The 57671-nt window shown below is 41.8% G+C and carries 46 protein-coding genes (2 of these 46 cut by a window edge); 19 read left to right on the top strand and 27 right to left on the bottom strand.

The genetic code is table 11. From position 1 onward, the window contains the following. Positions 1–733, bottom strand: the 5' portion of a protein-coding gene (locus L884_RS0109780) for a flagellar protein MotY (protein WP_028767334.1). It extends 137 nt beyond the left edge of the window; the window shows 733 of its 870 coding nt (coding positions 1–733); its start codon is at positions 731–733; its stop codon lies beyond the left edge, outside the window. 140 nt (positions 734–873) lie between these two features. On the opposite strand from L884_RS0109780, the gene rnt reads away from it, so the two are divergent. After that, positions 874–1587: a ribonuclease T gene (gene rnt, locus L884_RS21925; RefSeq protein ID WP_051435599.1), complete on the top strand. Its 714-nt coding sequence runs from the start codon at positions 874–876 to the stop codon at positions 1585–1587. Between the two features lie 142 nt (positions 1588–1729). Here the strand turns inward: rnt and L884_RS0109770 are convergent, their stop codons facing one another. After that, positions 1730–2746, bottom strand: coding sequence for a DUF3137 domain-containing protein (locus tag L884_RS0109770; protein WP_028767333.1), 1017 nt, complete (start codon positions 2744–2746; stop codon positions 1730–1732). Positions 2747–2884: 138 nt separating this feature from the next. Next, positions 2885–3490, bottom strand: coding sequence for a peroxiredoxin (locus L884_RS0109765; protein WP_028767332.1), 606 nt, complete (start codon positions 3488–3490; stop codon positions 2885–2887). A gap of 317 nt (positions 3491–3807) precedes the next feature. Between L884_RS0109765 and L884_RS0109760 the strand changes: the two genes are divergently transcribed. Continuing rightward, positions 3808–5127, top strand: coding sequence for a Na+/H+ antiporter family protein (locus L884_RS0109760; RefSeq protein ID WP_028767331.1), 1320 nt, complete (start codon positions 3808–3810; stop codon positions 5125–5127). A gap of 125 nt (positions 5128–5252) precedes the next feature. On the opposite strand, the gene upp is transcribed toward L884_RS0109760, so the two are convergent. After that, on the bottom strand, positions 5253–5879 hold the full coding sequence (upp, locus tag L884_RS0109755) for a uracil phosphoribosyltransferase (RefSeq protein ID WP_028767330.1): 627 nt from the start codon (positions 5877–5879) through the stop codon (positions 5253–5255). 220 nt (positions 5880–6099) lie between these two features. Here upp and purM point away from each other — a divergent pair, with 220 nt between their 5' ends. Both purM and purN read left to right on the top strand, forming a co-directional pair. Continuing rightward, a complete protein-coding gene (gene purM, locus L884_RS0109750) occupies positions 6100–7140 on the top strand; it encodes a phosphoribosylformylglycinamidine cyclo-ligase (protein ID WP_028767329.1) in 1041 nt (346 codons plus the stop codon). After that, positions 7140–7784 (top strand): phosphoribosylglycinamide formyltransferase, encoded by a 645-nt coding sequence (purN, locus tag L884_RS0109745; protein WP_028767328.1) that lies wholly within the window; start codon positions 7140–7142, stop codon positions 7782–7784. The genes purM and purN overlap by 1 nt, the downstream gene beginning before the upstream one ends. A gap of 411 nt (positions 7785–8195) precedes the next feature. Here the strand turns inward: purN and L884_RS0109735 are convergent, their stop codons facing one another. Continuing rightward, on the bottom strand, positions 8196–10337 hold the full coding sequence (locus L884_RS0109735) for a TonB-dependent receptor (protein ID WP_169731785.1): 2142 nt from the start codon (positions 10335–10337) through the stop codon (positions 8196–8198). Between the two features lie 149 nt (positions 10338–10486). After that, on the bottom strand, positions 10487–12445 hold the full coding sequence (locus L884_RS0109730) for a GGDEF domain-containing protein (RefSeq protein WP_028767325.1): 1959 nt from the start codon (positions 12443–12445) through the stop codon (positions 10487–10489). Between the two features lie 330 nt (positions 12446–12775). On the opposite strand from L884_RS0109730, the gene L884_RS0109725 reads away from it, so the two are divergent. The 3 genes from L884_RS0109725 to asnB all read left to right on the top strand — a co-directional run bounded on the left by L884_RS0109725 (position 12776) and on the right by asnB (position 17589). Next, entirely contained in the window at positions 12776–13522 is a 747-nt protein-coding gene (locus L884_RS0109725; RefSeq protein WP_028767324.1) for an HAD-IIA family hydrolase, read from the top strand. Between the two features lie 162 nt (positions 13523–13684). Next, the gene (locus L884_RS0109720; RefSeq protein ID WP_028767323.1) at positions 13685–15331 is read left to right on the top strand and encodes a M28 family metallopeptidase; all 1647 of its coding nucleotides are present in this window, start codon (positions 13685–13687) and stop codon (positions 15329–15331) included. 593 nt (positions 15332–15924) lie between these two features. Beyond that, positions 15925–17589, top strand: a complete 1665-nt coding sequence (gene asnB, locus L884_RS0109715) for an asparagine synthase B (RefSeq protein WP_028767322.1) — start codon at positions 15925–15927, stop codon at positions 17587–17589. A gap of 78 nt (positions 17590–17667) precedes the next feature. Here asnB and L884_RS0109710 read toward each other — a convergent pair whose 3' ends face one another. From L884_RS0109710 to L884_RS0109700, 3 genes are all read right to left on the bottom strand, one after another. Further along, complete coding sequence (locus tag L884_RS0109710) at positions 17668–18012, bottom strand: 5-carboxymethyl-2-hydroxymuconate Delta-isomerase (protein WP_028767321.1); 345 nt, start codon at positions 18010–18012, stop codon at positions 17668–17670. Positions 18013–18047: 35 nt separating this feature from the next. Continuing rightward, positions 18048–18410: a VOC family protein gene (locus L884_RS0109705; protein WP_028767320.1), complete on the bottom strand. Its 363-nt coding sequence runs from the start codon at positions 18408–18410 to the stop codon at positions 18048–18050. A 176-nt stretch (positions 18411–18586) separates the two neighbouring features. Next, positions 18587–19294 carry a DUF445 domain-containing protein gene (locus L884_RS0109700; protein ID WP_028767319.1) on the bottom strand — a complete coding sequence of 236 codons (708 nt, stop codon included), beginning with the start codon at positions 19292–19294 and terminating at the stop codon, positions 18587–18589. Between the two features lie 400 nt (positions 19295–19694). On the opposite strand from L884_RS0109700, the gene L884_RS0109695 reads away from it, so the two are divergent. From L884_RS0109695 to trpA, 9 genes are all read left to right on the top strand, one after another. Then, entirely contained in the window at positions 19695–22841 is a 3147-nt protein-coding gene (locus tag L884_RS0109695; RefSeq protein WP_028767318.1) for a DUF748 domain-containing protein, read from the top strand. 156 nt (positions 22842–22997) lie between these two features. Next, positions 22998–23627, top strand: a complete 630-nt coding sequence (locus L884_RS0109690; RefSeq protein WP_028767317.1) for a Type 1 glutamine amidotransferase-like domain-containing protein — start codon at positions 22998–23000, stop codon at positions 23625–23627. An 88-nt stretch (positions 23628–23715) separates the two neighbouring features. Then, positions 23716–24072 (top strand): glutathione S-transferase N-terminal domain-containing protein, encoded by a 357-nt coding sequence (locus tag L884_RS0109685; protein WP_028767316.1) that lies wholly within the window; start codon positions 23716–23718, stop codon positions 24070–24072. 806 nt (positions 24073–24878) lie between these two features. Then, positions 24879–26462 carry an anthranilate synthase component 1 gene (locus L884_RS0109680; RefSeq protein ID WP_028767315.1) on the top strand — a complete coding sequence of 528 codons (1584 nt, stop codon included), beginning with the start codon at positions 24879–24881 and terminating at the stop codon, positions 26460–26462. Beyond that, a complete protein-coding gene (locus L884_RS0109675) occupies positions 26459–27067 on the top strand; it encodes an aminodeoxychorismate/anthranilate synthase component II (RefSeq protein ID WP_028767314.1) in 609 nt (202 codons plus the stop codon). The genes L884_RS0109680 and L884_RS0109675 overlap by 4 nt, the downstream gene beginning before the upstream one ends. A gap of 10 nt (positions 27068–27077) precedes the next feature. Further along, positions 27078–28136 carry an anthranilate phosphoribosyltransferase gene (gene trpD, locus L884_RS0109670; RefSeq protein ID WP_028767313.1) on the top strand — a complete coding sequence of 353 codons (1059 nt, stop codon included), beginning with the start codon at positions 27078–27080 and terminating at the stop codon, positions 28134–28136. A 1-nt stretch (position 28137) separates the two neighbouring features. Beyond that, positions 28138–29565, top strand: a complete 1428-nt coding sequence (trpCF, locus tag L884_RS0109665) for a bifunctional indole-3-glycerol-phosphate synthase TrpC/phosphoribosylanthranilate isomerase TrpF (protein ID WP_028767312.1) — start codon at positions 28138–28140, stop codon at positions 29563–29565. A gap of 107 nt (positions 29566–29672) precedes the next feature. After that, positions 29673–30863 (top strand): tryptophan synthase subunit beta, encoded by a 1191-nt coding sequence (trpB, locus tag L884_RS0109660; protein WP_028767311.1) that lies wholly within the window; start codon positions 29673–29675, stop codon positions 30861–30863. Positions 30864–30873: 10 nt separating this feature from the next. Next, the gene (gene trpA, locus L884_RS0109655) at positions 30874–31683 is read left to right on the top strand and encodes a tryptophan synthase subunit alpha (protein WP_028767310.1); all 810 of its coding nucleotides are present in this window, start codon (positions 30874–30876) and stop codon (positions 31681–31683) included. Positions 31684–31757: 74 nt separating this feature from the next. On the opposite strand, the gene L884_RS0109650 is transcribed toward trpA, so the two are convergent. The 12 genes from L884_RS0109650 to L884_RS0109595 form a co-directional block, all read right to left on the bottom strand. Next, positions 31758–33563, bottom strand: coding sequence for an aryl-sulfate sulfotransferase (locus tag L884_RS0109650; protein ID WP_028767309.1), 1806 nt, complete (start codon positions 33561–33563; stop codon positions 31758–31760). Between the two features lie 299 nt (positions 33564–33862). Then, positions 33863–34150 carry a hypothetical protein gene (locus L884_RS23215; protein ID WP_245603098.1) on the bottom strand — a complete coding sequence of 96 codons (288 nt, stop codon included), beginning with the start codon at positions 34148–34150 and terminating at the stop codon, positions 33863–33865. Between the two features lie 284 nt (positions 34151–34434). Next, positions 34435–34929: a hypothetical protein gene (locus tag L884_RS0109640; protein ID WP_028767307.1), complete on the bottom strand. Its 495-nt coding sequence runs from the start codon at positions 34927–34929 to the stop codon at positions 34435–34437. Between the two features lie 561 nt (positions 34930–35490). Then, positions 35491–36246, bottom strand: a complete 756-nt coding sequence (locus L884_RS0109635) for a putative porin (protein WP_028767306.1) — start codon at positions 36244–36246, stop codon at positions 35491–35493. Positions 36247–36703: 457 nt separating this feature from the next. After that, complete coding sequence (locus L884_RS0109630; protein ID WP_028767305.1) at positions 36704–39859, bottom strand: NAD(P)-binding protein; 3156 nt, start codon at positions 39857–39859, stop codon at positions 36704–36706. Between the two features lie 190 nt (positions 39860–40049). Beyond that, positions 40050–41267 carry an NADH:ubiquinone reductase (Na(+)-transporting) subunit F gene (nqrF, locus tag L884_RS0109625; protein WP_028767304.1) on the bottom strand — a complete coding sequence of 406 codons (1218 nt, stop codon included), beginning with the start codon at positions 41265–41267 and terminating at the stop codon, positions 40050–40052. A gap of 54 nt (positions 41268–41321) precedes the next feature. Then, on the bottom strand, positions 41322–41930 hold the full coding sequence (nqrE, locus tag L884_RS0109620; protein WP_028767303.1) for an NADH:ubiquinone reductase (Na(+)-transporting) subunit E: 609 nt from the start codon (positions 41928–41930) through the stop codon (positions 41322–41324). Positions 41931–41937: 7 nt separating this feature from the next. Continuing rightward, positions 41938–42561 (bottom strand): NADH:ubiquinone reductase (Na(+)-transporting) subunit D, encoded by a 624-nt coding sequence (locus L884_RS0109615; protein ID WP_028767302.1) that lies wholly within the window; start codon positions 42559–42561, stop codon positions 41938–41940. Between the two features lie 3 nt (positions 42562–42564). Then, positions 42565–43341 carry a Na(+)-translocating NADH-quinone reductase subunit C gene (locus L884_RS0109610; protein WP_028767301.1) on the bottom strand — a complete coding sequence of 259 codons (777 nt, stop codon included), beginning with the start codon at positions 43339–43341 and terminating at the stop codon, positions 42565–42567. Then, positions 43331–44545, bottom strand: coding sequence for an NADH:ubiquinone reductase (Na(+)-transporting) subunit B (locus L884_RS0109605; RefSeq protein WP_028767300.1), 1215 nt, complete (start codon positions 44543–44545; stop codon positions 43331–43333). The genes L884_RS0109610 and L884_RS0109605 overlap by 11 nt, the downstream gene beginning before the upstream one ends. Then, positions 44545–45906, bottom strand: coding sequence for a Na(+)-translocating NADH-quinone reductase subunit A (locus tag L884_RS0109600; RefSeq protein ID WP_028767299.1), 1362 nt, complete (start codon positions 45904–45906; stop codon positions 44545–44547). Before L884_RS0109600 ends, L884_RS0109605 begins: the two co-directional genes overlap by 1 nt. Positions 45907–46604: 698 nt before the next feature. Continuing rightward, complete coding sequence (locus tag L884_RS0109595) at positions 46605–47864, bottom strand: dicarboxylate/amino acid:cation symporter (RefSeq protein WP_028767298.1); 1260 nt, start codon at positions 47862–47864, stop codon at positions 46605–46607. A 780-nt stretch (positions 47865–48644) separates the two neighbouring features. On the opposite strand from L884_RS0109595, the gene L884_RS0109585 reads away from it, so the two are divergent. Continuing rightward, entirely contained in the window at positions 48645–49052 is a 408-nt protein-coding gene (locus L884_RS0109585; protein ID WP_028767297.1) for a GFA family protein, read from the top strand. Positions 49053–49088: 36 nt separating this feature from the next. Here L884_RS0109585 and L884_RS0109580 read toward each other — a convergent pair whose 3' ends face one another. After that, positions 49089–49790 (bottom strand): energy-coupling factor ABC transporter permease, encoded by a 702-nt coding sequence (locus L884_RS0109580; protein ID WP_037410714.1) that lies wholly within the window; start codon positions 49788–49790, stop codon positions 49089–49091. A gap of 95 nt (positions 49791–49885) precedes the next feature. Between L884_RS0109580 and L884_RS0109575 the strand changes: the two genes are divergently transcribed. After that, positions 49886–50353: a hypothetical protein gene (locus tag L884_RS0109575; protein ID WP_245603096.1), complete on the top strand. Its 468-nt coding sequence runs from the start codon at positions 49886–49888 to the stop codon at positions 50351–50353. 170 nt (positions 50354–50523) lie between these two features. On the opposite strand, the gene L884_RS0109570 is transcribed toward L884_RS0109575, so the two are convergent. Beyond that, a complete protein-coding gene (locus tag L884_RS0109570) occupies positions 50524–51093 on the bottom strand; it encodes a hypothetical protein (protein WP_028767294.1) in 570 nt (189 codons plus the stop codon). 419 nt (positions 51094–51512) lie between these two features. Continuing rightward, positions 51513–51929 (bottom strand): hypothetical protein, encoded by a 417-nt coding sequence (locus L884_RS0109560; RefSeq protein WP_028767293.1) that lies wholly within the window; start codon positions 51927–51929, stop codon positions 51513–51515. Positions 51930–52222: 293 nt separating this feature from the next. Here L884_RS0109560 and L884_RS23400 point away from each other — a divergent pair, with 293 nt between their 5' ends. Then, positions 52223–52714, top strand: a complete 492-nt coding sequence (locus tag L884_RS23400; protein ID WP_028767292.1) for a type II secretion system protein — start codon at positions 52223–52225, stop codon at positions 52712–52714. Between the two features lie 58 nt (positions 52715–52772). On the opposite strand, the gene L884_RS0109550 is transcribed toward L884_RS23400, so the two are convergent. The 3 genes in view from L884_RS0109550 to L884_RS0109540 are tightly spaced (each overlapping or abutting the next) and all read right to left on the bottom strand, a layout consistent with a single transcriptional unit that may run on beyond the window. Further along, positions 52773–55883: an efflux RND transporter permease subunit gene (locus L884_RS0109550; protein ID WP_028767291.1), complete on the bottom strand. Its 3111-nt coding sequence runs from the start codon at positions 55881–55883 to the stop codon at positions 52773–52775. Further along, complete coding sequence (locus L884_RS0109545; protein ID WP_028767290.1) at positions 55880–57205, bottom strand: efflux RND transporter periplasmic adaptor subunit; 1326 nt, start codon at positions 57203–57205, stop codon at positions 55880–55882. The genes L884_RS0109550 and L884_RS0109545 overlap by 4 nt, the downstream gene beginning before the upstream one ends. Further along, a protein-coding gene (locus L884_RS0109540; RefSeq protein WP_028767289.1) for a TetR/AcrR family transcriptional regulator crosses the window boundary here: on the bottom strand, positions 57205–57671 show its 3' portion. It continues 151 nt past the right edge of the window; 467 of the gene's 618 nt are visible here — the last part of the coding sequence; its start codon lies off the right edge, out of view — the gene reads right to left on this strand; the stop codon is at positions 57205–57207. The genes L884_RS0109545 and L884_RS0109540 overlap by 1 nt, the downstream gene beginning before the upstream one ends.

Below are 57671 nucleotides of genomic sequence, written 5' to 3'. Positions count from 1 at the left end.
AAAGCTCTTTCACTGAGTCTGCACGTTGCTCCGACACTCGCATGTTGGCACTTCTACCACCATAACTATCGGTATAAGCATCAATCAATACCAAATCAACGTTCTTGTCATACGCTAGGTATTCCTGTACTCGAGCAATTTGAGACTTTGAATAACGTGTTAACTCTGTACCACCAGACTCATAAGTAAGAACGGTGAAGGCAATATCTTCAAAAGAGTATGGTAATAACGAGGATAAACAGGCTTTGAACTCTGAGTATTGGCGTTTAAAGTTTACCGCTGACAACCCGACTGCCACTTTATTTGATTCGTTGTACCAATCAGCATAATAAAAGGTCGGCTGCATACCGCTTTCAAGCTCAGCGAGCATAGACCAAGCTGCGTTACGTGGCACTTCTCCGCTAAAATACTTTTGGTAAGTTAGCTCGGTAATATCTTTAGATAGCACACCTGGACGCCATGCAGGCGCCATGCTTACTAATTTAGCTTGAGTGACTTGGTCAGGCTTTACCCACATATCTAAGGTAAAGTTAAGGTTATGGTCTTTACCCGCACGGCTGGTAAAGACCGCTTTACCGTATGATGGAATATCATGCTCTAAGCGGCACATCACAGGGTTATTGCCACTCAAACGCCATTGTGACTCTTCTAAAGAAGCCACATATTGCCTTAAGTCTGCATTGGCAGAGAAAGGGAGGATCAAAAATGATGCTAAAATTACCCAAAGCCGCATAAATTAACTCTCTAAATTCATATCACTCTTGTTTATCGGCAAAGAATTCTTTTCCTTTAGCTCATTAATCAAGCAAACGAACATGACACAGATCATCAGTTGCCGCATAATAGTCATCTGCACATTTTTAGGAAATTTTAATGACTGACACTTTCGACCCTAACTTAATGAAAAACCGCTTCAGAGGGTATTTCCCAGTGGTCATTGATGTTGAAACCGCTGGTTTTAACGCTAAAACTGACGCGCTGTTAGAAATTGCCGTCACTATGCTAAAAATGGATGAACAAGGCGAACTTAGCTTAGATAAAACATTGCATTTTCATATTGAGCCTTTTGAAGGTGCAAACCTAGAACCTGAAGCCTTAGCTTTTACAGGTATTGATCCTAGCAACCCTCTACGTGGTGCGGTAAGTGAAAAAGAGGCATTCTTAGAGATCTTTAAGGAAGTAAAAAAGGCACAAAAAGCGGCTGGTTGCCACCGAAGTATTATTGTTGCCCATAATGCGGCTTTTGATCACGGCTTTGTTACCCAAGCAATTGAGCGTAATAATCTGAAGCGCACGCCATTTCACCCTTTTGCAACATTCGACACTGCAGCGCTTGCAGGTTTAGCCATTGGTCAAACAGTACTAGCCAAAGCCTGCACTATGGCAGGTATTGCATTTGATAATCGAGAAGCCCATTCTGCCCTTTACGATACTGAGCGCACTGCAGAGCTATTTTGCTTAATCGTAAACCGCTGGAAAGCGCTTGGAGGCTGGCCTTTTATTGCAGATACAACCAATGAAAAACTTTGCAACGATGTCGATAGTACTCCTTCTGAAGTAACATCAACCCCTGATGATTTGAGCTAATTTTAGTATCAGTCAAATCAAAACTAGCTATTAAAAATATCGCTGTAGCAAATAAAAAGACGAAGATTGATTATCTTCGTCTTTTTATTTGCAATGCTAAATTAGTATCCAATCATGAATTTCCTAGCTTTGATTAACCACTTTACAGCCCAGTCTTATCATCAAGTTTTAACTCATCGATTAAAGCAAAGATCTGGTAAAGTTCTCTAAAAAGTTGCTCAATATCATGGCTAAAATCCAAAGGTTTGAGAACATCTAATTTAGAGTTAAAATAATTATGTTTCGTCGCTATTTTCATAAACAGTTTGCCATCTTTAAAACAAGCTTCTAACTGCGAACCATAGAAGCTAGACAATGACAGAAACCGAGCCATAGTTGCTGGCGTTAACAAATAACGCGCTTCAACTTGATCACTACTATACACTTCAAATTGACGTTCAAAGTTCACATCCTCAAGCTTCACCTGAGACAAGTCATGTTTAAAGGCTTGATATTTATTACCTAAAGTCCCCTTATCTAGCCTCACTTGAGTTTCGCCTTGAAACTTTTTAAAGGTATCGAACTCAATAATAATACCGTCGAAAATTGTTTTATATTTAGTTTTATTATCTTCAGTGCCATTAGCTACAGATAAATTGAGTTCACGAACAAGAAAAGCAACACCCTTATATTCACCTTTAACACTATCTTGAAAATAACCTCTATCGTATTTAGGCAAAACTCCATATTGCTCATATTTTTTAAGCTCTGGTAGATTTTTCGGGTTAAGCATAAAGCTCTCACCAAAATAACGCAGTATAAGAGGATGAATGACTTTAATTACACCGTCTCGGAACTTAAAAGCTTCACTCCCAGCCCAAAAATTAACTGCTGCAGCGACAATCATTGCTACTACAAACAACAGCAAACCACCAACAAGCATAAAGCCATCGCCATTTGTAATGGCTAAGGCATAAAAAATACCCGCAAAACCAATAAGACCTGTAAACATCGCAATATAGGAAACTGGCTGGCTAATTTTTCTTCTCTGTTGGTATTTAGCAGCAATAGGAATCCGCTTTGCTTCATAACGTTGCCATTTAGGTGCTATGTGCTGTTGGAAATATTCGGCAAACGAATGTTTATCCTCGGCGGGAATATTTAACGCCTTCGGGTCCATACAAAATCCTTAATGTATAATCCTGCAGAAATCCAGTTCTGCAGTTAACGCTAACTTCATATAACAAGCTATATTTTCATACAAAAAAGCTGCGATTAACGCAGCTTTTTTATGCTAATACTAACTACAACTTAATAATTATAGCGAGTCAGCATTATCAGTTAGGTAAGAAGCTACGCCTTCTGGGCTAGCATCCATACCTTTGTCACCCTTTTCCCAACCTGCTGGGCAAACGTCACCGTGATCTTCATGGAATTGAAGCGCATCAACCATACGGATCATTTCATCAACGTTACGACCTAGAGGTAAATCGTTAACGACTTGGTGACGAACTTGACCTTCTTTGTCAATTAGGAACGAACCACGGAAAGCAACACCTGCTTCTGGATGCTCTACATCGTAAGCTTTACAGATCTCATGCTTAACGTCAGCAACTAGCGTGTATTGAACTTGGCCAATACCACCCTTGTCTACTGGAGTGTTACGCCATGCGTTATGAGTGAACTGAGAATCGATTGAAACACCGATTACTTCAACGCCACGCTTCTTGAACTCGTCCATGCGGTGATCAAAAGCAATCAGCTCTGATGGGCACACAAAAGTGAAATCAAGTGGGTAGAAGAATACTACGGCAGTCTTTCCTTTAATTGCTTCAGATAGGTTAAAGGTATCAACAATTTCACCATTACCTAGTACTGCAGCAGCAGTAAAATCAGGGGCCGGGCGGCCGACTAATACGCTCATTTTATTTCTCCATCTATGGATTGCTAAAAACGCTGTTTCGTTTAAATCTAAAAGGCATTATAGGCAGTGTTAAACTCTATACAAGCTATTTGAGAGCAATATCACTTTTTTAAATGATTATTCTGTTAACTGGCCACTAAGCCGCCAGCTTAACCTTACTTTAGCTATTGATATTCACAGTTTGTTTGCATATTAAGCTACAGCTAATTCACAACTCTGTTTGAATTCAAGATATCCAGCATAGATGCTGGACATCCTAGCTATTAACAGGCAAAAATGGACGCAACTTCAAATATAAGAAATAGATTAACCATAATATGAATGCAGTTGTCATCGCTGTTTGCCTAATGTTGGGCCTCAGCTTAGCTCGAGTGAATATCGTCATAGCGCTAACTATCTCTGCCTTAGTTGCAGGGTTGGTCGGAGGGATGGATCTCCACCAAACCGTCGAAGCGTTTAACACAGGTCTAGGCGGAGGAGCACAAATAGCCTTAAGTTATGCCCTGTTGGGCGCGTTTGCCGTTGCTTTATCGCATTCAGGGCTAACGACTGTTATCTCAAACAAAGTGATTAGCCTATTGGGTAAAGAACAAAATAGTACTAATAACAACCGCGTTCGTTGGGTGTTATTGTTAACTATCCTGGCTATGGCTATTTCATCGCAAAACATTTTACCGATTCATATTGCCTTTATTCCAATTTTAATCCCGCCATTATTGCATGTAATGTCTAAATTAAAGATGGATCGCCGTTTAGTCGCTTGTGTACTGACTTTTGGCTTAGTAACAACTTATATGGTGTTACCTGTCGGCTTTGGTGGCATCTTCCTTTATGATATTTTGCTCACTAACTTAAATAGTAATGACCTACACGCACTAAAATCTCAAGTTGCACCCGCGATGATCATTCCAGCGCTAGGTATGGTGTTTGGCTTACTAGTGGCGATATTTATTAGCTACCGCAAACCAAGAGAATATCAAGAAGAACAAATCTTAACGGCCGAACCAGAAGAAGGCATCAACAAGCGCAATATTATGATTGCTGCAATTGCTGTCGTCGCCACTTTAGCAGTTCAACTCTACACAGGCTCAATGATATTCGGTGCGTTAATTGGCTTCATTGTGTTTAGCTTTTCTGGCGCACTGAAACACGTTGCAGATCAGGACATCTTTAACCAAGGTGTACGCATGATGGCCAACATAGGCTTTATTATGATCTCTGCCGCAGGTTTTGCAGCAGTGATTAAAGGTACAGGTGACGTGGCAAGCTTAGTCGAGATCATGAACACCGCCATTGGCGATAACAAAGCCTTAGCTGCGTTCTTGATGTTATTAGTTGGCCTACTTATTACTATGGGGATTGGTTCGTCATTCTCGACAATTCCAATTATTGCGGCAATCTATGTACCTTTAGCCATCAGCTTTGGTTTCTCTGTTGAAGCAACCATTGCTCTTGTTGGTACAGCGGCGGCATTAGGAGATGCAGGCTCACCTGCTTCTGAATCAACACTTGGCCCAACCGCTGGTCTAAATGCGGACGGCCAACATGACCATATGAAAGACAGCGTTATTCCAACCTTTATTCACTACAACATTCCATTATTGGTATTTGGTTGGATTGCTGCCATGGTGCTTTAGTGCAACTAATGGTTTGTTAACCAGACAAAAAGCACAAATAAAAAAGGAGCCATTTGGCTCCTTTTTACTGTTAAATGATTAAGCAAGCTTAAATAAAAACTTGTAAACCCTGACAGTATCAGTACTTACTTAGTACCAAAAATTTTGTCACCAGCATCACCAAGACCAGGCAGAATGTAACCTTGCTCGTTTAAGCAGTCATCAATTGATGCTGTGAAAAGCTCGATATCTGGATGCGCTTTTTCAAGTGCAGCAATACCTTCAGGTGCGGCAACAAGAACCAAGGCTTTAATTGCTGTACAGCCGCGTGCTTTTAGTAGGTCAATAGTAGCAATCATAGAGCCACCAGTAGCCAACATTGGGTCAACAATAAGTGCAATACGTGATGGCATATCGCTCGCAAGCTTTTCAAAATAAGGTACTGGCTCAAGAGTTTCTTCGTCGCGATAAATACCGACAACAGAGATACGTGCGCTTGGTACATGCTCAAGCACGCCATCCATCATACCAAGACCTGCACGTAGAATAGGTACTACAGTAACCTTTTTACCTTTGATCTGATCGATTTCAACCGGGCCATTCCAACCATCAATCGTTACTTTTTCAGTTTCAAAATCAGCCGTTGCTTCATATGTTAGTAGACTGCCTACTTCTGCCGCTAATTCGCGAAAACGCTTCGTGCTAATGTCACCTTCGCGCATTAATCCAATTTTATGACGGACTAAAGGGTGCTTAACTTCAACGACTTTCATCTTGTTCTCCTGATTTTCTAACGTATTTTTCACGGTAAATTTTAACGATTCTAGTAGATTTGTTCATGTAGGAAAACTTAAAGTTTCAAAAAGGCGGTAAATCGTGACCTCTGTCGCTAAGTTAATTGAAAAACTTAGCTTTCGACGCTACTCACAAGCTGATAGAATAGCGCCGCGTTAAATCCAATAATAATCTATACCCGTACCCGAGAGGATCTCCGTGAGCACTCCTACTACCCCACTAAGCTATAAAGATGCAGGCGTTGATATTGATGCCGGAAATGCACTAGTTAACAACATCAAGTCAGCAGTAAAACGTACCCGCCGTCCAGAAGTTATGGGCAATTTAGGTGGTTTTGGTGCACTTTGTGAGCTACCAACTAAGTATAAGCATCCAGTACTGGTTTCAGGCACTGATGGCGTTGGTACCAAGTTACGCCTTGCTATCGACTACAAAAAGCACGATAACGTTGGTGTTGATTTAGTTGCAATGTGTTCAAACGATTTAATCGTTGCAGGTGCAGAGCCACTGTTTTTCCTTGACTACTATGCAACAGGCAAACTTGATGTTGAAGTTGCCACAGCAGTAGTTAAAGGTATTGCAGAAGGCTGTGTACAATCAGGTTGCGCATTAATTGGCGGTGAAACCGCTGAAATGCCTGGCATGTACGAAGGCGAAGACTATGACCTTGCAGGTTTCTGTGTTGGTGTTGTAGAGAAAGAAGAAATCATCGATGGCACTAAGGTGCAAGACGGTGATGCCCTTATCGCATTAGCTTCAAGCGGTCCTCATTCAAATGGTTTCTCACTTATCCGTAAGGTATTAGAAGTGAGCAAGGCTGATCCTGAGCAAGAACTTGCTGGTAAGCCACTGATCGACCATTTACTTGAACCTACAAAAATTTATGTAAAATCACTGCTTAAGTTGCTTGAAGAGCACGATGTTCATGCAATGTCACATATTACTGGTGGTGGCTTCTGGGAAAATATCCCACGCGTACTACCTGAAGATTGCAAAGCAGTGGTAAACAGCGACACATGGCAATGGCCAGTCGTATTTAACTGGTTGATGGAAAACGGTAATATTTCAGAATTTGAAATGTATCGTACCTTCAACTGTGGTGTTGGTATGGTTGTCGCCCTACCAGCAGATAAAGTCGATTCAGCCTTAACACTGCTAAATGCAGAAGGCGAAAACGCATGGTTAATCGGAAACATTGCCAAGCGTAACGGCGAAGAAGAGCAAGTGGAGATCCTGTAATGCCCCAGAGTTGTCGCGTTTTAGTATTAATTTCAGGTAATGGCAGTAATTTGCAAGCTATTATCGATGGTTGCGATGATAACCTTCAAGCCGAAGTTGTTGGTGTAATAAGTAATAAACCTGACGCCTACGGATTGATCCGTGCTCACCAAAATGAGATTGATACCAGCTGCGTGATAGCTCATACCGGCGAAACAAGACAAGAGTATGACGCCAGACTATTAAGTGCGATTGAAAAATATCAACCTGATCTAGTTGTATTAGCAGGCTTTATGCGCATTCTAAGCGATGAGTTTGTTCAACGTTTTGAAGGGAAAATGGTTAACATCCACCCTTCTCTCTTGCCTAAATATACAGGGTTAAACACTCACCAACGTGCTATTGATGCAAAAGATACAGAGCATGGTGCAAGCGTACATTTTGTTACGCCAGAGCTTGATGCTGGGCCTGTGATTTTACAAGCAAAAGTGCCTGTTTATGAAGAAGATACAGCTGAAGTTTTAGCGCAGCGAGTACATGAACAAGAGCACGCTATTTATCCATTAGTGGTTAAATGGTTCAGCCAAAATCGCCTTAGCATGGTCAGCGGTGCAGCTCAATTAGACGGTCAAGTATTACCTGCCAATGGGTATGCTGCCGACTAGTTTCTACATCTTGTTAAAAGGCACCTTTGGGTGCCTTTTTTATGCCTTAAACAAAATTCAAAAAACCGTGTCTCGCGCAAGTTATAGTCGCGATCAGTATTTGAATTTGCTCAACTCGGAATGGCAAGCTATAGCGACTCTAATGCTACGGCTCCTCATGCCCAAAGAGCTCGCTCAAATCTCGAGTAATCATTTCAAACATATGGGTATGCTGAACTTCATTAAAGTACGACTAAGTGGATATAGAAGCTAGAGTATCGTAGCAGCGGTTACTGAGGAGCACTTAATGGCCTCTAAACAGCTAACCTCTCATTGAGGACTAAATCTTGATACCGATTGCGATAATAAAAAACCCCAAGTGTTAATTTCACTCAGGGCCTTTTTCATTAACTTGTAATCAGTCCTACGCCATTAATAATTTATACTGTATTCAAGTGCTAAACGACGTCCATACCCTGAAAACTGGCTACGGTAACTTTCCCAAATAACCTCTTTGTTCATCTGTGAAACAAGTGGCTGGTAGTCTTCATTTAATAGATTATCTATACCAAAGGTAAAGCGACCAAAATCCGTATCAAAAGTCGATACTAAATCAACCAATGTATAGCCGTCGTAAGGCGACTCATAAAAGCTATAACCAGCCTCGCTCTCGCGATCGTGTTTATCTCTATCGCCCACATAATTCGCTTGCAAACGCAGTGAGGCCATATCATTAAAACGGTAATCACCATAGATTGACGCCTTAATTGGCGTAATGCGCGTACCGTTCATCCAGTAATCTGAACCTGTTTCACTATTAGTACGCTTACCTTCTGACATAGAAACACTGCTGCCAAGTTTAAACTCTCGATTAATTTGGTAATCAAGCGTCGCTTCAAAACCCCAAATTTCTTCGTCAGCAACAATAACAGCCGCCACACGCTTATCCGCTTGTGAGTCGACGTTATAATCGTAGGCATAACCATCTTTGATGTCTGAATAGAACAAAGACAAACTAGCTTGCAGATTGTCATCGCTATAACGCAAACCTGTTTCATAATAATTGGTTTGTGTTGCAGGGATCTCTTCAGCAAACTCAGCAACACTGTCAACAGGCATATCACGAAGCATACGCATATCTGCATGCGAATAACCTTGAGAGTAACTAGCGAAAATATCAGTGCTAGCGGCAATATTATAAACCAGACCTAGGTTAACTAATGGCTTATCATATTTAAGCGTATCACCTTGTTTAGCACTGAGTACGCCTCGTCGATAACGCATATAATCAGGCACTTCAATTTCAAAGTTCTCAAAGCGTAACCCCATTTGCAGTGTCAATTCATCTGTTACTTGATTCCAATATTGCGCAAACGGACTCAATTTAGTTTCAGTTAAATCGCATACAGAGCAAACATATTGAGCCTGTGTAACAGGGTTTCCAGCAGCATCAATACCAGTGATAACATCGCGTTCTCGACCTTGTTCGGTATTATCTTTGCCATACTCAACACCATAGGCTAACCGGCTTGTGTTATTTATGTTCCATTGTAGAGCCGCTTTAAAGCCGCTGCGTGTAGACTCAATTTCAGACGCAGACTCATAGCCAACATTCACCTTACTATAGTAAGTTGACAGGCTTAACTGCTGATTGAAAAAGTCATCTTGATCGTAAGTAAGCTGTAACGTAGTAAGTTTAGTAAACGGATTGGGGCCAACATACGGCTCAGTTTTATCTATCTCTATTAGGCCGTTTTCTTCATTGACAGTACGTTTATAATGCAGCTTGTTTTCAATGTAGTAATGATGGGCCAGCATGGCTAAGCGACTTGAGTCAAACTCTTGCTCAAGTTTAAATAGCACATCATACTCATCAGCATCGCCCATGCCCCCCTGATTATTTGGCGCTCCGGGTAATTGCTCTCCATCTGCATCATAGAGATTACCGCGGTCTTTGCCTGATAAGTTGAGCAAGTAACCAAGATCTGAATCTGTTGTACCCGAAAAACTCTGCGAGATACTGTAGCCCGCATCAGATAGTTTATCGGCAAACGCTTCAACTCCCACACGAGTTTGCATTTCAAAATTCACACTTGGTTTTTTGGTAATGACATTGATGATTGCGCCCGCTTCACCATTACCATACATGGCACTAGCGCCTTTAATCACCTCAATGCTTTCAATCACGTCCACCGAGATTGATTGCAGATCGCGACCACCTGCACGCAATGTTGTTGAAATCAATACACCATCAATCATTACAATCGCCTTACCGCCACGAAAGTTCTGACCAAAAGTAGACATGGTTTCAGTACTCGGTGAAAAACCAGGTACTAAGTTAGAAATCATTTCAGACAAATTACGTGCAACGACCCGTTGTAAATCTAAGTCAGCTTCTGACACGATAAATACTGAATTGGGAGTGTCGCTTAACTTCTGTGCAAACGGAGAGGCGGTAACGATAATATGTTCAATATCGCTAGATTGATTTGATGTTTGAAGAGTTTGTTCAGCAGCAACCGATGTGCTACCTAAAGCGCTTAAAACAGCTAACCCTAAGATACTTAACTTCACTTGTTTTTCCATAAATAAATGAGAATGGCTATTATTACCATTTACCTATGGAACGCAACTTAGTTACGGGATATTTACAAACCTGACACTTTGTAACATAGCTAAAACTAACAAAGGTTAAAAGTAAGCTCTGCTTAGATAGTTTTCGATTAACTCACCCTATCAACTTGCTCAACTAACACGACTTTATTACGCCCTTGAGCTTTAGCCCGATAAAGTGCTTTATCTGCCTCTTCTAATACTCGTTGCCAATGGTCTTTCAACAATGCGCCATTGATCCGTTTGCCTACTCCAATCGAAACCGTCAAATTTAACTGTTGTTTGCCAGCAATGATGACAGTATCTGCAATCTCTTGTCGCACTTGTTCAAAGCGCTCTTGAAGTTCAGTTAATAAAATCGGACCGGAGGATGTAGGCCAACTTAACGACAACACAAACTCCTCGCCACCCCATCTAACCAATAGATCTTGTTCGCGAATATTTTTCTGAATAATGCTGCCCACTTTAACCAACACTTCATCGCCCACATCATGACCATAGGTATCGTTCACCGCTTTAAAATGATCAACATCAATAATAGCCAAACACATTTGGGTACTTAGGCTACTGGACTGCTGCTGAGCGATGAAATCGAGGAAGTAACGTCTATTATACAACCCCGTAAGCGTATCAATATTAGACTGCTTATAGAGCTCTAAATTCGATGACTGTAAGTTCCTATTATCATTCTCCAACCAATAGCGTTTCTTTATTAGTAAAGAGATTGAAATAACAGCAACTAAAATAAAGAAACACAAGAATTTTTCTCTGATCTCTTGTTCAGCCAATCTCGCTTCATGAGCATCATTTTCTGCCTTTAATAATGCCACCTCTTGCAAGCGATACTTTTCTTTATAGGTCTCACTGAGATTCAATAAAGTTTTACCACGCTTATCAAACAAGAGCTCCTTTTCAGCCACATTTGCTTTTCGCTGGTATTCAAGTGCAACTTTGTAATCCCCTAGCCCCTCATAGGCCAATGCATAATTATTAAACATATCAGCGTGTGAAGCTTGGGTACCTATTTGTTTGTATAATGCTTCGGTTTTATTCAAAGCAGCTAGAGCAGAATCTATATCGCCAAGTTTAATCAAAGCCTTAGCCAACATACGGCTACAATCAGCTTCAATGACTCGATACGCTAACGCTGAAGAGCGAGCAATACATTCATTCGCTTCGATTTTAGCGCTTTCATACAACTCAGAAGATAAATAGAAATGCAACCAAGCGGTCATTACATTAAACTGCACCCGCAGTTCACCGCTCTTTTCAGCACTATTTCGTGCTTCTATAAGGTAGGGCATACTCTCTTCAACGCGCCCGAGCCGTTCTAAAATAAACGCAGCATTATTATTAAATGCACTAATTTGCTCATAATCACCGCCATAGCGTTCAACATGAGAAAGTGCATTAACATTTGACTCCCAAGCTTTATCCCACTCTTCAATTTCGAGATAAATCAATGAAACATTGGATAGCACCTTACTAACATATGGGTCTTCAGGCTGTGTCATAAAGATATCAAGCGCTTTTAAATAGTACTCTAGCGCAAAATAGTACTGATCTTGGAAAAAGTAGAGTGCCGCTTTGGTGTTATAACCACGGGCAACTAAATGAAGGAAGTTTGTTTTTTGTGCTAGCGCAATTGATTCGTCAACTAAAGATATTCCATCTTGGTAGCGACCTTCTCGTGCTGCAAAAGTTGCTAGCCACATATTGGCTTCAGCAATTAACCAGTCTTGTTTGAGTCGTTTGCCTGCTTCTAACAGGTCAACTATCGCTTTTTCAGCCAGTAGAGGCGCGCTATTAGACAACTCTATATCATGTAAGATCCGATAATAAGCAAAAGCATAAAAAGCCGAACTCTCTGCTTTTTCTTTAGAGATCAACAGCTGTAACTGCTCTCTTTTACGCTCAGCCGCAATATTCTTATTTTCAAGCAATTTAATTATTTGCTTACCATTCGGAAAATCTTCAATGGTATCGCGAGGTGAGAATTCCGTAGCAGTTTCAGCAAAACCAGTGAATGAAATCCCCAGCAACAATATAAATGCAATAATCTTATCCATAACAATATCGCTAATTAGAAATTAAGATCTGAACCGTAAAACGTTGTAGAAAAGTAACTAGAACAGCAGTGTAAAACATTATGTTAACGACTGTATCTTGTTATTAATAAAGGAATTAGCGACACAATATCTGAAAAATACACAAGGTCAACATAAATATTTTTAGGCTGGTATACACCTGACTACAAATCAGCCAATTATGCTTTAATTAGCAAAGGGTAACTAAGGCGAAAATTTCAAAATTTGGTTAATTACCATTGTTTTTAGAATCTATTTAGCATTAGATAAGAGTCAAATATGCGGCAAACCAATGTGAAATAAGAGACGTTAATGAAAAATATTATTTGCGATATCGATGGTGTATTACTTCATAACAATCAACTTATTCCTGGAAGTGACAAGTTTATTCAGCGAATACTTGAGCAAGGTAACCCTCTGGTTATTCTCACTAATTACCCAGTACAAACGGCAAAAGATCTGCAGAATAGGCTCGGTGCAGCCGGTATTACGGTTCCGGAGGAGTGCTTTTATACCGCTGCAATGGCAACAGCGGATTTTCTAAAACATCAGCACGGTACCAAGGCCTTTGTGATTGGTGAAGGCGCATTGACTCATGAGCTTTATAAAGCTGGCTTTACTATTACAGATATCAACCCTGATTTTGTTATTGTTGGTGAAACCCGCTCCTACAACTGGGAGATGATCCATAAGGCCGCTAAATTTGTTAGCGAAGGTGCACGCTTTATTGCAACTAATCCAGATAGCCACGGGCCAGATTATAGCCCAGCTTGCGGAGCACTTTGCGCCCCAATTGAACGCATCAGTGGCAAAAGGCCATTTTACGTTGGCAAACCAAGCTCATGGATCATTCGCTCAGCGCTTAATCACATCGGTGGCCACTCTGACAACACGGTTATCATTGGCGATAATATGCGAACAGATATTCTGGCAGGCTTTCAATCTGGACTTGAAACAATTCTAGTCACCAGTGGTGTTAGCAAATTGGCTGATATCGAAAAAGAACCTTTTAGACCAAATCATATCTTTGATTGCGCAGGCGATATCGACGTGGTTTAAATAATGTTAGCTATGACCAATAACTAAACCAGTCACTAAGACCACGCAATATTAAGTAACATTTTCACTGGCTATCGCCTCTTGCTATTGAGGGTTCACTTGCCCATGATGTTCCCTCAATATCGATAAAACAGTCTAAAACAATAATAATAGGACTTAGCCATGCGTAACATTGTTTCCGCCTGCGCGCTAGTAGTGCTTAGTGCTTGCAGTCAGCATCCAACCAACCTTAATGACATCACCGATGTCACTTTCGATGAAGCTCGTTTTCGCCAAGATATCAAAATACTGTCTTCTGACGAATTTGAAGGGCGCGCTCCCACCACCAAAGGAGAAGCGTTAACTTTAGCCTATTTAAGTGATGCCTTCGCGGCAATGGGACTTGAGAAACCAAACGGTAAAGACTATTTGCAAGCAGTGCCTATGGTGACATACACCCCATCAGCACAACAACAGATCCAGCTTGGGGAAATGCCGTTAACATACCGCCAAGATGTCGTCATGACGAGTCGTCACGATATTGCAACTATCGATATCAGCAATGCTCCGCTCGTTTTTGTCGGCTATGGCATTAATGCTCCTGAATACCAATGGAATGATTACCAAGATCTAGATATGACAGGTAAAATCGCCGTCATCTTAGTCAATGATCCCGGCTTTGCCTTACCAAATTCAGGCAAGTTTAATGGCAAAGCAATGACTTATTACGGTCGCTGGAGTTATAAGTTTGAAGAAGCCAGCCGCCAAGGTGCACTGGGCGCAATTATTATTCATGACACCAAACCCGCCTCTTACCCATGGTCAGTTGTTGAAAATAGCTGGACAGGCGCTCAACAAGATTTAGCCAGTAGCAGTCAATCACATAAACGGGTGCAGGTTGAAGGTTGGATCACTTATGATATTGCCAATAAACTGTTTAATAATGCTGGTTTATCATTAGCAACCATTGCCGATCGCGCAGCTGCAAGCCCAATACACTTACCTTTAAATCAAAATGCCTCTATCGCATTTACTAATCAAGCCGAATACAGCAACAGCTACAATGTCGTTGCAACCTTGCCAGGACAAGCACGTGCTGATGAGCAAATTTTATTCACAGCTCATTGGGACCATATCGGTATTGATCCGAATAAAGAAGGTGATAAGATCTATAACGGTGCACTCGATAATGCTTCAGGAACAGCTGGTATTTTAGAAATCGCACGCCAGTTTGCTAATCAAGCTAGCCAAGGTAATCGCCTTGAGCGCTCACTCACATTCATTGCCACAACTGGTGAGGAACAAGGTCTCCTCGGCTCTCGCTACTATGCCGACAGCCCGCTCTATCCTCTCGATAAAACAGTAGCAGTTTTTAATCTCGACAGTACCAATGTTTACGGCCGAACGTCCGATTATACCATCATAGGTAAAGGCAAATCTGAACTTGAAGAGTATCTTATTGATGCACTCAAGCGTCAAAACCGTACAGCAGTCGCTGAAAACAGACCTGAAGCAGGCGGCTTCTTCCGCTCTGATCATTTTAGTTTTGCCAAAAAAGGCATACCCGCAGTATTTGCTGGCGGCGGTAATGAGCCAATAGATGAAGCCACGGTGCAGTATAAGGTTAAAATGCAGCAAAAAATGAAAGGCTGTTATCACAATGTTTGTGATGAATATCGACCAGACTGGGATCTTTCTGGAGCGCTAGAAGATCTTGATATATTTTATCAAGCAGCTGCTACACTTGGTAATAACAAAGACTGGCCGGGGTATTATAAAGGCACTGAATTTAACGTATTACGCCCAGCAAAAGACGATAGCAATAACTAAAGCGCAGAGTAAAAATTTCCAACTAGCCGGCTTGCTACCCACTTGTCGGCTTTTTTTTGCCCACAACCTATTCTAATGATCCTCCCTTAAACCAATTATACCAATCAGTACAAGAACTTGATCAACTCAGAACGGTTTTTGGCAAACTAATTCAAGCCGAATAGCTGCGTTGATTCCCTTATAAAGCAGATCAACGCAGAAGTAGAAGTAGACAGCTAAAAACACTACAGAATGACGAGTGACAAAATGTTTATCCTGATCCGTATAAAGTTTGTTCTATCGTGCTAACTTCAACTTTGTTTTTATAGGCCAAAATGCGACTTTTTCAGCTTAAAACTTAAAAATGTTAATTATCGACAGCACATTATTAATCATCCAGTCATAGCCCGACTTTAGCTAAGCAAAAAGAGAAAATCTCAATTAAAAAGCCTACAAATTAAAGATTCACCATTCAAACAGTTAAAATGACGGGCAAAAAATGACAAAATAAGCCAGAAAACAGAATAATCCGTACAATTTAATTTGTTTTTTTAAGTATTCGTAGGCACAGTAAAAAGCAATTGAGATTAAGACAACGTTTTTTGGAGTGACCTATGTGTTCAATTTTTGCAATTTTAGATATTCAGTCAGACGCAACGCCGCTGCGTCAAGTCGCTCTTGAAATGTCAAAACTTCTGCGCCACCGCGGCCCAGACTGGTCAGGAATTTACAGCAGTGATAAAGCGATTTTAGCCCATGAGCGCTTAGCCATTGTTGATATTGAGCACGGCGCTCAGCCGCTATTAAGCCAAGATGGTTCTATCGTGTTAGCCGTCAACGGCGAGATCTACAACCATAAAGAGCTTAAGGCTGAATTAGGTGATAAATATAGCTATCAAACTAACTCAGATTGTGAAGTCATTTTGGCGCTATACCAAGAATACGGCACAGCTTTCTTGGACAAGCTTAACGGCATTTTCGCGTTCGTTCTGTACGATAAAGCTAAAGATAGCTATCTCGTCGGCCGCGACCATATGGGCATTATCCCGTTATACACTGGCCGTGATGCAGAAGGTAACTTCTATGTGGCATCAGAAATGAAAGCATTAATGCCAGTGTGTAAAACCGTAGAAACCTTTACCCCAGGTCACTATCTTTCAAGTGAACAAGGCGAGCTCACTCATTACTATCAGCGTGATTGGCGCGAGTTTGCCGCGGTACAAGATAACCCTGCAAGTGCAGAAGATGTGCGCGACGCATTAGAAGCGGCCGTCAAACGTCAGTTGATGTCTGATGTACCCTACGGCGTGTTGCTCTCAGGCGGTTTAGACTCATCAGTTATTTCAGCTATCACTCAAACATTTGCCAAGCGACGCATTGAAGATGATGGTGAAAGTAACGCTTGGTGGCCTCAGCTTCATTCATTCGCGGTAGGTCTTGAGGGCGCCCCGGATCTCGTTGCAGCGCAAAAAGTTGCTGATGCCATTGGAACTATCCATCACGAAATCACCTTTACCTTCCAAGATGGTATCGACGCAATTAAAGATGTGATTTATCACCTAGAAACATATGACGTGACCACCATTCGCGCAGCAACCCCAATGTATCTGATGGCTCGTAAGATTAAAGCCATGGGTATTAAAATGGTGTTGTCTGGTGAAGGCGCTGACGAATTATTTGGCGGTTACTTATATTTCCATAAAGCACCAAACGCTCAAGCATTCCACGAGGAGTTGGTACGCAAATTAGACAAATTGCACCTATTTGACTGCTTACGCGCCAACAAAGCCATGGCCGCTTGGGGACTAGAAGCTCGTGTTCCATTTTTAGATAAAGAGTTTATGGATGTGGCAATGCGCACTAACCCTGAAGCAAAAATGTCTAAGAACGGCAAGATTGAAAAACACATTTTACGCCAAGCTTTTGAGCACAAATTGCCAAAAGAGGTCGCATGGCGTCAAAAAGAACAATTCAGTGACGGAGTGGGCTACTCTTGGATTGATGGCCTAAAAGACCATGCTGCTGAACAAGTGGACGATTTAAAATTGGCTAATGCCAAATTTAGATTCCCATACAACACGCCTGAAACCAAAGAAGCTTATTTTTACCGTACCTTCTTTGAGGAGCTGTTCCCGTTACCAAGCGCCGCTGAAACCGTACCGGGAGGCAAGTCTGTAGCATGCTCAACACCTGAAGCATTAGCATGGGATGAAAGCTTACAAGGCATTATTGATCCATCTGGTCGCGCGGTACAATCTGTTCACGACAGCGCATACTAAACACTGTCAGCAATATCGTTAAAAAGTAAAAGCCACTTATTGCTATGAGTGGCTTTTCTATTATTAACAACTGAAGTCTTAATTTATAGCTTTAAAATAATGCTGTTGCTGCAGTTCGGTCACCTCAATGGTGACACTTGAAACCGCCGCAGTAATTAGCGCAATGGCATCATAAACCCGCTCAAGTAGCAGCGCTTTTTGCTCATCACTTCGCCCCGGCATGATCGCAATATTAAGATGAATAAACTGACTACTCGCATCTTCACCTACGCGATAAAACTCACAGCGATAAGCCCGAGTTTTTATCGCTTTAGCTTCAAAAAGCCCTGACTCAATTAGTCCACGATGACAAGCTTCGACTAATGCCTCAATAGAGATAATTTCACTTAGTTGCGCTGAATATTCAATGCTGCAATGTGGCATAATGTGTCCTTGTTTTAAGCAGTATTAAGCGGCAATTACTCCGACCAAACGGCATATTCATTTTCATTTGGATCAAAGAAGTGAAACCTACGTCCACCGGGAAAAGAAAAGATCGGTTGACTTATCCGGCCTCCGGCCTTAAGTACTTCTGCTTCAGTTTGCTCTAACTGAGCTGAATAGATAACGATCAGCGGACAACCTTGTGCAGTAGCAAAACTTTTATCACTAACAAAAAAACCACCACTGATACCAACATCAATAAAACAGCTATATTCAGGACCATAGTCCTCAAACTGCCAATTAAAAACATCCCCAAAAAATACCTTGGTTCTAACTATGTCTTTAACTGGGATTTCAAGATAGTTAATACTGTGATCTTGTATTTTATCTTGCTGCATCTATCACTCCTGTGAACGCCATGTTCCGAAGATTAAAACATAACTCAACGCACAGTAAGCGTACAACAATAATAAATGGGATAGGCTAACAAAAAGGAAGCCGAAGCTTCCTCTTTTTATCAAGAGTCGCAGGATCAGAGCCGCTACAACTCGCCATTCTTGCCAGTGCTAACCTATCAAGCTTGAATAAGCGCAGCAGCTAAACCGATTAAACCACCAAACACCCCGCCCCAAACAACTAGCCAACCTAAGTGTTCACGGATCATCTCTTGCACAATCTCTTTGACAAGCTGCGGAGTTAACTCATTAAGACGTTGAGTAACAATCTCCTCCACTTTTGCTCGCATATCAGCAATCATATCTGGCTGCTCAAGTTCAGCTTTCACCAAGGCATAAAAATCATCACTTTGCGCAATTTCACTTAATGAGGTTTTCATTTTCTCGATAAAAGGTTCACGCAAAGGGGTAATGGCTTCACTGCCACCAAACATTGCTAACATGCCGCCGAGAGAAGATTGTTCGACTGTTTTAACTAACGCATTGAATGCTGGCGATAAATCAATTTTGTCTATCACAGGCTGTAAGTTAAGTTGCTTTTCAACCCCACCTTCACCGGATAGAAATCGGTCAATATTTTCTTCAGTAAAAAATTGCTTCATCATTAAATTGGCAATAGCTGCCTTGAACTCTTCAAAGCGCGAAGGAATAACACCAGAACCATATAAGCCGGGGACCTTCTCAAACAACATATGAATTGCTAACCAGTTAGTCACGGCGCCAGAAAGTGCAAACAAGCCTACTGTTAGTAATATGGGTTGAGCAAACAAGTAACCAACAGCAACTAAAATTGCTGCGATAAGATTCGTAATAACACTTTTATTCAAGCTAATTCCCCAAAAGCCGATTGAAAACGCGCTATGGTATCAACCAAGAAAGACACTAGGCAATAGTTCAATAGCGCCAGATCTAGCATTCGATAAACTAAATCTTGCTGTACGTCGACCTCATCACTTCGTCGCTGATAATGACTAGCAGCCAACCTCTATCGATCAATTTACCCCACAACCATTTTGAACGGCAAAACAGCTTCTGTAACAAGTGTTTTCATTAGTTAATGATTTAAATGAATTTAACAAAAAACATTATGATACCGGACTCATTTACTTGATAATGACGCTAAAATAATTAATGAGATGACTAAAAGTTAGCTGCAGCTTTACTTTATAGGCTTCCGCTAGATTGAGGTCTTGATTCAGCTCGAATTAAATCGGCAAAGGTTTCCCCATGTCTTTTATCAAAAAATTGCTTCAGTCAATACTTAGTGGCTATCGTCAGCGCCCAAGATATCAGCGCTTAATCATTATTTTTTCAGTACTCTATTTCAGTTTTACTGCAATTTTAGGGCTCTTAGTCCCCTACATTGCCGTAAAACAAGTACCGCAGCAGTTATCGACCCTTTTACAACGTCCGGTCACGTTAGAAGATATCAAGATAAATCCGTTCACCTTTGACGTTACAATCGACAACTTCCAAGTGCACGAACCTAATAAACAAGCTTTTATTGGCTTTAGGCAACTCGCTTTTGAATTACAATTCTGGGACTCTCTATTCAACACAGCTTATAGCGTTACCAACGTCACGCTTACAGAACCTAACGTCAATATTGAGCGTATAAAAGCGCCGCAATCTTTACGATTTAACTTTTCAGATATTATAGACACTTTAGCCAAGCGCCCATCGACTGATGAAAACGAGGCTAGTCAACATCAAGCCGCCATACCCCATTTTATTATCAGTAACTTAGCCATTATAAAAGCTGATTTAAACTTTGAAGATCATGTAACCGATGCTCAGCTTCACTACCCAGAGCTGAATCTGAACGTGAAATATTTTGACTCCAAGCACGCAATTCAATCTACGCTTAGCCAGCAAACAGATGGACAGTCTATTAACCCTGATTTAAACCGTTATTCAGTGCATATTGTTGGTCGGCAGGGAGGAGAGATCGCTACACAAGGGCAAGTGCAACTATCGCCATTAAGTGTGATTGGCGATGTACAACTTACCAACATCCAGCTACCGCAATTTTGGTCGTTTATTTCTGAACAATTTGCCCCTGTTTTAAGCTCCGGCCGTTTAACCCTTTCTAGCAATTATCAATTGCAAATACAAAACGATAAACTCGCCTTTAAGGCTGATAACGGCCGATTACAACTTGATGATATTAACTTTGATTACCAATCAAAGTCAGTTATTAATCTGCCTATGATTACACTGCAAGGCATCAATGTTGATCTTCAAAATCAAACCATTACTGCACAATCTCTAGATACAAAAGGATTAGTGTTAAACACAACTATTGATAAAAATGGCGTAAGCCTTGCGAATATCTTTACCCCAATAGCAAATGGCGCCGCTAATGTTCCAACAGCAAAAGCCCCTGCAAGTACAGCACAAACGGGTATTGCGCAGGAGCAACAAACAACAACTAACCACAGTGATACCACTAATAGTCGCAGCTGGAGTGCCGTGCTAAAAAAGGTAAACCTTGAAAATTATCAAGTGAACCTGACTGAGGCATTAGTGACAAAAGCTACGCTGTGGCAAATTTCTGATATTGCGCTAAATACAGGCGCAATAACTGATAGCTTAGCCGAACCTATTGATTATCAATTGTCATTCAACATTAATCAGCAAGGTCATATTAGCTCTAGCGGCAGTATTACGCCCTTGGCACAAACAGCCAATACCGAACTTCGTGTCACTAATTTAGCCTTAACTCAAATACAGGGGTATTTAACGCCTTACATCAATATCGAGCTAAAACAGGGCGACGTTAATACTCAAGGTACGCTCAACCTTGACGCCAAGACAGAGCAACTCAGTTACCAAGGTAATCTAGCCGTTAATGACTTAATCATTAAAGACACGGTTCAGAAAAAAGAGCTTCTAAAATGGAAAGCGCTGGACATAAATAGCCTTAAATTTGACAAGCAAAATAATAGTCTCGATATTGACCAAGTTTCATTAACTCAGCCCTATGGTCGCATTATTATCGCTAAAGATAAGAGCACCAATATCGGTGATCTTATAGTGCAAACAGCACCAGAAAAAACCAAGCAAACAAACAAACAGCAACCAACAAAAGTAGTGCAAGCGAAGGTATCAACTAAAGCAGATAAAAGTGCTGCTGCAACTCAACCTATAGCGTTATCGATAAATCAAATTAGCTTTAAAGATGGTTCGACCTTTTTTGCAGATAACTCATTAACCCCTAACTTTGCTGCCAGTATTGAGCATTTAGATGGCAAGATCAGCAAGCTATCCTCTGATAGCAAACAAACAGCATCGGTTGATATAAAAGGTAAGATTGATCGCTATGCACCTGTGACACTCAAAGGTGATATCAACCCGTTATTAGCCCAGCCATACTTAGACTTAGCCCTGAGCTTCAAACATGTTGAGCTAACCTCAGTCAATCCTTATTCTGGTACCTACGCAGGTTATTACATAGATAAAGGTCTACTATCGTTAGATCTCAACTACCAGCTTGATAAAAACCAACTCGTTGGTGACAACCACTTAGTTGTAGACCAATTAAAGCTAGGTAAGCCCAGTGATAGCTCACTAGCAACCACCCTCCCCGTTACGCTTGCCATCGCATTGCTTCAAGACAGACACGGTGTGATAGATTTAGGGCTACAAGTTTCTGGCGATGTTGATGATCCCAGTTTTAGCATAGGAAGTATTGTGATGACCGCCTTTACCAATGTCATCACTAAAGCGGTTACCGCCCCTTTCAGTTTGTTAGCAGGGCTACTCGGTGATGATGCTGATGAATTAGATAAGATTCAATTTGCTGCTGGTGACGCGACTATATCAACCCAACAGCAACAAACCTTAGATAAACTTGCCAAAGGTCTAGCAGATAGACCCATGCTTACCTTAAGCGTTGAAGGCGGCCTAAACATGCAAGCAGATAGTCAAGCGCTGAGCGAACAACAATTACGCAGCAAGTTAGCGCAAACAGCCAATATTCCACTGCAGCAGTTACCCGAAGCGCTATCGCCAAGTAATTATCCAACCACAGGGCCATTAGCAGAGGCATTAATCGATCTTTATGAGGTGGAGCTAGGCAAGTCAGCCTCAGTTGTTAAAGATAGCATCCTAGCTGAACATCAACAGGAGACGCCACTCACAGATGAGCAATTACTCACCCGTTGGCATATTGCACTGTATAACTTTGTACTTGGCGCGCAGCGAATAAGTGAAGATGCACTAGGAAAACTCGCCCAAGCTCGTGCGGCGGCAGTAAAAACTTATCTTATTGAGCAGCAGAAAGTTGATCCTAAAAGGATCTTTTTACTCGACAGCAGAGTCGAGCTCAATACCGAGGCTAGCCAAGCATTATTAACCTTAGGAGCAAACTAGCGTCAGTTTGCCACTACCGAACCCAAAAAGCATGCGTACGCATGCTTTTTATTTGTTTAGCCGTTAAAACACCACAAACTAATGGTTTTTATCAGTCGAAGAATAAGCTAAGTTGTTAAGAAAATGGAAACTTAATAGTATTTTCAAAGGAATAGCATGAAACTTGCCCTACTTAGCAATCCCAACAGTCACAACGCACAAACGGCCATATCTCAATTATTGAGTTCGCTTAAACAGCAAACCAATAGCCAATTAAACATAGGTTATATCGCCTCAGAGCCCGATCCACAACGGCAATATTACTCGCAAACTCAAATGATGTATCAAGCACATAATGCGCAATTAAGTGTGTACCTTGAACTCGAATCAGGCTTCTGTGAAACAAGCTTAAATGCCTTACTCAAGTGCGACGCAATTCATCTTTCGGGTGGCGATACCTTCCGGTTTTTAAAAGCACTTAAACAACATAAATTACTGCCGGTACTGCGCCAATATTGTGTCAATGGTGGCGGGCTTATCGGTGTTAGCGCTGGTGCTATGATAATGACCCCGTCAATTGCCAGCGCACCACTTTGCGGGGATAGCAATGATTGCCAACTTGATGATTTAACTGGGCTAAATCTAGTTGATTTTATGTTTGTCCCCCATGCAACAGACAAACAACTTGAACAGCCACAACAGCCAAAGTTTGCTCACCCAATCTGTTTTTGTCCCGACGACACTGCTCTGCTGTCACTCTCAGATCAACTCAAAGTCCTTGGGCACCTTGTATGGCAAAAGTCGTAAAGATGATAGCAGATCTTTAATCAATACTTTCAACCCTGTAATGCTTGAGTTAAAATCTGCGCGGGAATCAATACATCAGAGGTAGTTAATGTTTATTATTCGTTGGGTATTAGGCCGTATCATTTTGTTTTTAAACTTTGTTTTTGCGCCTAAAAAACTAAAGCGTCCGGCAGAAGAACAACAGAAAATCGATAATGCCACCAGCAATATGACAATTTATGAATATAAAGCCTGCCCATTTTGTGTAAAGGTTCGTCGCGCGCTACGTCGCCAAGGCTTAAATATCGTCACATTAGATGCCAAACAAGAGCCACACAAAAGCACCCTATTAAATGGTGGCGGCAAGCTACAGGTTCCTTGTATGAAGATTGAAGAAAATGGCCAATCAACATGGATGTATGAATCGTCAGAAATCATTAACTTTTTAGATAAGAAGTTCGCTTAATATCTACAAAAACCAAGCAAACACTCATCAGTAAAAAGGCAGCAATCAAGCTGCCTTTTTCTATATATGCCACATCTTAGTGCAAACATAACTACCAACGCCTACCTGCTAAATGTTACCAATCGAGACAATACTGTCGCTGCACATCAACAATTCTGCTAATTGTAGTTGCGAGTAACTCAGACCATGATGCCATAGTCAAAGCCAATTCAAATTAGCTGCTAACTAAGCATGTTTCACATCACAAAAGCCACCAACTAAGTAAAGCCTAGCTGCTCGGTAAATGCCCCAAAACCAGTTGCTATATTAGCCAAGTGTGACATTAGGCTAAAATACCCATTTAATTTACAATCAGCTTTATTGGTGAAATCCACCAATAATTAATCGAAAAACAATAATTACAACCAATATTAATATCAAGCTTCATTTATTTGAAGAAGATCAGTTAAAAATAGAAATATTCAATTGACAGATTTGTCTGGTAAATGTTTCTATATAGCCACTGAAACGAACAAGATGAATTTTCAATGACACAGTTACCGACTTTACAAAACATTAATTGGTGGTGGCACTTCCCAACTTAGCGGGTGGTGTGGAACTGTGTACTCAAAAATTGAGACAAGATTCAACAAGAAAGCCCGCATACTCTGCGGGCTTTCTTGTATCTAACATTTAAATAGCGAGAAACGACAAGCCCAAGGCAGCGGGGAATGACCAATCTGATCTGATAGTTAACTCGATTGGTATAAGATAAAGTGAGATAAAACAATGAATAATGCGTTACCCTACAAGGCAGGAGCATAAGCATGGCAACCGATACTATCGCCAAAGTCGTCACTCAAAAACAAGAGTTAGCCTATCACGATGATCCGCTGCGTTTATATCAGCATGTCACTCAAGACGCGCCCCATACCATGCTGCTTGAGTCCGCAGAAATAGAAAGTAAAGATCACTTAAAAAGTATTGTATTAACTCACGCTGCGATGAAAATTCGCTGTGATGGCTACCTATTACAATTTAGTGCGTTGACCAATAATGGGCAAACACTGCTTGCCCCAATCAAGCAATTTTTCAGCAATCACTTTCCTCAAAGTCACTGTGAGCATAGTGGCGATAACTGCTTAAGCGTTAAGTTACATAAACAAGTTGATCAACTCGACGAAGATGCCCGGTTAAAATCAACTTCTCCCCTCGATGGATTAAGATTATTAGTTAACCATATCCGCTGTGACGAACGCCCAGAGTTTGAAGATCTTTTTTTAGGCGGAGTACTCGCTTACGATCTTATCGACACAGTTGAACCACTGCCAAGCGTGCCTGAAGGTGATAACACCTGTCCAGATTACCTATTCTATTTAGCTGAGACCTTGATCTTAGTTGATCACCAGCAGCAAAGTGCTGAAATTGTTACTCATCAGTTTGTTGCGCCAGCGAAAAGCCCAAACGATAGCGTTACTGCGGCTCTTTCTGCACGCATGGCAGAGTTACAAGGTGCTTGTCACTCGCTCACGCCGGTTGCTGAGCTAGTCAATATTAACAGCGATACTCAAGTTAACATCTCTGATAGTGATTTTAAAAACACGGTTAATGATCTAAAACAGCACATTATTGCCGGCGATATTTTTCAAGTCGTACCATCACGTAGCTTTAGCTTACCTTGCCCAAATACGTTAGGCGCATACCGCGCATTAAGGCTAACAAACCCAAGCCCTTATATGTTTTATTTCCGCGGCGATGATTTCACTCTTTTTGGTGCGTCACCAGAAAGTGCCCTTAAGTATGAAGCTGCAAGTAATCAAGTCGAAATCTACCCAATAGCTGGCACACGTAAGCGTGGGAAAACTGCAAATGGTGACATTGATTTTGATCTCGATAGCCGTAATGAACTTGAACTACGCCTAGATAAAAAAGAACTATCAGAGCACATCATGCTAGTTGATTTGGCTCGCAACGATATTGCTCGTATTAGCCAAAGTGGCACTCGTAAAGTCCCAGAGCTATTAAAAGTTGATAGATATAGCCACGTCATGCATTTAGTTAGCCGCGTAACCGGTCAGCTTCGCAGCGATTTAGATGCACTGCATGCGTATCAAGCTTGCATGAATATGGGCACCTTAACTGGTGCTCCCAAAGTCAGTGCGGCACAGCTTATACGTGGAGCAGAAAAAACCAGACGTGGCAGTTACGGCGGTGCTGTAGGTTACCTAAATGGTTTAGGAGATATGGATACCTGCATTGTTATTCGCTCAGCCTTTGTAAAAAATGGTACAGCCTTTATTCAAGCCGGCGCCGGAGTGGTATTCGATTCCGATCCCCAAGCCGAGGCGGATGAAACACGCCAAAAAGCACAGGCCGTGATTAGCGCAATTAAAATGGGAGGTGGATTATGAAAATCTATTTACTCGATAACTTCGATTCATTCACCTACAACTTAGTCGACCAGTTTCGAAGCCTTGGTTATGACGTCGTTATTTACCGTAATGATGTTGGTGCCGACTTTATTGCTAACAAACTATTAAACGAAACAATACCAACAGCCCTAGTGTTGTCACCGGGCCCAGGCGCACCACATGAGGCTGGCTCGCTAATGGCTTTAATCGCACGTGTAGCAGGTAAAGTGCCAATGTTGGGCATTTGCTTAGGCCATCAGGCTCTCGTTGAACATTATGGCGGTAAGGTTGAACGTGCTGGACAGGTTGTTCATGGTAAAGCGAGTCCAACCTTCCATAATGGTGACGGTATTTTTGCCAATTTACCCTCTCCACTGCCCGTTGCGCGTTATCACAGTTTAGTGGCAACGCAAGTGCCCGAGTGTTTACAAGTGATCGCGACGACAGAAAACATGCCAATGGCCATAATCCACCCACAGGACAATGCGGTGGGCTTTCAATTTCATCCAGAGTCCATTTTGACCACGCTTGGCAGCCAGCTTTTAGTGCAAAGCTTGGATTACTTGTCTCATGCATTACAGCAGCGCACTTTTCATAACGACTAAGGATAAGATGATGACTCAAATAGAAATTAAACCTACAGCAGCCCTTATCGAATCACTTTATCAAGGGAACAGCTTAACTCGAGCAGAAGCCAAGGCGCTATTTAGCCAAATAATTCAAGGCGAGATGAATGAAGTGACCATGGCTGGCATGCTAGTTGCCATGAAAATGCGCGGTGAAACGATTGATGAAATTTCTGGTGCGGCTGATGCACTTCGCTCTGCTGCCAAATCTTTTCCTACACCAAATGAAGCGACTGTAAAACAGGGCATTGTTGATATCGTCGGTACCGGCGGCGATGGTCACAACACGATAAATATATCTACCACTGCGGCTTTTGTTGCCGCGGCCGCGGGAGCCAAAGTTGCTAAACACGGTAACCGCAGCGTGTCGAGTAAGTCGGGTTCTTCTGATCTACTGGCGCAATTTGGTATCGATTTAACCATGGCGCCAGACGTTGCCCGTGATTGCTTAGATGAGTTAGGACTTTGCTTCCTATTTGCCCCTCATTATCACGGCGGCGTTGCCCATGCAGTTCCTGTGCGTCAAGCACTTAAAACACGTACCTTGTTTAATGTATTAGGGCCGCTGATTAATCCATCTCGTCCTGACTTTATGCTACTCGGCGTATATAGCCCTGAGCTGGTTAAGCCTATCGCAGAAGTCGTAAAGGCACTTGGCATTAAGCGCGCGATGGTAGTACACGGTAGTGGCCTAGATGAAGTTGCACTGCATGGTGATACCTTGGTCAATGAACTTAATGAGGGTGTCATCCAGGAGTACCGCATTACTCCCGCGATGCTTGGCGTCAGCGAAGCTAAACTTACCGACTTAGAGGGCGGCACACCTGAGGATAATGCCGACTTTACTCGCGCGATTTTACAAGGAACGGGACAAACTGCTCATATCAACGCCGTGGCTATCAATGCCGGCTGCGCACTTTATGTTGCAGGTGTTTGTGAGGATATCAAATCAGGCACCGCACTCGCGCTAGAAACAATTAACAGCGGTAAAGCCTTTGAGCTATTAACTCAATTGGCCAGTGCAAGCCAAGCCGCGAAAGGAGCCTAATGTGAGTACAGATCTAAGAGATGCACCAGAAGCCAAACAAAGCAACGTATTGACAAAAATTGTCGATACCAAAGCTGCTCATATTGAATCACTAAAGCAGCGCTTTCCAAAGACCACATTATCCCCTAAGGTGTCAGACAGAAGCTTATTTGCAGCACTCAAAGCGCCCAATGCAGGTTTTATTCTAGAATGTAAAAAAGCGAGCCCTTCTAAAGGCTTAATCCGTGATGTATTTGACGTTGACGCTATTGCGGATGTTTATAATCAATACGCAGCTGGTATTTCAGTATTAACTGACGAGCAGTTCTTTCAGGGCGATATGGACTACATTCCGCGAGTAAGAGCCCGTGTCACTCAGCCCATTTTGTGTAAAGATTTTTTTGTTGATGAGTACCAAATAAAGCTTGCTGCTCATCAAGGCGCAGATGCCATTTTGTTAATGCTGTCGGTGCTTGATGATTATCGCTATCAAGCGCTGGCAACTGAAGCGGCTAAATATCAGCTCGATATTTTAACCGAAGTCAGTAATGAAGCTGAACTCAACCGTGCCATTGCACTTAATGCCAAGATTATAGGTATTAATAACCGTAATCTACGCGATCTATCTACAGATCTCGCCACCACTGAAGAACTTGCACCGCACATTCCAGCAGATAGAGTGGTGATCAGCGAGTCAGGTATCTATACCCAAGCTCAAGTTCGTCGCTTAGCGCCGTTGGTTGATGGCTTCTTAGTAGGTAGTTCACTAATGGCTGAAGCTGATCTCGATCTGGCTTGTCGTGCACTTATCTTTGGCCAAAACAAGGTTTGCGGCTTAACCCGCCTGGAAGATATGTTAGCCGTTGCCAAAGCTGGCGCTGTGTATGGTGGACTTATCTTTGCTAATAAATCTCCCCGTGCAATCACCCCAGAGCAAGCCCAAACACTAGTGAGTGAACTGACTCAAAGCGGAACTAAACTTAATCTAGTTGGCGTATTTGTCAATGAATCTGCCGCTGTGATTGCCAAGTTGGCACTTGAGTTAAATCTTCATGCGGTGCAATTGCACGGTAGTGAAACCACACTTGAAATCGAGGCATTAAAAGCTAAATTTGCTGAGCTCAATTGCCCGACTCAAATCTGGAAAGCTGTTGCAGTCGACATCACAAATCAGCATGAGTTAAGCATACCTACAGGGATAGATCGTGTTGTGTTTGACAGTAAATCAGATGGTCAATTTGGTGGTACAGGTAAAGCATTTGATTGGCAACAGTCATTACCAAGTAAAGCAAGCGCATTACTGGCGGGAGGATTAAACCCAGATAATACCCTCGATGCCGTCAGCCAAGGCTTTTATGGCTTAGACTTTAACTCAGGTTTAGAGCAAAACCCAGGCATTAAGGACCATAGCAAAATTACCTGCGCCTTTAGCCTATTGCGCCAGTACTAAGTTGAATAGTGAAAACCGTTCACTAGTACAAACAGCTAATGCAAACAAATAATAACCCCATGCCCAAAGGCATGTGGTGAACAGTTGAGAATAAACAGGAAAAGAATATGAGCAAGTTAAACCCTTACTTTGGGGAATACGGTGGTATGTACGTACCACAAATTCTAATGCCAGCACTCAAGCAGTTAGAGACAGCTTTTGTAGAAGCTCAAGCAGACCCAAGCTTTCAAAAAGAGTTTACTGAGTTACTAAAAAACTACGCTGGTCGTCCAACCGCGCTCACATTAACCCGTAACTTAAGCCCTAACCCGCTAGCGAAGATCTACCTAAAACGTGAAGATCTACTCCATGGTGGTGCCCATAAAACTAACCAAGTATTAGGTCAGGCGCTACTGGCTAAACGCATGGGCAAAAAAGAGATCATCGCTGAAACTGGAGCGGGTCAGCACGGCGTAGCAACTGCCCTTGCCTGCGCGCTACTAGGCTTAAAATGTAAAGTATATATGGGCGCAAAAGATGTTGAACGTCAATCGCCAAACGTATTTAGAATGAAACTGATGGGCGCTGAAGTTATCCCTGTAACGTCAGGCTCTGCAACCTTAAAAGATGCCTGTAACGAAGCGATGCGTGACTGGTCAGCCAGTTATGACAAAGCACATTACTTGTTAGGTACTGCTGCAGGCCCGCACCCATTCCCAACAATTGTGCGTGAATTCCAACGTATGATTGGTGAAGAAACCAAAGCGCAAATTCTAGAACGTGAAGGACGCTTACCCGATGCGGTAATTGCCTGTGTTGGCGGTGGCTCTAATGCGATTGGTATGTTTGCTGACTTTATTGACGAACAAGACGTAGCGTTAATTGGTGTAGAACCAGCAGGCAAAGGCATTGATACGCCAATGCATGGTGCGCCATTAAAACACGGTAAAACCGGTATTTTCTTTGGTATGAAAGCACCACTGATGCAAGATAGCGAAGGCCAAATTGAAGAGTCTTACTCAGTATCAGCTGGTCTTGATTTTCCATCGGTTGGCCCTCAGCACGCTCACCTTGCAGCAACGGGTCGTGCAACCTACGGATCAGCAACCGACGATGAAGCACTCGAAGCCTTCCAGCTACTAGCACGCTCAGAGGGGATTATTCCAGCTCTTGAGTCGGCTCACGCACTGGCTTATGCAGTGAAGCTAGCCAAAGAAGCAACTAAAGAGACCCTATTAGTGGTCAACCTATCGGGCCGCGGTGACAAAGATATCTTCACCGTTGCAGACATTCTTGAAAATCAAAACCAAAACAACTAGGAGAGTGGCAATGAGTCATCGTTATCAGGCAGCCTTTGCCGCCCTAAATGAAAAAAAACAAGGTGCATTTGTTCCTTTTGTAACCTTAGGTGATCCGTCACCAGAAATGTCGCTAAAAATTATCGACACCTTAGTCGCCAATGGTGCAGATGCATTAGAGTTAGGTTTCCCGTTTTCAGATCCGTTAGCTGATGGCCCTGTTATCCAAGGTGCAAATCTTCGCGCGTTAGCAGCTGGTACAACCCCAAGCCAGTGCTTTGAGATGTTAGCTAGCATCCGCAATAAATATCCAGAGCTACCTATTGGTTTGCTGCTTTACGCTAATCTTGTGTTCGCAAATGGCGTTGATAACTTCTACGCCAAATGCCAAGCTGCAGGCGTAGACTCGGTATTAATTGCTGACGTGCCAGTTGAAGAGGCCGCACCATTTATCGACTCAGCCAAAGCACACAATATCGCGCCAATATTTATTGCACCACCTAATGCCGACAGCGAAACCTTGCAACAAGTAAGTGAAAAAGGTGAAGGCTACACTTACCTGCTATCACGCGCAGGGGTAACAGGCACCGAGTCAAAAGCCGGAATGCCAATTGGTGACATCCTGAATCGCCTAAAAGAATTTAATGGTGCACCACCGCTACTCGGCTTTGGTATTGCTGAACCGAGCCAAGTTAAAGCCGCAATCGATGCTGGCGCCGCGGGGGCGATCTCTGGCTCAGCAGTGGTGAAAATCATTGAAGCCAATAAAGACAATGAACAGGCATTATTAAGCGCCCTTGCAGAGTTCACTCGCAATATGAAAGCAGCAACAGCTCGTTAGTTAATAGCCGAAGAGCAGATACAAAAATAGCGCCATAATGGCGCTATTTTTATTGGTTTCAAACTGCATTGAATTTACTTTAGCATCTCATTGATACGAATCACCTGAGCGCGGTAGCCCGTTGCAAACATGTCATGGCTATCGATGTTAATTCTTACCGCAGGTTTAGTTTCGCCATATCTGTGTTCAACCAAAATTGACTGCACCTTACCCGTGGTTTCATCCATCTTTAGATTACCGTAGCCACCACCTAAACCAAACAGACCAGCAGAGGCGAAGTAACTCATCATACTGTCTTTATCGGCTTGGTATTTAACAATTGATGTTACTGGCGAATAGCCTTCATAACCCAACTCATCTTTGCCGTATTGCCACACTTGCTTAACCGTCATATTTTGCTCATCAATCTTATACTCAACCGAGCGAGAATACTTTTCAGTGGCAAACATCGGCTGACCTAAGTCACGGCCATCGCCATTATCAAATACAGTTAACGTGCCTTTTTCTGGGACTAAATAAGCTGTATGCGAAGTCCAGCTAAAGTCAAAATCTTTATCCTGACATGCGCCCTTTTCATTACACCAAATTGGCTCACCGTCTGCTGTAATAGGCTTAAGTAGCTTATCTTGGAACCTTTCGCTCCAACCTTTACGTGCACTTAAAATCCACTTAACTTGCTTGTCGCGACCAATTTTAATCACTGCTGACTGATGACGCGAACTGATAATAATGCTGTCATCTTTTGGATCATACTCAATTGAGTTCACATGTGCCCAGTTACGGCCTGTCGCTACACCATGAATATCTCCGTATGGTGCTTTCGCTAAATCTTCTTCAGTTGTTTGATGACCGGCATCGTCAAGGTTAATGTTTAAGCAAACAGCACCAGCATCAAGAGATAAAAGTGCCGCATCGCGCATAGGATCTAAAATAGTATTTAAATCCCAGTAATCCACCAGTTTACCTGTATTATCCACCTCGATGATTTGGTCACGTACCGTATTGACTAAACGACCATCAGCGGTGCGGTAATCTTTTGCTGCTGCGCGAATAAACACGTTACCATTCGCTCCTTCAATACCTTCATGGGAAGCATCAATAAAATTACCCGGCAGATTATGCTCAGAGATCATCCGACCCATAATCGACATTTTCTTCCAGCCTTGGCCTTGCACCCACACCATATTGCCGTCTTTAGTGACGTTCATGCCCATCGCATAACCTGCGTTATCGTAAGTCTTAGCGTCATGGGTCGTATAAGGATTCATGTACCAACGAATATCACCAGCGGTATCAATGATAAAGAACCCCGGTTTACCGTCCCATGAGAATGCGCCAGGCGCATCTGGATTATTGTGCATCAATGGCGCAGCTTTACCGTCGGCATTGGTCCAGTTTACAAAGTACAATCTGTCTTTAAAATCGGCATCAACATGTTCGACTTCTACGATAGGTGCTTTTGCCCATTGGCTTTCTGAAAAACCCATATCGACATCTGGAGTCAGCATTTGGTAATCGTGAGAATGGCGCTCACCATTTTCAGTCCACTTCACGGTAAAAGTGTTCATGAAAGCGGGATACAGACCAAAAATGGGGACCCCGCCTTCGTCCATCACGCGCATATCGTCAACTTGATAGGTCAAACTCACGCCATCTTCATCGTTGGCATGTACGGTAACTTCTACGCCAGAGATAGTGTGCCCGGCTAAGGTCACTAGTGCGGTTAATGGCGCATTTTCATAGGGATTATGAATAATATAGCCCAGTGGTGCGCCTTCTACTGGTTTAGGCTTCATGCCCTCAATCGATGCCACGGCATGAGTAGAGGATAAACTGATCGCTAAGGTTAATGCCGACAAAAATAAAGCGGGTTTAGACATTGAGAAATTAACTCTGCTATACAAAAACTACAACAGATTATAATCAAGCCATGCTGTTAAAAATGCCTACTAATTAACACTATAGTGAGTATATTTTCAGTTTGATTAGCAGATCACGGTTTATGCATTTCATCTGAGCAAACTGCAACTTTTTGCGTGAAGCAGAGTCAAGGCTTAAAGAGATGATTAACTCTCTAAGAGGGTTAACGTCCAGATTTAGTTATTGCTTTTTTGAATATCTCCCCCACCCGCAAAACAGCACATTGGCCATTACAAGCAACGAGTTTAAGCTAGCAACTTTAAATTTTGACGCCGTGCTTTTTGAAGTACCATAACCCTAGTGGTATTTCAAAAAAGGCATAAACAACTAAGGTAAACCAAAACCAATTTGTATGAAACAGAAGCAAATCGAACTGAAAATCGGCTCCCCAATATTTACTACCTACAAGACAAAATACGATGATAGTAACTACAATGTCACACATTGAAAGTCGATTAAAGTTACTACCCGCGAGTTTCGGATAAACAGACAAATAGCATAACGCCAACACACCTGCAACCAATGCTATAATTGATAATTCTGCCATGTTTATCATGCTCGCTTCATATAGTTAAAAACAGCGTGCATCTTACTACGTAAGGCTTTTATGTACTAATGAAATTCTTCAACATCATCGCCTCTATATCGCAATAGAGTCAGCAAAACTAATTCCCTCACATAGGCAATGGTTATTTACAATGTAAGGCTTACGTATAAAATAAATTAAACATGCTGATTTAATGACTATATAAATATAAGATACTTCAAATACGCTGTTATATCGTAGAGAACAGTCTACATAGCTATTCTCTACTAACTTTCACAACAATATTAATTGGCGGAAAGAAATATATGTGACTTTAATTCAAGTTGAATAATAGAACGTTCTCTTCCATTCATTTTTTGCTCTAGTACAACCATACTCTCATCATTATCAATACCAACCCAAAGCATGCCTACACATTCACCCTGAAATATACATTGATAACTAGATAGTTCACTTTGTCTAAACTCCTTAGTTTGAAAACCATTACTAATTAGTCGATCTTGTAATGCTACATAGTCGTGCTGGAAACTATCGCTAAAAGCTGAATACTCATGACTGATCATTGAAACCTTAACAAGTCCGTTGTCAGGTTGCTGAAGGAGTTCGTACTGTTTGGCGATCAGAATATGTTCAGGCAGTTTATTGGTTACAACTTTATAGTAGTCATCGATCTTAGTTAATTCGCCATATTGATCAATATCCTCTCCCCAGTGCACACCAAAAAAGGCAGCAGAACTGCTAAAAGAGGTTAGAAGTAAAATTAGAGTAAATATTCTCATAAAAGATCCCACTAAAATATATTTAAACAACCTATCGTTTTAACCACGAAGTTAAGACGATACTAAAATACAATAGGAAATAATTTAAGGACAACACCACAGAGTCAACATTGAATACAATATTCAACACCTACGGATTTACTAATAGAATACTTAAATAAAAAATACAGGATAAATAAGAATTCCATTCCATTTCCTTATTAGCCGCAACGATTAACACTAAGTTGCGACACAAGTGCCATAATTCTAGCACTTTAGCTATTTATAACTATTCAATTATCTTTTAACTAAGACAAAATGATTATGCATACGCTATAACCATATAAATTATGCAGATATAAAACTTGATACATATTTTTAAGGTGAGCACTATAAATCAAGTTTACTAAAAATGAAATAAGCAACTAAACCTAAAATTTTACAATAGCAAAAATCTAAATTCGATAATTAAAACACCATCTAAAACAGGCAAGTTATCAATGTAGCGGATTCATAACAAAAGTCATGAGTATAATGATAAGGCGCAGCCAACAGACTGCGCCATATCGAATAGTATGGAGCTTAGAATCGGCCAGTTAAACCTAAGCCTAAACCAACACCATCATAGTCAGAATCAAGCACCTTAGATACATTAAAGTTCGCAGAAATACTGTCGCTAATTCTTAACCAATAAGCGGTACGCACATCAAACGCATCGTCGCTGTCGTTATTTGTGTAACCTGCCCCAACAGACCAAGAATTGTTAACGTACCAATCAGCCCCTAGATTTAATACATCATCAAACTCGTTATGCGCCCAACTTGCAGTTAAGTCGATACCAGCGGTAGATTGAAGTGCAATGTAACTACGCACTTTTAAACCGTATGTTTCTGTGAAATTATCATCACCATCTTGATAAAATGCAGAGACTGCAGAGCTATCGTTAAAGTAGTAACCCACTTCTGCTGCATAAGTATTAAAATCAAAGCTTGCTACATCAACCCGTTGATAATTGGCGCCTATAAACCAATTAGAATCAAATACAAATGTACCATCAACACCATAACTGTCAGTATCGGTAGGATTGAAGTTTTGATAGTTGGCACCGATATTTGATTCTTGTGCTAAAAATCCATTTAGCGCATAAGGTGTTTTACCTTGCTCAACACTTTTGAAATAGTAGCGATAGTTCGCGTTCCAAAGACCGTCACTGACCTCTTCTGAGTTCGTTGTATAACTCAAATTTGCTTCATGTTGGTAATTGTTATCTTGAACTGCAGCAGCACTTAGGCTGGTAAGGCTGAAAAGAATCGCTAACGCTGTAGTTGTTTGTCTCATCAATTTATTCCCTTATATTGTGTTAATGCTAAGAGATAACGATGCGCAGGTATATTGATAAAAATAGGCAGATCAAATGCCATCCTTGATATAACTCAGTGATTAAAACCATAACCACTGCTGCTCTCCTAGCGACGCACACCATAATTGAATCAATGACAAAATGAAACACTAAATCAAAACAAAACCCCACAAAAACAACAAACAAACCAACTTTTACACAAACCAAAGGATTTGCAAACAATGCATTAACAAATTAACTTCAACTTAATTACAGCGAGGCGGCTAATCGCTCTCACTTTTGTAAAGGTAAATACAGAGGTTAAGCAAAAACGTAGCCCAGAGGCTACGTTTTTCATTCAATCATAAGGTTGTTTCACAAATAGCATAAGCTCGTTGTTAAACAAGGGCTATTCGCTTTTAACCTTACTAACAATTAGTTAAACAGAGGATAAAGCTAAAAATCTTTCTCACCTTTTATTGTCTGCGGGTAACCACAGATGGCTTTAGACGTTTGCATACCCGCCATGGTGGCCGCTTCGACACAGCCAGCATTAATACCCGTTTTAATCCAATCACCAGTCATGTATAAATTATCTATACCTGTACCATCGGTGTCTATCCTGTATTGAGTGCTCCCTTTTACTGACATCACGTAGCATTCTGACGGATCGACATTCGCTCGCCAATATTGACTATCAAATCTCTGCTTGCCTCGTGCGTTAGTGTCATCATGCAACCATTGCCAAGGAAAATCTGAGCCGCTGCCCGCCTCTGGCGCAGGCACATTATCCCATAACTTATAGATCTCATGTTCTAGCTGAGCTATCGCGCCCTGCTTAGCTTGTAAGGTTTTTTGCCCCTGAAAGCCAACTTCTGATACAGGAGGGAAACTCTCCACTGGTAGCGCTGAGCAAAAGTAACTGGCATTTTTAGGCTGCTCACCTTGCCAATCTTCTTTATCAATCAAATGAGTTAGAGATGCCCAAGTATCGAAAGGTTCGGTAAACCCTGACAACACTGGCTCTTCACCATTGTCAGGACGCAACGGCCAACCCATACCAGTTAAATCTTGATCCATCCATAATTGGTACGCTTGGGTTGCAACAGTTTTTACCTTTGCAACACTTTGGCTTAATGATTCACTTTGTGCCATCACTTCACTAGCAACATGCGGTACAGAACCTATCGATAAACCAAAAATCACCTTATCGAAGTCTTGACCTTTTACGAGGCGTTTCTGTGGCAGCGGTTGATTAAAGTGTTGCTGGTAGACTTCAGCCCAATTACACCAAAAGTGCTCAAGATTAATCTCATTATCTTGTAATAGCTGTGCCTGCTCAGGATCGAGTTGTTGATAATTCGGCACACTTGGCCAGCAATCTAGACCTTTTACATCAACTAAAGGGTTATACTCTTGGCATTCTGGTTTTAACGCCACCTGTTGTGTGATCTCAATCGCTTCGATACTTTGATTTTTACAAACTAAATTATCGACTTTGTTAAAGAAGTGAAAGTTAACCCCTCGACGCTTAAGCACTTCATAATAAGGTGTAAATACCGTATCGCCCATCCCAGCTTGCATCTCCCACATTACGCCGCCTTGATAGCAAAAGGCAATCCGTAACATAGAGCGAATAATCGTGCCTGCCTCAACATTAGGTTTATCGAAATTCCCCTGCTCATAAGCAAAGACTAAATCATAAAAACCACGTACTGGCGCAGAGTTAACGGTAAAGGTAGAGTTGGCACCATGCTTAGTTAACCATTCGCGATAATCATAGTCATTAATCACATCGAAACCATGCTTAAATACATCATCGGCAAACATGCCCTTTAATATGGTTAGGCCAAGATCTGCAGCAATATAAAGCCTTCTTAAGTCGTCATTAGTTTCTAACCTATCAACAAAACGCTCCTCTAACCGCGCTCTGAACCCATCGACTGCCGACTCAACAAACCCACCTTCATCTTCGGTATCATGGTGGTGCTCCTTGCAGTCACGGCCAATCATCTGATTGAAATGGCACTCCAGCTTATCAGCTAATGCACTAACACTATCTTTAGCATCCTCAATAGAGTCTTCAATTCTGTCATTTAGCTCATTGAACCATTGTTGACTAAACCAATGTACAGGACGGGAAGACTCTTTGGCGTCATTATCAATAGCATCAAGAAGATCATCCATTTCTGTCAACCAGTGACGGATCCAACTGAATGCTGCTTTGACCACTTTCCATAGCGTTAGCACTTGAGTGCTGTCACCAGGTAAGCCACTGCGCTCGGGAAACTGAATCGGCCAACTGTCAGAGTCACCACCAACATCCTCTTGCAACACAATAAAATTATGCGGTTTGAAAGCATCAAGGAATGTGGCCAAAGGCGCATCTTTTGGTCGATCTAGTTCCTCATAAGCTTGGCGCATTAAACTGAAGGCATTTTGATAAAAGCCAAACCAAATATGTAACCCATGTTCCTCGATACGCTGTCCCATTTCAGCATTACGGCCACTGGCACCTTTACCGCCAATACGCCAACCCATTTGGTAGATATCGATTTCATAGCGATTCTGCCATCCCTCTTGCTCTGTTAGGCACATTGCTGAGGTAATTGCAGCTACACCTCCACCTAAAATGGCTATTTTTTCTTTTTTAACAACAGAGTTATCAACCAGTACTTCGCCCGCGGGCACTTCAAAGTCAAAATTAACATGGTAAGGCAACAACACATTTTGCTCCCCCAACTCCACACCTAGTGTCTGTTTGAACGGGAACGAGTCATTGTCAAAAATCGTAGCTAACAGATCGTTTTCAAGCAGAGAAACAGAGTGGACTTTATTGATTTTTGCAGGTGATGCAGTTATTGCTTGATAGACTGCTTTATCACCAGCGCTATCAGGAAACTGCTTAAGAAAGACTTGATCTATCGCAGGTTTAAATAGCAGGCTATATAACTGCTCTTCACCTAACTTATCTAGCTCTGGAATAAAATCTGTTTGCTCTTTAAACAGTTGCCACGTTTGTGAGATGGCTTCAACAGTCGATAACTGCTGTTGCTCTTTAGCATTGCAATCCACAGTTAATAACGGCTGCATAGCAAGTTCGGCTTCAGGAGAGAACTGCTTAAAGCTCTTGGCGGATAGACTTAGCTTTGTTAGTGGCTCACCAGCCTGAGGCATTTCATAGTCACACAGATATTTCGGGTAGCCAAACAACTCGCGACCATTAATCAGCGCCATCGCATCATTAACAAAAATATGCAACGGATGAAAATACACGTGACTAATATCGTCACTGTCACTACTATTCTGCCGCCCTACCATCACCCAAGTAACGATATCAATTTCTTGGATCCAACCTTTCGCTCTATCTTGTGGATTTTGTGAATAGGCCTTATCAACACGAGTAAAGCTGGTTAATACATAGGGTGAAAGCACCTTAAAATACATGGAACTACCAGCAACCTGATTCAAACTGGTATCAATGGATTTTTGTAAATTCTCAAGTTTACCTTTTAAGAAAAATCCATACATCTCTGCTTTACTAAGCACTAACGGTGAGTGCATTAACATCGAGCCGGGGGGATAAATAAAGTTAGGGCGTTGTGCTTCCATAGCGTACTTCCTGTAAATTCCAAGTTAGAACATGCTAAGTACATGTATTAGAAACAAGCAATTAAAACATGGATAGTCAGTCAACACACCATTACAGAAGTACTTTCAACTAAGTTACACTCAAAAAACACTATGAAACCAATAAAAAACGCAGCCATAAGGCTGCGTTTAATATCATATTTGACAAGCACTAGTCACCAAAGTCATCTAACAGAATGTTCTCAGGTTCAACTCCTAAGCTCTCAAGCATCGCAATGACCGATGAGTTCATAATTGGAGGTCCACACATATAGAACTCACAATCTTCTGGTGCTTTATGATTTTTAAGATAATTCTCATAGAGCACGTTATGGATAAAGCCAGTATAACCATCCCAGTTATCTTCTGGTAATGGATCAGACAAAGCCACGTGCCAAACAAAGTTGTCATTCTCGGCTGCTAACGTGTCAAAGTCGTCTTGGTAGAACACTTCCCTAGTTGAACGCGCACCATACCAGAAACTCATTTTACGCTTAGTTTTTACACTTTTAAGCTGGTTAAAGATATGAGAGCGCATTGGTGCCATACCCGCACCGCCCCCAATAAACACCATTTCTGCATCAGTTTCTTTAACAAAGAACTCACCAAAAGGACCTGAGATAGTGACTTTATCACCCGCTTTCAGGTTAAAGATATACGATGACATCTTACCTGGCGGCACACTATCGTTAGGGGGTGTTGCAATACGCACGTTAAGCATGATGCGACCTTTCTCATCTGGATAGTTAGCCATAGAGTAAGCTCGTAAGACATCTTCATCTACTTTTGAAACCAGTTTGAAAAGGTCGTACTTTTCCCAATCATCACGATATTCAGCAGGGATATCAAAGTCAGCATACTTAACTTCATGAGCAGGTGCTTCAATCTGAATATAGCCACCCGCCTTAAAGAGAACATCTTCGCCTTCAGGTAACTTCAACAGCAGTTCTTTAATAAAAGTGGCTTGGTTATCATTAGAAATAACTTCACATTGCCACTTTTTAACGCCGAAGATCTCCTCTTCCACCTCAAGTTCCATATCGGTTTTAACTGAAACCTGACACGCTAAGCGGCAACCCTCTTTAGCTTCTTTCTTATTAATATGATCTCGCTCCGTTGGTAGAATTTCTCCACCACCGGATTTCACTTTTACTCGGCACTGACCACAAGTACCACCGCCACCACAAGCTGATGGAATAAAGATATTTTTTCCTGCTAACGCACCTAAAAGTTTATCACCCGCTTGGGTTGAAATACTTTTCTCTGGGTCGTCATTAATACGGATGTTCACGTCACCCGTAGACACCAATTTGCTCTTGGCGAATAAAATCACCATTACCAATATACTCACCACGAACGTGAACATACCGATACCAATTGCCATTTCCATCGAATCTACCTTTTGTTTAATTCGTTTGCATTAAGGTGTAAAACTCAAACAGCCTTAAATAGAAATACCAGAGAAAGCCATAAAGCCTAGCGCCATCAAGCCCGTGGTAATAAACACAATACCAATGCCTTGCAACCCTTCAGGGATAGCGTGAAACTTCATGCGCTCACGTAAACCCGCTAGCATCACAATCGCCATTGCCCACCCAAAGCCTGAGCCCATTGCAAATACCGTTGACTCCGCAAGGTTATAGTCGCGGTTTGCCATAAAAATAACACCGGCAAAAATCGCGCAGTTAACCGTAAGCAGCGGCAAGAAAATCCCTAATGAGTCATACAATGCAGGAATGTACTTATCTAAAAACATTTCCAAAATTTGCACTAATGCTGCAATCACACCAATAAAGGTGATCAGCTGCAGATAGCTTAAATCAAGTGCAGGGTAACCCGCCCATGCCAGTGCTCCTGGCGCTAAAATGTTTGAGTAGATCAATTGGTTCAACGGCACAGCTAAGGTCATCACGACAATGACCGCAATACCTAAACCAAAAGAGGTGGATACCTTTTTTGATACCGCCAAAAAAGTACACATTCCCATAAAGAATGACAGCGCCATATTGTCGATAAAGGCGGCTTGTACAAACAGATTAATATAATGTTCCATATCAGCCTTAACCTCGCTTACGTTGAATGACGTTAATTGACCAGATCATCAAGCCAATTAAGAAGAAAGCGCTTGGAGGTAACTTGAACATTTCATTGGCAAGATACCAACCGCCATTTTCAACCGTTTGCAAAATCTCATGACCAAATAGCGTGCCGCTACCAAGTAATTCACGAACAAAGGCCACACCAAGCAAGATCACGCCATAACCCATGGCATTACCCACCGCATCCACAACTGCTAAGTGCGGTGGATTTTTCATGGCAAATGCTTCAGCACGGCCCATGATGATGCAGTTAGTAATAATCAAACCAACAAATACTGATAACTGACGTGACAGCTCATACGCCACATCTTGCAGTACCATATCAACGACAATCACCAGTGAAGCAATCACTGTCATTTGCGCGATAATACGCACGCTATTAGGGATGAGTGAACGTATACTTGAGATAATCAAGTTTGAAAAAACAAGCACGAAAGTTACCGCAAGCGTCATCACCAATGCCGTTTGCATTGAGTTACTTACTGCTAACGCTGAGCACACACCTAACACTTGCATCGCTACTGGGTTATTGGCGAATATTGGCCCAGTTAGCATTTCACGAGTCGAAATCGTTTGAGTACTCATCCGTTATACCTCCGACGCTTTTAGTTTTTTAAAGAAGGCTTCAAAACCATCACTACCAAACCAGAACTGAATCGAACGTTGTACGCCACGTCCTGTCATGGTTGCACCACTCACAGCATCAATACCGTGAACATCGCCCTCTTTAGCACCACCTTTAACGACTTTAAAAGATACTTTGCCTTTTTCATCAAAGATCTGCTTGTTATGCCACTGCTTTGTCCATTCAGTATCGTTAAGGAAATCACCAATACCTGGAGTTTCACCGTGCTCATAAAACACCACATTTTCAATGGTATTTAAGTCAGGTTTCAGCGCAACGAAACCATAAACCATAGACCACAAGCCTTTGCCGTAAATCGGCAATACCACACTGGTTAACTCACCTTTGTCGTCAAAGACTTTAAACACGCGCACTTGATTTGCACGGGTTTTGATCTTGGCTTTGTCTTGTTTCTTTTCAAGCTTGATTGAAGTCTCTGGATTAATCGATGCCATGCGTGGATCAAAATCCATCACATTTGCTGCGCTGGTATCAACATCGCCGCTATCAAGTGACACTAAAAGTGGCTTAACGTCTTTTTTAAACAGGGCTCTAAAATCTTGACCGTTTAAGTCAACGTCAGCTGCAATTAGCACATTACGCATTAACTCATCGCGTTTTTTAACTAGCTTGCGCTCTTTAAGAATTTCAGCAGTACCAGTGATCATAAAAGAACACAGTAAGCATAAGGTCACCGTGAAAATCATAGTGCCTACAAATGAATCTTTCTTAATTGCCATGGCGTTTTAGTCTCCGCTTGATGTTTGCTTTCGCCACTAGGTAATCGAAAATAGGCGCCCAAAGATTGGCAAATAGAATGGCAAGCATGATGCCTTCTGGCATTTTCGGGTTAACTACACGGATAAGTACCGTCATAAAACCAATCAGCAAACCATAAGCTAGCTTACCTTTGCGAGTGTACGACGTGGTGACTGGGTCGGTTGCCATAAACATCATACCCAGTGCAAAACCACCAGTGACCAAGTGCCATGTCCAAGGCATTGCGAACATATCGTTTTTGCTTGAACCAATCACATTGAACATTGTGGCGGTTAAGATCATGCCAAACAGCACACCAGCTACGATCCGCCAGTCAGCTAAACGAGTAAGGATTAAAAAACCACCGCCAAGCAATAAGGCTAGCGTGCTGGTTTCTCCAATCGCACCCACGGTATAACCAAAGAAAGCGTTCCACCAGTTAGGGTCGCTAAATGCGTTAAACCAAGCGTAATCGTCAAAACTTACCTTACCTGCCGCAGTTTGCATTAACGTGGTGGCACCTGAAAAACCGTCCACTGCCACTAACTGGCTCACTGCAGTTACTTGAGATGGGTAAGCAAAATAGATAAAAGTTAAACCTGCTAAAGCTGGGTTTAAGAAGTTATAGCCCATGCCGCCAAACACTTCTTTCGCCATAATCACGCCAAAAGTGATCCCCATAGCCACTAACCATAGCGGTGTAGATACAGGCAAAATAAGCGTGAAAAGCAATGCAGTAACAAAGAAGCCTTCATGTAGCTCTTGGCCACGCACTTTAGCAAATACCATTTCCCAAAATAGGCTGACCGCTAACGCCGTAATATAAATTGGCGCATAAAAGCTCAAACCATAGGCAAATAAACCGACGATTCCCGTCTGCTCACTAAGGCCACCAAAAACTAAGTTAAATATGGCAAGTTGCCACACATCGGCGGTCGCCAGCCCTGAAGCCACAGCTATTTGCGCTTGTAAGCCAATGTTGTACATACCGAATAAAATCGCCGGCAATAAACAAAGACCAACGATAGTCATAGTACGTTTGACATCAATAGCGTCACGAATATGCACTTTACCTTGCGTACTGCGTCCGCGAGCGATCAGTAATGAGCTTAAGTAGCCCTTAACTGAACTACCTGGCGCATAATAATCTTCTTGGATATCAGGCTTTTTATCTTGCTGACTCATTACCCTTCCCTCTCAATAATCTCTAAACAAGCACGCAACTCCTTACCAAAGTCATACTTGCCAGGGCAAACAAAGGTACAAAGCGCTAAATCTTCTTCATCAAGCTCCAATGCACCAAGCAACTGTGCCTCATCGGTATCACGAACAACTAAATCTCTCACCAATAATGTCGGTAAAATATCGAGTGGCATAACACGGTCTAGCTGGCCAAATGCCATCATCGCGCGCGCAGAACCACCTGTATGAGTGGTGAAGTTAAACAGCTGCTTAGCACCTTTTAAACCTGAAGTGACTGCACGTGTAATCGAGAACTTTTGTGAACCACCACGTACCCAAGGTAAAAGTTGATGCTTAGCATCTTCTTGCAGTACAGAGATTTGGTTATTGAAACGACCTAGGTAATCATGTGGACCTTTTGCTGTATGTCCTGATAGCACTGAGCCTGAAACAACACGTGAATTACCCTCTTTTAATTCACCCGCGACCACTTCTGATAATTGCGCTCCCGCTTGAATTCGAATTAGACGTGGCTTGATCACATCAGGGCCAGCTAGTGCAACAACCCTATCGGTATACAGCTCACCTGTTAAAAACAGTTTGCCGTACGCAATCACATCTTGATAGCCAAGGTGCCACACAGGGCGCTCAAGACTGGCAGGTAAAACAAAATGAATATGCGTACCAACAATTCCCGCAGGATGAACACCAGCAAAATAGTGATTGCTTACCTTGTCTAAGTCATGCCCGGGTAACGACTCTCCTGAGTCTTGGCATAGATGAACTTGACCATCGGTTAAACGGCTCAATACCTGTAAACCAGCAGCAAATGCAGCGCTTTGTTCGGCAATAATAATTCTTGGATTGGCGGCTAATGGATTAGTATCCATTGCGCTGACAAAAATCCCAGCTGGAGAAGAGTCTAACTGTGGGACTTTAGAAAAAGGGCGAGTACGTAGTGCTGTCCAAAGGCCGCTTTCAACCAACAGTTGTTGCACTTGTTCGCGGCTAACATTATTAAGATCTGCGCAAGGTTCAAACGTCTTTGCTGCATCCTGATTACACTCAATCACAATAGATTGAAACAGTCTGCGCTCACCACGATTAATCGCAACGATTTTGCCACTTGCTGGTGCGGTATAAATCACGCCGGGAGTTTTCTTGTCTTCAAAAAGCGCTTGGCCCTTTTGAACCATATCGCCCACTTCAACCAACATTGTTGGTTTTAAGCCAATATACTCCTCACCTAATAAGGCAACATGTGTTGAAGGCTTGCTATCTTCAATCACTTGTTTAGGTTCACCGGCGATAGGGATAGTTAACCCCTTTTTGATTGTTATAACTTGGTTTGAGTAACCTGCCATCACTAAAATCAACCGTTAAAATTTTGGATGACCAATAGTAAATCTTTGTTAACTAATATTCCGAGTTGAACATCACACTTTGCCTGCAAAAGTGAAAGTTACCGACAAAAAAAGCGCATTTAACGCTATTTTATGTGACCTAGATGCCTTGGCGATTGAAAAAATAACGCTTTATGTAGTTTTAATACGTAAAATTTGACTTTTAGCAGTCAAGAGACTACCAACAGGGAACTAACAGAAAGTTACCGACAACAATCTTTATATAACAATAACTTAAATCTGAATTCATATGTAATTTAGCATTAATCTTTGTCAATAAAGAGAAATGTGATCGAGTTAAAATTGGCGGAGTTATGAAATGTGCCGCGTAAATTCAAGCTTTAGCTGTTTGTTTAAAACAAAATAGAAATAAATTGATGCAGAGTAAGCTTTCAAATATCCCATAAAAACAATGTATAAATCGCACCCAGTTTGACGATTATGTAAACGGTTATTCACCATACTGACTCGCTTTGTTTCTCAACAAAACTCCACTTATTTAAAGATACAGATCACATTTCAGTTTATTCAAAGATACTTGGTGTGCCACCAGCAAAAATACGGCATATATGTTGTTCCAAAACCTGAGCTGTTGCGACTTAGAGCGAAAACAAAAAAAGCCCTCAAATTGAGGGCTTTTAGCAATAACCAATAAATGATTAACTCGTCACTTTGGCTTGTTCAGTATCTACCGTCAAAGCTTCAGGATTAAACTTATCGATAACAACAGCACAAACCGCATCGCCAGTAATGTTCAGCGTGGTTCTGATCATGTCAAATACACGGTCAAGCGCGAACAATAGTGGTAGGCCTTCAATTGGAATACCTGCAGCGATTAATACCGCAACCACAAGGAATGATGGACCCGGAACACCAGCTTGACCAACTGCACCTAGAGTAGATGTAAAGATAATCGCAACATAGGCACCAATGCTTAGATCAACATTGAACATTTGCGCAAAGAACACGGCAACTAGACCATAATAAATCGCGTTACCACTCATGTTAATTGTCGCGCCTAATGGCAGAACAAAAGCTGCAGTAGACTTTGAAACGCCTAGCTCTTTTTCACATACTTCGATGTTAACTGGAAGCGCAGCCATAGATGAAGCAGTAGACATAGCGAGTGCTTGCGGCTTCTTCATCGCAGATAGAAATTTACCGACTGGAACATTAGAGAAGAACTTCACCATTAATGGGAAGAATACAAAGCCATAAATTAAGATAGCTGCAACATAAACCACAAATAGATTTAGTACGACAGTCAAAGACTGGAAGCCAAAGGTACCAACAGAATCAGCCATCAAGCCGAACACACCGATTGGCGCGATTAACATCACGATGTTAATCATCCAAATAAAGGCTTCAACAATAGTGTTTAGCGCAGATGTGATTGGCTTAGCAGCCTCTTGATTAACTTTCGTTAGTGCAATACCAAAGAAGATACAGAACACTAAGATCTGCAGAATATTACCGCCAGTTAGCGATTCAAACACGTTAGTTGGGATCATACCAATAATGGTATCAGCTACGCCTGGTAATGCGCCTTGCTCAGCAGTTACCGCCGCTAGGCCTACAGCATGCTGTGAAAAATCCATACCTACACCAGGCTGGAAGATTTCGCCCATAATAATAGCTAACGCTACTGCTAAAGCCGATGTCACCATGAAGAAGCCAATGGTGCCAATCCCTACTTTACCGGCTGATGGGCCTGCGCCTAAACTCGCCGCGCCCGCAATAATAGAAACCGCAACTAATGGGATCACCAACATTTTAATCAAGTGAATGAAAAACGTACCTAACGGAGCAAAGATTGAGGCATCTTCTCCCATCACCATACCAACGATTGCACCAATAACCATGGCAACAACCACTTGGAATCCGATATTCTTATAAAACTTACTCTTCTTGTTCAACACCCTAGCTCCATCACTGACTTCTTATTTAAAAGGTATAACTACCCTTTTGATTATTTCATGCAAAATTAACATGCTGAGTTCACAAAAAATGTGATTCACTAAAAGGTTATCTGCAAACACATAAATTAGTGACAAATAAGCCACTAACTTTAAATAATCCTCAAAAATATGACCTAAAAAAAATGAATAACTCAATATAAAAAATATTGTGTTAATTAAAGCGGCGGCTCAAGCAACACCCTGTTAACCCTGAAGCATAAAACCAACAAACAAGCCGATAAAACACACGATTTAAACGCCAAAAAATGACGATTAACAGCAGATAGTGCTAATAAAGTAACCAAATCGATTAATTCTGCTAATTATCAGTTTGACTCGAGGCGATTTACTCATTCATGGGCTTGCTTTAAGGTCGCTCCAGTATGCTGACGATATAAGCGTATGGCTTTTAATTTGTTGCCTAAATTGAATGCCATGAGCACATCTTTTGCCACATAAGTTTGCTTATCAAAGCAAATTCCCTTTTCTTCTAACAAACAATCAATTTTGCGTTCAATATTGAAAAATCGCTGCCGGGTTATACGAAGTTGGTTATAGAGATGAAAAACAACAATAGAACTTCTACAGTGTCAAACATCTCGGCCTCCCAGCCCAATAAAGTTATCCATTCACCTATAGCGCTAAGCTTTATACTCACAAATTGACCTTAACATAAATAGCTGCAATAAAAGTAACCGATATCTCTGGTAATACCTGAATTTATATAGAAAGGAAGCCATAATGACGCTGAAATTAACAAATCAAGGTGGTTGTCTATGCGGTGCAATACGCTATCAAGTCGATGCAACACCATTTGATGCAGACTATTGCCATTGCCACCAATGCCAAAAAAGTACAGGTTCAGTGTTAGGCGCGTGGATGGACTTTAAAACTAAACAAGTCAGATGGCTAACTCAACAGCCAAAAGAATATGCCTCATCTGAACATGTGAGACGAGGGTTTTGCCAAGAATGTGGCAGTCAAATCAGCTTTCGTGATTTACGTTATCCTGAATATTTAACGCTAAGTATCAGTAGTCTAGATGAGCCAAATACAATTAGCCCTAATTACCACATCTATACTGACAGCAAGCTAAACTGGTTAACCATTAGTGATGAACTGCCTAAATACAGCAAAAATCGTAGCTAATACATAAACAAGCAAATATACCTATGTTAGCCATATTTACTTTCGCCAAAGATAGGTTCGATCTGAATAGTCATATAACCAATCAGGGCGGTAAACTACCAATAAAGTGACCGCCATACCATTAAGCAGCGCTTCAGGAAAACCCAGTAAAGGAATTATCACTAAATAATTAGCACTCAAAAACTGCCAAGTGTAGTCAGTGGTTAATAATAACCATAATGCCCAAGCTAAAACATGCACTAAGATCGACACAAAACCATTTAAAAATCCACCGCAAAATATATAGATAAATAGGTGGTGTGGCAGATACTTAAACATCTGACTGTACAGCATGAAGGAGCCAAAAATGGGTAAACAGACGCCAAGTAAGGCGTAAATAGCAAAATCTGCAGGCTGCTTAAACACAAAAATGGCAAAAAACAGTGTAGGTAACAACGCAATAATGCTCGCTAACCGCCAACCAAACATCAGCATTAACACCACTAAACCAAGAAAGTGTACATGGATCCCGGCATTAACATTGGCATTGAGCAACCACAGCCCAGTTAACGCTATTGTGGCGATTAAGATCTGGGTTTGCTTGTTAGGAGTTGTTAAAAGCTGCCTGATCTCAGCCACAGGCCAAAGCGCCCAAAGCCAAATAACCAATGCTGCAAACGCTGCAATATCACCCACGGCAAAATCCCAGTTGATACCACTTAACAGCTTTTGCCAAAATCCAGCAACACTTTCATCCATTAACTGTAAAATCCTGTAATCACACTGCTAACTTAGTTCAATATACGTTATGCTGGCAGAAAAGGTCTAAATAGATAACAAACTAGAATAAAATAATGACGTTAAAAACAGCTATATCCAACAGCCCAAATACAGTTATGCGTACAATTAGTGCTATTAGCCTTGTGATATTCCTAGGTGCATGTAGCAGCAAACCTGAGGTGAATCCTGAAGAGTTTGCCGGCCTTGTCAGTGACTCTTTTCGAACCGATATAAAAAGTAACGGTTTAAAACTTTTTACCTATCGCGCATTTCTTGAAACTCAAACAACACAATCAGTGCCACTGCCCCATGAAGTACGTTCAAATAATAAAAGACGCGCAAATTCTAAAAAGCGTTACCAAGGGCCAGACTTAACGGGCTGGACGGCACAGATAGAGCATGGTTTACAACAAACCATAAAAATGAATGGCTATTGCCGCGAAGGTTATATCGAGCTTTATCGTAGCATCCAATATAATAGTGGCACGATACGCGGAGAGTGTAACGACGGAGCAAATGAAGCTGATCTAGCAAAATTTTGATTCTTAGAAAATGTTTGCCCACAGATAAATTAGTGGGCTTTACCATCTGAATACATCCATTTTCGGCAACAGCCTAAACCTTTGAAACGAAGATACTTACTCTGTTTTCATCCGCTATTTAAGTTGACTCAGCATAAGCCACTTAAAAGGCGTTAACTGTACTTAATGCACTAAGAGCAGCCATCAAATTTCTCTTTTAATGATGGAGCAAAAACAGTATCAAACAGTTTTTGTATTTTGGCTTTTGTTGCCTCCTTGCTACTCGGAGGAACATTTATACTCCCTGACTGAGAAAATTTAATAAGCGTGTAATCAACAGGATTATCTATGAAGGTAACTTTTTCCAATGTGACTGTCGTTGTCCATGGCATCAGAGGTAAAGTCGAATGATTAAATGTAGTCACCAGCTGATAATTATAATCAGAAAGCTCAATCAGTCGCTCTTCACTATGACCGCTTGCATTTTCCTCTCTAACTCCTGTTTCAACATCGTAGCTAACCGTCGTTTCTAGCTCTCTTTCTCCTCCATTTATTTTAATACTGACCAAAAAGTCACCTAATACAGATTCAAACCAGCCTTTTATATTGCCAACCGTCTTCCATGTTTTTTCAATTGGACACTGAACAATGACACTACCAAATGTTTGCATCTCAGAATATTTATTAACTGGAGAGATAGGGTTCGCTAATGCGGATGTGATCAATAAAATATAGATAAAAATAAAACAAAATACTTTCATAACAATAGTCCTTCATTACTTGCAAGTGTTAGGTTTTGTTTTTGCGTGTAGCCGTCAAAGCCTACCTTAGCGAGACCTACAAGCAAGGGCACATTGTTAAACTATGTTGATCAAAAAACGCTATTCAAGCCTTAGCGTTACAAGGTTACTTCAAAATTGGCACCATCTAATCAAGCTCACCGTCATGAGTTAGATCTACAAATCAAAATCTTAACTAATCAAGTGCAGCTTCAGGTATTGCTTGAATGAGCATTCAGAACCGAGCAGATCTAGTGATCGTTATTTTAAAATAACTTACCGAAAACTTTGATTAGTAAAATAACTTATACAAATGTTCAACTAATATTGTCTCGACACGCGGAGAGTGTAACAAAGGAGCAAATGACGCTGATTTAGCAATCAGCGTAGTTAAACCAGCTTCATTCAACATTGCATTCTACAGTTCGATCTTTTAGCCACAACACGGAGAAAACCACAAAACCAAGTTCGACAGGTAGTAGCAGTGCGTAGCCTGTATAAGTTAACAATTGATCATTAACTACTGCGATAAAAACCATCTGCCCAAGTATTAATGCTACGAGGTAACTCACGATATATGCTCGGTTTAATATAAATGTGACTAAACCAGCTAACCAAAAGAGCTGCATATATAGCTCAACATCATTTGACCAAAAACCATGGCTAATATAATCACCAGCCATAAATGACGGGCCGGCAGGCATAAGCGCACCATATATCGCCCCATCACCTGCATTAGCAACCAGCGTAAAACTCAAAAATAGCCAAATCACTAATACAATTAGCTTTTTCCAACGTAAGTTCACGACTTTATCCATAACTCTCTAGACGTAAGGCCATACTGACCTTAAAAACCAAATCTTAATTATAATTTAGCCCAAATTTATCAACAACTTAAATCAATTTAACCACTCTTGATTTTATCGATAAATAGCGCTAACGCATGCAATACCACACATTAACGCTCAACAATATTAACCAAACACTCAACATCACAATTTAAAAAATCAGTAAAATAGCAACATTTACTCACCCATTTAAATTTGTTACTTTGCGCACAAGCCAAAAGGCAACATATTTCCAAAGCGTGTATCACAGGAGTGCAAAAGGAATGCAGAAGTACGCAGGATTTACCTTAATCGAACTCGTTGTAGTGATTATTATTTTAGGGGTTCTGAGTGTGGTTGCTGCGCCGAAATTTATTAACCTGCAAAAAGATGCCAAGCTCGCTGCACTTTCAGGCGGCAAAGCCGCTCTAGATAGCGCCAACAAACTCGTCTATGCCAAAGCCGTTATTCAAGGTGAAGAAACTGTCGATGCTAGCCAAACCCGTAATATTGACTTAAATAATGATGGCGTTAATGACCTATTTGGCTATTACGGTTTAATTAAATATGTCGTTGCTGCCAATGAGCTAGCAGGTTTTGGCCCAGAGCTAATACTGCGAAAGCACTATGGTGGCGCACAAACAGGACTGCCCTACTTTGTTATCGAGTTTGCTGACTCTCCAGCCGCAGCAGGCAACCAGTGCTTTTTATCTGTTTATTATCCCGACACTCCTGGTGGCAGTGTAAGATATGAGCTTGTCAGTGACGATTGCTAAATTTAAAAGGCGCTGCCCGTTATCGAGTAGCGCCTTTTCTTATAATGGCTACAAGCAATTAAGCTTGTATCTGCTTGTCTTTATTACTAAAGCTCACCTTGCCAAAATCTTCTAAAATCGCATAGCAAGCTGGAACCATAAACAGTACTAGCGCGGTAGATGCAAAAATACCAAACACCATAGATACCACCAATGGTTGCAATACCTGCGCTTGAATGCTGGTTTCAAGTAACAGCGGTAACATGCCAGCCGCCGTTGTCAACGAAGTAATAAACACTGCTCTAAAGCGTTCTCTGCTAGCACTCACTACCGCATCATGTACAGACTGCCCCTCTTCCACGTGGTAGCGAATATATTGCACCAACAAAATCGAGTCATTCACTACAACCCCTGCCAGTGCAACAAAACCCAATATTGACGGCATACTCATTGAGTAGCCCAATAATAAATGCCCCCAAAGCACACCGATTAAGCCAAGTGGGATCACCGCCATCACGACCAACGGCTCGATATAACTTTTAAACTGCAAACTTAAAATAGCAAATACCGCTAACAAGCCAACAATAAAGCCACTCGCCATTGAATTTTGTGTCGTTGCGCTCTCTTTGACTTCTCCCTCATAACTAACTCTGATCCCTGGGTAACGTTCTTTAAGCTCAGGTAAAAGCTCATCCCTAAACGCCTTATTAATTTCACTCGCATTGGCTAAGTGAGTGTCCACTTCACCGGTTATGGTGACAAAGCGCATGCCGTCAAGACGAGAGATCTTCACATAGTTACGTTGCCATTTAAAATCAGCCACCGCTGATAACGGTACTTGCTCTCCAGCACTACCTATGGTGATAGGAAAGTTGGCTAAATTCTCAAGCTTTGCCGCATCTGCTTTATCTAGCTGTACATCAATCTGAATGCTTTCTGGCCCAACTTGAATTGTGTCAGCTGTTTGATGGAAATACGCGCCACGTAACTGGCTCGCGAGCATCATCCCATTGACACCAAATGCTTCGGCTCCCGGCTTTAACGTCATTAAAATTTCAGCTTTGCCTGGTCGCATACTATCCATCACACCCGAAACGCCATTAAAGCCCTGCAAATATTGCTGCACTTCGATAGAAGCGGCTTTGAGTTCATCGAGATTATCGCCACGAACCCGAATTTCAATCGCTCGTCCAGCAGGTCCCATCGCGCCTTGCTTATAAACAATTGCAATTGGGTCAACCATTTCACCCACACCTTGCTGCCATTCACGGATAAAGGTGTTGATTAACGTATGGCGGATCTCAGCACTTAATAGATCTATCTTAACGGTTGCGACATGCGCGCCACTCTCTCCGGCGTCGGCATTAAAATTAAAGCGTTCGGTGATATGTTGGATCAGTCTCTGGTTATCCTCTTTCTGGCTGTATTTTTCATCTAGTGCTTTCGCAACATTGACAACCCGATTAACCACTTGCTCAGTTTGCTCAAGCGTTGAGCCCGGCGGCAAAATAATACGTGCTTCGGCGACATCACCGTCTAATTCAGGAAAACCGACGAATTTAACAACCCCACCAGCAGCCAATGACACCGACACTAACAGCAAACTAATGACACTACCCATAAACACATAGCGCCAGTTAATAACCCACTCAACCGCTGCCACTAACTGTACGGTTCTAAAGTGCTCAAACTTTTGATTAAACTTTTGTTTAAAGCGACTGGTTTGACGATCTTTACCTTTTGCCGCGTGAGCCAAGTGATTCGGTAGAATTAAAAACGCTTCAACTAAGCTCACGGTTAAAATAAGCAGCAAAGTTTGTGGGATCACTCTGAGCACCTTGCCCATATCGCCTTCCATAAAAGCGATACTAGAGAAGATAAATACCGTTGTTAGAAATGAGGACACCACTCCGGGCAATACCCGTTTTACCCCTTGGATCACCGCATCGGCTTTGTTCATACCTCGCTCAATATGCGCCGCAATAGACTCCGCAATCACGATCGCATCATCCATCATGATGCCGATAGCCATTAAAAACGCCACCAATGTCATAATATTAATGGTGAGGCCAACCTGCGCCATAAAGAACAAGCTCCCCATAAAGGCCACAGGTAGACCCATTGCAACCCAAAATGAATAGCGCAAACTAAAAAACAACCACATACATAAAAATACTAACACCACACCTTGCCAGCCATTTTTAATCAGCATAGTTAGCCGATCCCACAATAGTGAGCTGAGATCATTTGAAGTGCTAATGTTAATCCCATTCGGTGTACGTAGTTTTTCTGCTTCTAAAAAGCCAATAACTTCTTCTTTAAGACGCAGAGAGTCCTGAGATTTATTCTTAAATACCGTTAGAATAGCTGCTTGCTCGCCATCAAAACGGATGCTTTCTTCATCTAATTCAAATCGGTCAGTAATAGTGGCAATATCACGTAAACGCACTAAACCGCCTTGAGCATTTGAACGAATGACGATGTTGCCGAGCCGCTCAGGCTCAACTTCACGTTGATCAAAACGGATTAAGATATTTTTTGCTGCGGTCTCGACTGTACCACTGGGTAGCTGCACATTTTGCTGCTCGATTTGCTTAGCAACATCGGCAACGCTCATCCCTAAACGCTTAATCGCACCAAGGGATACTTCAACCAATAATTGATGTTGCGAAAAACCCGCGATATCAACCTGACTAATACTGGTATCAAGTTTCAAGCGTCGCTTTAAATCTTCTGCATAGGCTTTCAACTCAGGTTTGCTGGTTGAAGCTGTGACCGCGATATCGATAATGCGCTCGTTAAAATCAAGCTCCTCAACAATAGGCGGCTCAATCTCAGCAGGAAAATCTTTAATCGCCGAAATTTTGGTTTGCACATCAACAAGGCTACGACCAAGATCGGCATTGTCTTCAAGCTTAAGCGTCATACGCGCCACACCTTCTAACGCGTCACACTTAGTCTCACTAATGCTACCTAGACTATCAACGGCATCTTCCATTCTTAGACAGAGGTTTTCTTCAACATCTTGTGGCGATGCCCCCGGCAGTACAACTTGAGCACTAATGTAATTTTTTGAAAACTCAGGAAAGGTTTCGCGTTTCAGTTCGGGTAACGCCTTAATACCCAATACGATAAACGCTAACATCAACAGTGTGGTGGCTGTTGGATGACGAACAAAAAAACCTATCACGGCTGCATCCCCTCTTTTGGATCAGAGGTTTGAGTTCGCAGCGCCATACCGTTCACCGCAGGAATAAGATCAGTAAGTACTAACTGCATACCTTCAACTAATTCACCATCGACTGCCGCTTGGCCTTCTTGGCGGAATAAAACTTGAACATCAACAAGCTGCAAGCGATTGTCATGGTTCATGATATAGAGCTTATCGCCATGTAATGCACGTTCAGGCACCATCCAGTAGTTACGCTCGCCGCCTTTGATTCTAGCGCTCACAAACATACCGTTTACCAGCGGCGGCGATTGACCAATTTTTAGCTCACGATATTCTTGCTCAACCTGCAACACCACACTTACCGTGGCAAGCGTTGGGTCAACCGTTTCACCAATACGATTAATAGCAGCAGGCCAGCTAAACGCGTATGTCGCGCCTTTGAGCGTGATCTCTGCAGTCAAACCTAATGCTTCAGCTCGAGGTAGTTGACCAATTTCAGCTTTTGGTTGGTTTACCGTTTTCATCAAGGTCATCACATCAGCGAGGGATACCTGAGCCTCAACTTCCATCATCTCAATACCATTGATGCGAGCAAGCACTTGCTGCGGTGATACCACTTGATTGTTTTCAACGTTAACTTCAGCAACCCGCCCCTCAAATGGTTGGCGAATTTCTGTTTTTGCCAACTGACTTTTCGCTTCCTCTTCACGGGCAATCGCTTGTTGTAACTGAGCCTTGAGAATATCAGTCTCATTTGGCATCAAATTAAGACTATTATCTAACTCCTGCAGTTTTTGCTGTTGTGCCAACAGGTTCTGCTTTTCTCCATCAAGCTCAGACTGCGAAATGAGGTTCTGCTTGCGTAACGTCTCTTTGCGCTTCAAGTCTGATTTCACTAACTGATAGCGATCCGTTTCAATCTGAATTGATAATTGTAAATTCTTTAGTTGCAGTTCCTTACCGGCCAACTGCCCCTCCAATGCCTTACGATCAGCTTGGGCTTGCGCTAAACGAATTTGATAATCGAGTGGATCGATAGCAAGCAATAAGGTGTCTTTCGGTAGGATCTTTCCCACGGCCAAATCTGGGTGCTTATACACAACCCGGCCACCAACTTCAGGTAACAACTGCCATTGAATTTTAGGGCTAACCCGACCAAAAGCATCTATTTGGGCAATGACTGGCACTTGCTTAAGCGAAGTCACTTCTACTAATTTACTTGGTTCTGACTGCAGCTCAAGCGGTGGATGGCTGCGTAATTTAACCACTAACACCAACACAAGAATACCAACTGCCAATGCTGGGAAAAAATACCAACGCTTACCCTTATAACTAGACATTAGCGCTTGCCTCCTGACATACCATGTTCAAGGAGAGCAATATTGTGTTTGGCCAATTGTTGATAGAATTCTTCATTAAGTTGATAACCATGTAATTTTGCCATTGGAGTTGGCATGACAAAGGGAAAAATCATTAAGCTCAACAGCGACATCTTCAGCAGCTGCGGATCAAGCACGCCCCATCCTTCTAATAATTGCTGCGGCATAGGCGTTAGTTCAGCGATTGGTTGAAACAATTTGTAGATCACTCCTTTCGCTGCAACAGAATGCTCTGAACTCATCAATTGAAATAAAAAACGGGGAAATTCTGGATTGGGGATCATTGTTTGATAAAACTCAGCCACAATATCTGCGACCGTTGGCTTATCATGGGATTTCTGCAATGCTTTAGCACGGCTATGAATAGGCTGGATGTACTCGGTAACCATCGCCTCAAATAACCCCAATTTATTACCGAAGTAATAAC

This window comes from Shewanella fidelis ATCC BAA-318, from assembly GCF_000518605.1.
GTDB lineage: Bacteria > Pseudomonadota > Gammaproteobacteria > Enterobacterales > Shewanellaceae > Shewanella > Shewanella fidelis.
This window is presented reverse-complemented; position numbering and strand designations above follow the sequence as displayed.

Coding starts and splice junctions, on each gene's coding strand:
- L884_RS0109720 (WP_028767323.1), top strand. CDS start 13,685: ATGCGTAACATTGTTTCCGCCTGCGCGCTAGTAGTGCTTAGTGCTTGC.
- L884_RS23400 (WP_028767292.1), top strand. CDS start 52,223: ATGCAGAAGTACGCAGGATTTACCTTAATCGAACTCGTTGTAGTGATT.
- L884_RS0109570 (WP_028767294.1), bottom strand. CDS start 51,093: ATGAAAGTATTTTGTTTTATTTTTATCTATATTTTATTGATCACATCC.
- nqrF (WP_028767304.1), bottom strand. CDS start 41,267: ATGGAAATGGCAATTGGTATCGGTATGTTCACGTTCGTGGTGAGTATA.
- L884_RS0109725 (WP_028767324.1), top strand. CDS start 12,776: ATGAAAAATATTATTTGCGATATCGATGGTGTATTACTTCATAACAAT.
- L884_RS0109615 (WP_028767302.1), bottom strand. CDS start 42,561: ATGAGTACTCAAACGATTTCGACTCGTGAAATGCTAACTGGGCCAATA.
- L884_RS0109630 (WP_028767305.1), bottom strand. CDS start 39,859: ATGGAAGCACAACGCCCTAACTTTATTTATCCCCCCGGCTCGATGTTA.
- L884_RS0109710 (WP_028767321.1), bottom strand. CDS start 18,012: ATGCCACATTGCAGCATTGAATATTCAGCGCAACTAAGTGAAATTATC.
- purN (WP_028767328.1), top strand. CDS start 7,140: ATGCCCCAGAGTTGTCGCGTTTTAGTATTAATTTCAGGTAATGGCAGT.
- trpA (WP_028767310.1), top strand. CDS start 30,874: ATGAGTCATCGTTATCAGGCAGCCTTTGCCGCCCTAAATGAAAAAAAA.
- L884_RS23215 (WP_245603098.1), bottom strand. CDS start 34,150: ATGGCAGAATTATCAATTATAGCATTGGTTGCAGGTGTGTTGGCGTTA.
- trpD (WP_028767313.1), top strand. CDS start 27,078: ATGACTCAAATAGAAATTAAACCTACAGCAGCCCTTATCGAATCACTT.
- L884_RS0109575 (WP_245603096.1), top strand. CDS start 49,886: ATGACGTTAAAAACAGCTATATCCAACAGCCCAAATACAGTTATGCGT.
- L884_RS0109760 (WP_028767331.1), top strand. CDS start 3,808: ATGAATGCAGTTGTCATCGCTGTTTGCCTAATGTTGGGCCTCAGCTTA.
- L884_RS0109685 (WP_028767316.1), top strand. CDS start 23,716: ATGTTTATTATTCGTTGGGTATTAGGCCGTATCATTTTGTTTTTAAAC.
- L884_RS0109695 (WP_028767318.1), top strand. CDS start 19,695: ATGTCTTTTATCAAAAAATTGCTTCAGTCAATACTTAGTGGCTATCGT.
- L884_RS0109560 (WP_028767293.1), bottom strand. CDS start 51,929: ATGGATAAAGTCGTGAACTTACGTTGGAAAAAGCTAATTGTATTAGTG.
- L884_RS0109675 (WP_028767314.1), top strand. CDS start 26,459: ATGAAAATCTATTTACTCGATAACTTCGATTCATTCACCTACAACTTA.
- rnt (WP_051435599.1), top strand. CDS start 874: ATGACTGACACTTTCGACCCTAACTTAATGAAAAACCGCTTCAGAGGG.
- L884_RS0109680 (WP_028767315.1), top strand. CDS start 24,879: ATGGCAACCGATACTATCGCCAAAGTCGTCACTCAAAAACAAGAGTTA.
- L884_RS0109600 (WP_028767299.1), bottom strand. CDS start 45,906: ATGGCAGGTTACTCAAACCAAGTTATAACAATCAAAAAGGGGTTAACT.
- L884_RS0109650 (WP_028767309.1), bottom strand. CDS start 33,563: ATGTCTAAACCCGCTTTATTTTTGTCGGCATTAACCTTAGCGATCAGT.
- nqrE (WP_028767303.1), bottom strand. CDS start 41,930: ATGGAACATTATATTAATCTGTTTGTACAAGCCGCCTTTATCGACAAT.
- trpB (WP_028767311.1), top strand. CDS start 29,673: ATGAGCAAGTTAAACCCTTACTTTGGGGAATACGGTGGTATGTACGTA.
- L884_RS0109580 (WP_037410714.1), bottom strand. CDS start 49,790: ATGGATGAAAGTGTTGCTGGATTTTGGCAAAAGCTGTTAAGTGGTATC.
- L884_RS0109770 (WP_028767333.1), bottom strand. CDS start 2,746: ATGGACCCGAAGGCGTTAAATATTCCCGCCGAGGATAAACATTCGTTT.
- asnB (WP_028767322.1), top strand. CDS start 15,925: ATGTGTTCAATTTTTGCAATTTTAGATATTCAGTCAGACGCAACGCCG.
- L884_RS0109610 (WP_028767301.1), bottom strand. CDS start 43,341: ATGGCAATTAAGAAAGATTCATTTGTAGGCACTATGATTTTCACGGTG.
- L884_RS0109730 (WP_028767325.1), bottom strand. CDS start 12,445: ATGGATAAGATTATTGCATTTATATTGTTGCTGGGGATTTCATTCACT.
- upp (WP_028767330.1), bottom strand. CDS start 5,879: ATGAAAGTCGTTGAAGTTAAGCACCCTTTAGTCCGTCATAAAATTGGA.
- L884_RS0109705 (WP_028767320.1), bottom strand. CDS start 18,410: ATGCAGCAAGATAAAATACAAGATCACAGTATTAACTATCTTGAAATC.
- L884_RS0109690 (WP_028767317.1), top strand. CDS start 22,998: ATGAAACTTGCCCTACTTAGCAATCCCAACAGTCACAACGCACAAACG.
- L884_RS0109640 (WP_028767307.1), bottom strand. CDS start 34,929: ATGAGAATATTTACTCTAATTTTACTTCTAACCTCTTTTAGCAGTTCT.
- L884_RS0109605 (WP_028767300.1), bottom strand. CDS start 44,545: ATGAGTCAGCAAGATAAAAAGCCTGATATCCAAGAAGATTATTATGCG.
- L884_RS0109635 (WP_028767306.1), bottom strand. CDS start 36,246: ATGAGACAAACAACTACAGCGTTAGCGATTCTTTTCAGCCTTACCAGC.
- L884_RS0109545 (WP_028767290.1), bottom strand. CDS start 57,205: ATGTCTAGTTATAAGGGTAAGCGTTGGTATTTTTTCCCAGCATTGGCA.
- L884_RS0109585 (WP_028767297.1), top strand. CDS start 48,645: ATGACGCTGAAATTAACAAATCAAGGTGGTTGTCTATGCGGTGCAATA.
- L884_RS0109765 (WP_028767332.1), bottom strand. CDS start 3,490: ATGAGCGTATTAGTCGGCCGCCCGGCCCCTGATTTTACTGCTGCTGCA.